This window comes from Megasphaera sp. UBA4382, from assembly GCF_002391155.1.
Lineage (GTDB): Bacteria > Bacillota > Negativicutes > Veillonellales > Megasphaeraceae > Megasphaera > Megasphaera hexanoica.
Genome location: NZ_DGRS01000058.1, coordinates 1 through 47466, shown reverse-complemented (window position 1 = coordinate 47466; position 47466 = coordinate 1). Strand labels below are relative to the sequence as shown.

General features: G+C 49.6%; 34 protein-coding genes, 1 tRNA gene, 1 pseudogene and 1 other annotated feature. Of the genes and pseudogenes, 19 read left to right on the top strand and 17 right to left on the bottom strand.

Features of this window, described 5'->3' with window-relative positions; genetic code table 11:
• Both B4H10_RS07035 and B4H10_RS07030 read left to right on the top strand, forming a co-directional pair.
• Positions 1-850: pseudogene (locus tag B4H10_RS07035) on the top strand (hypothetical protein); the annotation flags it as partial.
• A complete protein-coding gene (locus tag B4H10_RS07030; protein WP_292018527.1) occupies positions 847-2196 on the top strand; it encodes a sensor histidine kinase in 1350 nt (449 codons plus the stop codon). The pseudogene B4H10_RS07035 and the gene B4H10_RS07030, both read left to right, overlap by 4 nt.
• A 261-nt stretch (positions 2197-2457) precedes the next feature.
• Here the strand turns inward: B4H10_RS07030 and B4H10_RS07025 are convergent, their stop codons facing one another.
• Together B4H10_RS07025 and B4H10_RS07020 are read right to left on the bottom strand one after the other, a co-directional pair.
• Positions 2458-9117, bottom strand: a complete 6660-nt coding sequence (locus B4H10_RS07025; RefSeq protein WP_292018526.1) for a bacteriophage T4 gp5 trimerisation domain-containing protein — start codon at positions 9115-9117, stop codon at positions 2458-2460.
• A gap of 93 nt (positions 9118-9210) precedes the next feature.
• The gene (locus B4H10_RS07020; RefSeq protein WP_075581587.1) at positions 9211-9942 is read right to left on the bottom strand and encodes a LytR/AlgR family response regulator transcription factor; all 732 of its coding nucleotides are present in this window, start codon (positions 9940-9942) and stop codon (positions 9211-9213) included.
• A gap of 947 nt (positions 9943-10889) precedes the next feature.
• Between B4H10_RS07020 and B4H10_RS07015 the strand changes: the two genes are divergently transcribed.
• Together B4H10_RS07015 and B4H10_RS07010 are read left to right on the top strand one after the other, a co-directional pair.
• The gene (locus B4H10_RS07015) at positions 10890-12191 is read left to right on the top strand and encodes an ammonium transporter (RefSeq protein ID WP_113856370.1); all 1302 of its coding nucleotides are present in this window, start codon (positions 10890-10892) and stop codon (positions 12189-12191) included.
• A 169-nt stretch (positions 12192-12360) separates the two neighbouring features.
• Complete coding sequence (locus tag B4H10_RS07010; RefSeq protein ID WP_059076561.1) at positions 12361-12735, top strand: P-II family nitrogen regulator; 375 nt, start codon at positions 12361-12363, stop codon at positions 12733-12735.
• An 88-nt stretch (positions 12736-12823) separates the two neighbouring features.
• On the opposite strand, the gene B4H10_RS07005 is transcribed toward B4H10_RS07010, so the two are convergent.
• Positions 12824-14068, bottom strand: coding sequence for a pyridoxal phosphate-dependent aminotransferase (locus tag B4H10_RS07005; protein ID WP_113856371.1), 1245 nt, complete (start codon positions 14066-14068; stop codon positions 12824-12826).
• An 85-nt stretch (positions 14069-14153) separates the two neighbouring features.
• Positions 14154-14867, bottom strand: a complete 714-nt coding sequence (locus B4H10_RS07000; RefSeq protein WP_292018525.1) for an MgtC/SapB family protein — start codon at positions 14865-14867, stop codon at positions 14154-14156.
• A 154-nt stretch (positions 14868-15021) separates the two neighbouring features.
• Between B4H10_RS07000 and B4H10_RS06995 the strand changes: the two genes are divergently transcribed.
• The 5 genes from B4H10_RS06995 to gltB all read left to right on the top strand — a co-directional run bounded on the left by B4H10_RS06995 (position 15022) and on the right by gltB (position 24145).
• Positions 15022-16113 (top strand): acyltransferase family protein, encoded by a 1092-nt coding sequence (locus tag B4H10_RS06995; RefSeq protein ID WP_292018524.1) that lies wholly within the window; start codon positions 15022-15024, stop codon positions 16111-16113.
• Positions 16114-16235: 122 nt separating this feature from the next.
• A complete protein-coding gene (locus tag B4H10_RS06990; RefSeq protein ID WP_075582452.1) occupies positions 16236-16838 on the top strand; it encodes a DedA family protein in 603 nt (200 codons plus the stop codon).
• Positions 16839-16918: 80 nt separating this feature from the next.
• Positions 16919-18544 (top strand): ArnT family glycosyltransferase, encoded by a 1626-nt coding sequence (locus B4H10_RS06985; RefSeq protein ID WP_292018523.1) that lies wholly within the window; start codon positions 16919-16921, stop codon positions 18542-18544.
• Positions 18541-19233, top strand: a complete 693-nt coding sequence (locus B4H10_RS06980) for a uracil-DNA glycosylase (protein WP_170087127.1) — start codon at positions 18541-18543, stop codon at positions 19231-19233. The genes B4H10_RS06985 and B4H10_RS06980 overlap by 4 nt, the downstream gene beginning before the upstream one ends.
• 361 nt (positions 19234-19594) lie before the next feature.
• The gene (gene gltB / locus B4H10_RS06975) at positions 19595-24145 is read left to right on the top strand and encodes a glutamate synthase large subunit (RefSeq protein WP_292018522.1); all 4551 of its coding nucleotides are present in this window, start codon (positions 19595-19597) and stop codon (positions 24143-24145) included.
• A gap of 75 nt (positions 24146-24220) precedes the next feature.
• Here gltB and B4H10_RS06970 read toward each other — a convergent pair whose 3' ends face one another.
• From B4H10_RS06970 to B4H10_RS06950, 5 genes are read right to left on the bottom strand one after another with little or no spacing between them, the layout of a single operon-like run.
• Positions 24221-24454, bottom strand: coding sequence for a thioredoxin family protein (locus tag B4H10_RS06970; protein ID WP_292018521.1), 234 nt, complete (start codon positions 24452-24454; stop codon positions 24221-24223).
• Complete coding sequence (locus tag B4H10_RS06965; RefSeq protein WP_292018520.1) at positions 24451-24870, bottom strand: arsenate reductase ArsC; 420 nt, start codon at positions 24868-24870, stop codon at positions 24451-24453. The genes B4H10_RS06970 and B4H10_RS06965 overlap by 4 nt, the downstream gene beginning before the upstream one ends.
• Positions 24857-25909 carry an ACR3 family arsenite efflux transporter gene (arsB, locus tag B4H10_RS06960; RefSeq protein ID WP_292018519.1) on the bottom strand — a complete coding sequence of 351 codons (1053 nt, stop codon included), beginning with the start codon at positions 25907-25909 and terminating at the stop codon, positions 24857-24859. Before arsB ends, B4H10_RS06965 begins: the two co-directional genes overlap by 14 nt.
• A gap of 27 nt (positions 25910-25936) precedes the next feature.
• The gene (locus tag B4H10_RS06955) at positions 25937-26269 is read right to left on the bottom strand and encodes an ArsR/SmtB family transcription factor (RefSeq protein ID WP_059076554.1); all 333 of its coding nucleotides are present in this window, start codon (positions 26267-26269) and stop codon (positions 25937-25939) included.
• A 9-nt stretch (positions 26270-26278) separates the two neighbouring features.
• Positions 26279-27277 (bottom strand): permease, encoded by a 999-nt coding sequence (locus tag B4H10_RS06950; protein WP_075581593.1) that lies wholly within the window; start codon positions 27275-27277, stop codon positions 26279-26281.
• Positions 27278-27457: 180 nt separating this feature from the next.
• Here B4H10_RS06950 and B4H10_RS06945 point away from each other — a divergent pair, with 180 nt between their 5' ends.
• Entirely contained in the window at positions 27458-28345 is an 888-nt protein-coding gene (locus tag B4H10_RS06945) for a radical SAM protein (protein WP_059076552.1), read from the top strand.
• 83 nt (positions 28346-28428) lie between these two features.
• On the opposite strand, the gene B4H10_RS06940 is transcribed toward B4H10_RS06945, so the two are convergent.
• Complete coding sequence (locus B4H10_RS06940) at positions 28429-29421, bottom strand: bile acid:sodium symporter family protein (RefSeq protein WP_059076551.1); 993 nt, start codon at positions 29419-29421, stop codon at positions 28429-28431.
• Between the two features lie 113 nt (positions 29422-29534).
• Positions 29535-29784 (bottom strand) — a binding site (T-box leader).
• A gap of 277 nt (positions 29785-30061) precedes the next feature.
• Between B4H10_RS06940 and B4H10_RS06935 the strand changes: the two genes are divergently transcribed.
• Positions 30062-30667 carry a hypothetical protein gene (locus B4H10_RS06935; protein ID WP_070807746.1) on the top strand — a complete coding sequence of 202 codons (606 nt, stop codon included), beginning with the start codon at positions 30062-30064 and terminating at the stop codon, positions 30665-30667.
• Here B4H10_RS06935 and B4H10_RS06930 read toward each other — a convergent pair whose 3' ends face one another.
• On the bottom strand, positions 30668-32095 hold the full coding sequence (locus B4H10_RS06930; RefSeq protein ID WP_292018518.1) for an aspartate ammonia-lyase: 1428 nt from the start codon (positions 32093-32095) through the stop codon (positions 30668-30670).
• Positions 32096-32456: 361 nt separating this feature from the next.
• On the opposite strand from B4H10_RS06930, the gene B4H10_RS06925 reads away from it, so the two are divergent.
• On the top strand, positions 32457-33761 hold the full coding sequence (locus B4H10_RS06925) for a serine dehydratase subunit alpha family protein (protein WP_059076548.1): 1305 nt from the start codon (positions 32457-32459) through the stop codon (positions 33759-33761).
• A 121-nt stretch (positions 33762-33882) separates the two neighbouring features.
• On the opposite strand, the gene B4H10_RS06920 is transcribed toward B4H10_RS06925, so the two are convergent.
• A complete protein-coding gene (locus B4H10_RS06920; protein ID WP_292018517.1) occupies positions 33883-34344 on the bottom strand; it encodes a GNAT family N-acetyltransferase in 462 nt (153 codons plus the stop codon).
• A 166-nt stretch (positions 34345-34510) separates the two neighbouring features.
• Between B4H10_RS06920 and B4H10_RS06915 the strand changes: the two genes are divergently transcribed.
• The gene (locus tag B4H10_RS06915; RefSeq protein WP_059076546.1) at positions 34511-35344 is read left to right on the top strand and encodes a pyridoxamine kinase; all 834 of its coding nucleotides are present in this window, start codon (positions 34511-34513) and stop codon (positions 35342-35344) included.
• On the opposite strand, the gene B4H10_RS06910 is transcribed toward B4H10_RS06915, so the two are convergent.
• From B4H10_RS06910 to B4H10_RS06900, 3 genes are all read right to left on the bottom strand, one after another.
• Complete coding sequence (locus B4H10_RS06910; RefSeq protein WP_059076545.1) at positions 35321-36028, bottom strand: TerC family protein; 708 nt, start codon at positions 36026-36028, stop codon at positions 35321-35323. The two genes, B4H10_RS06915 and B4H10_RS06910, sit on opposite strands and share 24 nt — an antisense overlap.
• 276 nt (positions 36029-36304) lie before the next feature.
• Positions 36305-37645, bottom strand: a complete 1341-nt coding sequence (locus tag B4H10_RS06905) for an aspartate aminotransferase family protein (RefSeq protein WP_059076544.1) — start codon at positions 37643-37645, stop codon at positions 36305-36307.
• Positions 37646-37681: 36 nt separating this feature from the next.
• Positions 37682-38809 carry a hypothetical protein gene (locus B4H10_RS06900; RefSeq protein ID WP_113856385.1) on the bottom strand — a complete coding sequence of 376 codons (1128 nt, stop codon included), beginning with the start codon at positions 38807-38809 and terminating at the stop codon, positions 37682-37684.
• Positions 38810-39225: 416 nt separating this feature from the next.
• Between B4H10_RS06900 and B4H10_RS06895 the strand changes: the two genes are divergently transcribed.
• From B4H10_RS06895 to B4H10_RS06875, 5 genes are all read left to right on the top strand, one after another.
• Positions 39226-40530, top strand: a complete 1305-nt coding sequence (locus B4H10_RS06895) for a hypothetical protein (protein ID WP_292018516.1) — start codon at positions 39226-39228, stop codon at positions 40528-40530.
• Between the two features lie 155 nt (positions 40531-40685).
• On the top strand, positions 40686-42053 hold the full coding sequence (locus tag B4H10_RS06890; protein WP_292018515.1) for a PhoH family protein: 1368 nt from the start codon (positions 40686-40688) through the stop codon (positions 42051-42053).
• Between the two features lie 49 nt (positions 42054-42102).
• Positions 42103-42306 carry a hypothetical protein gene (locus tag B4H10_RS06885; RefSeq protein WP_292018514.1) on the top strand — a complete coding sequence of 68 codons (204 nt, stop codon included), beginning with the start codon at positions 42103-42105 and terminating at the stop codon, positions 42304-42306.
• 136 nt (positions 42307-42442) lie between these two features.
• Positions 42443-43747: a hypothetical protein gene (locus B4H10_RS06880; protein WP_170087119.1), complete on the top strand. Its 1305-nt coding sequence runs from the start codon at positions 42443-42445 to the stop codon at positions 43745-43747.
• Positions 43748-43840: 93 nt separating this feature from the next.
• Entirely contained in the window at positions 43841-45352 is a 1512-nt protein-coding gene (locus tag B4H10_RS06875) for a dihydrolipoyl dehydrogenase family protein (RefSeq protein ID WP_292018513.1), read from the top strand.
• A 177-nt stretch (positions 45353-45529) separates the two neighbouring features.
• Here B4H10_RS06875 and B4H10_RS06870 read toward each other — a convergent pair whose 3' ends face one another.
• A complete protein-coding gene (locus tag B4H10_RS06870) occupies positions 45530-45715 on the bottom strand; it encodes a ferredoxin (protein WP_075581604.1) in 186 nt (61 codons plus the stop codon).
• Between the two features lie 223 nt (positions 45716-45938).
• Between B4H10_RS06870 and B4H10_RS06865 the strand changes: the two genes are divergently transcribed.
• Positions 45939-46014: transfer RNA gene (locus tag B4H10_RS06865), tRNA-Thr, on the top strand.
• 226 nt (positions 46015-46240) lie between these two features.
• Here the strand turns inward: B4H10_RS06865 and B4H10_RS06860 are convergent.
• Positions 46241-47466: S-layer homology domain-containing protein (locus B4H10_RS06860; protein ID WP_292018512.1), on the bottom strand; the 1226-nt coding region annotated here is incomplete at its 5' end.

The following is a 47466-nucleotide window of genomic DNA, read 5'->3' as shown; positions in this document are numbered from 1 at the left end:
TATGGTCGATATGCTGTCGTTCTGGAAATACACCGCCTGGATTCCAGTCTCACTGATCCTATATTCTGCCATTCTGGCCCATACCAAAGAACCAATAGCCCGCGAATACCTCATTCCGCGCGTACTGCAGGCCTTGTTTGGGATTTGTATTGCCATTACGATGTATCTGGGCACGCGGAAAATGCATTATGCCATCGAACTCAAGCGTGAAAATGCGGCCCTGCTGACACAGATGGAAATGTTCGCCGACTATACGCGGATGCTTCAGTCCGCTCAGCGGCGCATGTCCATATACCGCCATGACACACGGCATCAGCTGCGCCTTCTGTCCAAATTAATCCAAGAAAAAGACGATACAGCTTCACTGGCCTTACTGAAAACGCTCACGCAGGAACTGGCTCAGACCCGTCCCTATCACTGGGGAGAAAACACCTGTATCCGGAAGACACTGCTTCCGCTCATCGAGAAAGCCCGGGAAGACGGTATCCCCGTCATGGCAGACCTCTCGCTGGCGCCGCATCTTCCTTTTGAACAGGAACTGGCTCAGGCGGCCGCCCGTCTGGTAAACGCCGCGATTGCCGTCAGCCGCTCTCAGGATAAAAGCAAGCAGTCTATCACAATCATTGCCCGTCAGACAGAAACGACAATCATGCTTCTCATCGGCAACCGTCAGACCGGCCCGGTATTGATGGATGCTGAAGGGCATCCACAAAACGGCCCATATGCCGAAGTGATACCGGCCCTGCATCAGTTTATAATAAATCATCAGGGAGTCGGCCGGTATACCTGCAAGAAGGGATGGGTTATCGCCAACGTGCGTATTCCCTGTAAGGGAGGTGCGGCCGTATGATATGGATACTCATTACTACCTGTCTGCTCACCCTGTCCATTGTACCGCCGGCCTATCTGCAGTATGCTTCTTTTGCCCCCTTGCTATCCATAACGCAAAAAAAATGGGTGTGTGCCGGATACGCTGTCTGTTTCATGGCAGAAACACTGGTCCTGATCTATCTCTTTCTCGGCGGGCAGTGGTCCCACTCTATTTTCATGTTCAAAAAGCTGTATTCCCTTTTATGGATTCCCTATTTTATCTGGGCCGTCATCATCATCCGTCCCTATTTTTTCCGGCATATCTACGTATTTGCCCTGCGCACCATATTCATGCTGATGCTCCATACCTTCATCTATTACGTATTCTATGTATTCATTCATCTGGGCATCTTACCTGTCAGCGAAAGCTCCCTGCTCTACCCACTCGAACTGTTTGTTTACACCATCAGTTATATACTCTGTCTGCCTTTCCTGATCCGGTATTTCAATGAAATATTCCGCAATGACCATGCGCTGAGCACACGGGTTTACTGGAAATATATCTGTGTCCTTCCCTGCCTGCTCCTGGCAGAATCTCTGTTTTTTGTCACCCAGTCTATCCCCAATGTAATCTATTTCGAAATGCTGGTGCCACGAATCATCATTTCCTGCGCTACCCTGCTCGTCGCCCTGAGCGTACGGGCCGGCATCAATCAGGCTGATGCCATTTATTTGACGCACGAACGCAATGACGCCCTGGCCGCTCAGATCCAGTCCAATCAGAATTACGCCCAGTCGCTGAATGAATCACAGACATTGATGGAACAGTTTTACGAAAAAAGACGGGAATATTTACAGAAATTGACAACCCTCATATCGGATCACGACTATGATAAAGCCCTGGCCCTGATTGAACACATAGGTCTGAAGCTCAATCAGACCAAACGGCAGCAGTATTGTAAAAACGCGGTCGTCAATGCCGCCCTTACGACTTATCTCAGTGCGGCCATACACAAAGGTATCGCCGTCACGGCCCAGGCCGATATCCCGGACTGCAGTCCGGCCTTCAGCACGGACCTGTCCATGGTCTTTTCCAATCTCATTGAAAACGCTGTCCATGCCAGTGAAAAACAGGCAGAAGGCAGGCGCGTCCTGACGCTTCTCGTCGTTCGTCAGGAAGATATGCTGAACATTCTCATAAAGAACCGCTTCGATGGCACGGTCATATTTAACGAAGACGGGCTGCCAACGACCGATGCCCCGGGCCACGGCATCGGCATGAAATCCTTGGCCCGCTTCCGGGACGAATACCATGCCAATGTCATCTGTACCTGCGAAAAGGGCTGGTTCAGCACCTACATCCGGCTGGCACTGCCAGACACATAACATCTTCTAAGAAACAACAAACAGGCTGTCGCAATGTAAGCTACAAAAGCTATTTTGCGATAGTCTGTTTTAGTTTGCCAAAGGGGCGTCCCTTTGGCAGATACATCATGCTGCAGATGGAGAAATCTCATGTATGACCCATCGCTTATTGACAATATCTCACCAAATAACAAGACTGCCGCATCCTGAATTTCATTCAGGATGCGGCAGTTTGTCATGCCTTTTGCTTCCGCCTCTGACGATGCAGGGATTCAGCGTTTGTTATGCCTTGTTCTGGGCAGCCATAGCTTTCAGTTCTGGTTTAAATTCTTCTACCAGTTTCGCTTCTGCTTTGGCGCCTTTCTGCAGGGCTTTGTAAATGATTTCTGCCATTTCATAGCGGGTCATCGTGCGTTCGCCATGATACTTGCCATCTTCATACCCCTGGATGATGCCGTTGCCAGCCAGGCGGGATACGGCTTCATATGCCCAGTGGTTTTCCGGTACATCGGGGAATTCCTTGGACAGGTTCGGATTGAGGACGGACAGGAGGGCATCCATCTGATGCTGCAGGGTATTGACCTGGGATTCGAGATTCTTGACGTATTTTGCGCTTTCCGCCATCTGTTTATTCCGTGCTTTGTTGCCGCCGCGGCCGATGCGGACCGCTACGCCGCCGCCGATCATATTGTCATCCGAGCCGACTGTACCGGACAGGTTGACCATGACGTCTTCATTGGGTCGATAGAAGAGGCCCAGAGCCGTAGCCGTTTCGTTCTTGTAATTACCAACGGCTGCTGCGACATTGAACTTGGAATCGGCGTCAAATTCGAGAGGATGGAGGTTGGCCATAGCTGCTGCGTTAGCACCAACTTCGTTGATGCGGCTGTCCATCTTGCTGACGCGGCGGTTGGTTTCATAGAGCTGTGATCCATTGACCGCATCCAGGCTGTTGGCCGAAAGTTCTCCCGCTGCCACGTTGGTGATCTTCTGATTATTGGCGTTGATGCCATTATCATCAATATAGGTCTTGTCGCCAACTTTGTACGAAGAAGCTGTCATGCTGCCCGATACGCTGGCATTGCCGCCTACGCTGAGGTCTTTGGCAACGGTGACCGTATCCTGGAAGTTTGCGGCTCCGGTTACATCGAGGGTGCCATCAATAGTCGCGTTGTTGGTCACATGCAGGTCTTTCGTAGTAGTCGTGCCACCGACCGTGAGGTCTTTCATGACTTCAGCATAATCCATAGTCGCTTTGCCCGTTTCGAGGGTATTGCCGGAAATGGTCGTCTTCGTAATCGAACCGTCGCCGATTGCCGTGTTGTGGTCCGTATTTTCGAAAGTCGTGCCATCCGTCGTCGTAGTCACGGTGCTCTTGCCTACCGTATCTTTGATGCTGGTAGTTGCCGTGTTTTCAATTTCTGCCGCACTGTTGGACAGTTTTTCTTCCGCCTTGTTCACCAAGTTCTTGGCATCGTTGGTAATCGTTCCCTGTTTTGCCGTATTGGTGATATCCGCGCTTCCCTGACTTACGCTGGTGCTGGAAGTTCCATCGCTTGTGCTGACAGTCGTATTGACAAATCCATTGTCGGCATCTTTCAGGATATCAATGATGCTGCCGCTGACCAGTTTTTCCGTCGAAGTCGTTGCCGTCTTAACAGAAGCATTGTACTGGCTATCGCTGGCTTTGATCAGCTGTTCCGATTTGTCCACGGTGTTGTTGGTGTTGTTGGACTTGGTCCCGTCGGTGATGGAGGAGGCAAGGCTCTTTGCATCCTGGTTCACAACGGTGGTATTGGTGCCGTCCGTTACGGAGGAAGCTATCTGATCTGCTTTCTGCAAGTCGTTGGATGTATTGGTTCCGTCGGTAATGTTGGTATTGGTCTGACCGGCAATGGTGTCGATAGTAGTCTTGTTGCTACCATCAATCAGCTGGGATTTTTCTTCGGCTGCACCGCGGAGATAGGAAGCGGTCTTGCCATCGGCCTGGCTCATTTCTTCCGTAGTCTGATAAGACAGCTGGGTAGAAGTATTGGAACCGGCATCGTTCGTCACTTTCTGTACGATGGAGCTGGTAGCATCGGTTTCTACATCGATAGCTTTGTTGGTAATCTTGTTCTTCGCTTCGTTGGTGATATTTTCTGCTGTCAAGCTGCTGTCACCAGTTACGGTCGTGGTCTGGTTTCCGCCTACCGTGGTGCTCAGGTTGGCTTTATAGTCTTCCGTCACATCGCCGGTCACAGTAGTAGACTGTTTTCCAGTGATAGTATTGGTCTGGTCACCAGTGATATTATTGATTTGATTGCCATTGACTGTGTGCTTTTCTTCACCGGTAATGGTGGTTTCCAGTCCGCCATTGTAGTTTTCCGTAGCTTTTCCAGTTACGGTTTCAGTCAAAGTACCGCCCACCGTATTAGTCTGGTTGCCTGCTACATAATGGGTTTCGTTACCGCCCACCTTGGTATCCAGGTCGGACTTGTAGTCTTCTGTGACTTTGCCGGTGACGGTGGTCTTCATTTCGCCGCCGACAGTCGTGGTCAGGTCTTTGCCAACCGTGTTGGTCATGTTTTCCGTAGCGTTGTTGATGATATCCTTGGCATCATTGGCGATCGTACCGTTCTTAGCCGTGTTGGTGATATCTTTTGCCGTCTGGGTGACGCCAGTGCTGTTGGTGCCATCCGTTACGGCGCTGCTGATGAACGGGTTGGCTGCATCGTCGAGGTTCTTGATGACGTCGATGATGCTGCTGCCGCTTACCAGGGCATCTTCCATCTTAGTAGCTGTCTTAGACGTAGCACTGTACTGGGTATCGCTGGCTTTGATCAGCTGTTCCGATTTATCCACGGTGTTGTTGGTATTGTTGGACTTGGTCCCGTCGGTGATGGAGGAGGCAAGGCTCTTTGCATCCTGGTTCACAACAGTGGTATTGGTGCCGTCCGTTACGGAGGAAGCGATCTGATCTGCTTTCTGCAAGTCGTTGGATGTATTGGTTCCGTCCGTAATGTTGGTATTGGTCTGGCCGGCAACCGTGTCGATGGTGGTCTTCTTGTCACCATCAATCAGCTGGGATTTTTCTTCGGCTGCACCGCGGAGATAGGAAGCGGTCTTGCCATCGGCCTGGCTCATTTCTTCCTTGGTCTGATAGGACAGCTGGGTGGAAGTATTGGAACCGGCATCGTTCGTCACTTTCTGTACGATGGAGCTGGTAGCATCGGTTTCTACATCGATAGCCTTGTTGGTAATCTTGTTCTTCGCTTCGTTAGTGATGTTTTCTGCCGTCAGGCTGCTGTCACCAGTTACCGTCGTGGTCTGGTTTCCGCCTACCGTAGTGCTCAGGTTAGCTTTGTAGTCTTCCGTCACATCACCAGTTACCGTTTCCGTCAAGGTTCCTTTCACGGTATTGCTCTGGTTGCCATTGACCGTAGTGCTCTGGCTGCCATAAGTTTCTGTCACAGCTCCTTTGACGCTTTCCGTCTTGCTGCCACTGATGGTATTGGTCTGGTCTCCTGCTACCACATTAGACTGATTTCCGCCTACATTGGTGCTCTGGTCACCGTCAACCGTAGTTGCCTGGCTGCCGTATTTTTCCGTGACACTACCTTTGACCGTTTCCGTCTTGCTTCCACTTACCGTATTCTGCTGATTGCCAGCTACGATATTGGTCTGGTTTCCGCCTACAGAAGTTCTCTGGTCTGTCTTAACGTTGGTAACCTGGGCTTTGAAGTTTTCTGTTTCCGTTCCTTTTACACTGACCGTACGGTCTCCGGACACGGTATTGGTCTGATTACCTGCCACATAATGGGTTTCATTTCCGCCCACCTTGGTATCCAGGTCGGATTTGTAATCTTCCGTAACCTTTCCAGTAACAGTGGTCTTCATTTCGCCACCCACGGTGGTCGTCAGGTCTTTGCCAACGGTGTTAGTCATGTTTTCCGTAGCATGGTTGACCAAATCTTTTGCCTCATTGGTGATGGTTCCATTAGAAGCTGTATTGGTAATATCCGTCGTAGTCTGGGTGGAAGAAGTCGTGTTGGTTCCATCGGTGACTTCACTGGAGATGTTATCTACCTTCTGATCTACCTTGGAGAATACCGTATCAGACGAATTAATCTGATTCAGGATTTCATCGACACGCTGTTGGAACGTCGAGGTCTTACCTTCCTTATCTTGGAGGACACTACTGGATTCCGTTGCACTCTGAGTTGCTGTATTGGTGTTACTATCTTTATCCTTCAGTGTGCTCTGTGACTGAGTAGATGTCTGTGTAGACAGGTTGCTGTTCTTTTCAGAATCGATAACCTTGGACGTTACATCGTTGCCTTCTACAGTCAAAGTACTCTTGTTCCAGTTACCATCTGCATCGGTAGATTTCGCCCAGGTGGAAGTCCCATTTTCATCATAATCGATGGCGCTTTCTTTTTCACTGCCATCTTTGGTGCTGGTGGCTTTCTTGTAGCCCGTGATTTCACCGGCTGCCACTTTCGTGCTGGCCGTTACGTTGTTGTCCCCTACAATGCCGTTCTTGGTCAGGTCGATTTCATCCACATTCAGCTTGCCGTTGACCGTCAGGTCGCCGCCGATGGTGGCATCACCGCTGGTGGTAATGGTTTCAGCGCTCAGGTTCTTCACACCAGTGAGGTTGCCATTTTGCATGGTTGCCGTGCCATCAGAGATGCTCTTACCCTGGATAGCACCGCCGGCGGTCAGGTCACCGGTAATGGTGGCACTGCCTGCTGTGAGAGCGCCCTGGATGGAAGCGCTGGCCCCTGTAATGGCACCGCCTGCGTGAATGTCACCCAATGCGGAGATGTTGCCCGTGGAAGTTACGGTGCCGCCGGTAATGGTACCGCTGGTGTTGATGTTGCCATTGGTGATGGTAGCAATCCCATCGGTCAGGGTCTTGCCGGTTACCGTTCCGTTGCTCATGGAAGCACCCTTACCGTCGGTTACGGTTTCGCCGGTGATGGTTGCCCTAGAAGTGACATTTCCATTTTCATCTACGGTGAAAGCCCCGTTGGCCCCTTTGATCTTGCCGTCAGCGCTCATCGCTGCCTTGGCTTCGCTGTAGGTATCGCCACCGGTGTAGACACCGTCTTTATCCACCACCGTGCTGTTGGTGCCAACCTTGATTCCATTTTCGTTCAGGGTGATCTGGTTGTCCTTGCCCTTGTTCAGGATCATTTCGTTGGCATCGGTCTTGGAGGTGGTCACGTTGCCCTGGGCGTCAATGGTAGTGGTGTTCTTTTGCAGAACATTGTCATTGCTCAGGCTCAGTCCGCTGTTGACGGCTTCCACCAGTTTGGTATCTGCTGCCACACGGGCCGAAGTTTCTGCCGTAATCTTATCATCCAGTACCGTATCGGCTGCTTTACGTTCTGCGGCTTCGTTGTCGATATTAGTCTGCAGGGTCGCATCGGCTGCTTCACGGGCCGCTGCTTCATTGGCATCAGCCTGATTCAGGGCAGTGAATCCATCTGCCATATTCTTATTGATGGTATTGAACCCATCCACCATATTCTGGTTGACCTGCTGGATAACTTTGTCCTGGGCTGCATCGGCACCAATCCGGGCAGCCGTTTCTTTTGCTAATGCCGCATCGAGATTGGCTACGTTTTCGCCGATGGTGTTGGCGGCTTTCACGACAGCGCCATCCTGTACGGCAGCATCGGCCTTGCTCACATAATTGTCGGAAGTCTGTTTTTCCAGATATTCCTTCACATTAGTGATGCGTTCGTTCAGAGCCGTATCGCCAGCTTCACGGGCCGTTGCTTCGGCAGTGATAGCATCAGCATTAGATTTAACCTGGGTATCGAGAGCGGAAAGGTTAGCCCCTACACTATTGGTTTGGACCACATAGTTTCCGGTCTTCGTTGTATCATCGTAAACAGCTTCCGCTTCTACTTTCCCTGCTACCGATACATCACCACTAGAGGTGATATCACCAGTGGAAATACTTCCAGATGTCAATTGCCCACGGATCTTCAGATCTTTGACGGTCTGATTTTCTTTGGTCCCTACAATCAGATTGCCATCCTTGGAAACATGCAGGGCCGTGCTGGTCTTATCCGTTGTAAACTGATCCGCATTGGCTTTGACCTGTGTATCCAGTGCAACAATATTTTCACCTACCGTATTGCCGGCCGTTACATAATTACCGCTCGTAAGGGTATTATCCACGACGCCCTGCATGCCTACGACTTTATTTTTAGCAGTAATATTGGTCTGGGAAACGATTTCCTTAGCACCTACCGTCGCCTGAGACGAAATATTTCCTGTTGCCGCAATGGTTCCTTGAGAAATAATGCTATTCGTGCCAATCAGGTCTTTCCCTTTTATGGTACCAGTAGCCGTAACCGTCTGACCAGCAATGGTTCCTACGGCTGTAATATTTCCCCGGCTATTAACACTTCCTGCATTCACAGCACCACCGACACTCAGCGTTCCCGAAATGCTAGCTGATTTTGCAGAAACCGGACCAGCAACCTTCAATCCCGTTACATCCGTCGTCGTTGTGGTTTTTGTAGCGCTGTCATATGTTTCTTTCTGTAATGTATTGTCCGAAGAAAGAGTCAGTTTATCCGTTCCCAAGTTATCGATGACGCTCTGATGCTGGGCTAATTCAGTTTCGACGCTCTGCATAGCGGTTTTCAAATCTCCGATATCTCTTGCATTATTGGTAGCTTTCATCACAGTACCCCTGATATTATCAGCATCTTTTTGAGTTCCTGTGATAACACTAGTACCATTAATCGTCGCAGAATTTATAGCCGCATAGCTAAATCCTCCGACCGGGAGGAGCATGAGGGCTGTGATGGCGGCCAGGGCCAGGCGTTTGGCTTTATCTCCTGTGCTGGCGGCTTTGGTGCGGCCTTTGGCTAATTCCGAGGCTACGACGTAGCAATTTCTTGATTTACTCCAGATGACTTTAAATATTTTATTCATGTTTTCGCTCCCTTTCTGTATAAAAATTCATCTATAACCCTAAATTTGCGTACAAAAATAAGACCTCACAAAAAATCTGTTTTTTCAGAATTTTTATGCTTCTTTTTTAAAAATAAACTTGAAATATTCTTCCTGGAATTGGCGGTATTTCCGTTTTGCCAGCGGAATCTGATATCCCTGGATTTCGATATAATCGCTTTTGATGACGTGAATGGCCGCCTGATTTACGATATACCCTTTGCCCGGTGAAATAAACTGGCCGGGAGAAATGGAATCCAATGTCGCAAGCAGCTGTGCCAGGGCCTGGCGCGTCTCCAGAACCGCCCCATCGTGGGTATATACCTTCTGGATATGGCCTTTACTTTCTACAAACAGGATATCGTTGATTTCTTCCACTTGTATGCCGCCCCCGACAAGACGGAAAATGATTTTTTTGCTATGCCGCTGCCGGATGCTTTCCATGACCCGGTTCATAGCCTGATCAAACTGTTTTTGTGTAAACGGTTTGACGAGGTAATGCGCGGCCTGGACACCGAAGGCATCGACTGCAAACTCATCGCTCGTCGAAAGAAAGATGATTTCCGCCCGGCTTTTCTGGTTTCGCATTTCTGTTGCGACATCGGTTCCCAGCATACCAGGCATACAGATATCGAGCAGTACAATATCAAAATTCATTTCTTCTTCAAAGGCATCCAGAAACAGCATGGCATTATCATACCGGGAAATTTTGATTTCATACGTGCTGTCTGCAAAATAAGTACGCACGGCTTTTTCCATGATATCCAGCTGTTCCGGTATATCGTCACAAAGGGCAATCCTCAGCATAGTATACCTCCTTTCGATATATGATATGAGCATCCGTCATTTCTCATTGCACTTGCATTATATCATGTACTTTTCCTTCGAAAGGCCTTCGTGTCATTAAAAGTGCATTTTTTGTCACAAGTGGGATTTTCTCATATTCACTCAAGTAAATTTACCGTTTCTTTTCATTTCTTCCGTCCTGATATGGGCAGAAGATAAATCTCAACGTTCTTCCCTTTTGATAATGTTAGTATATAACAAAACATGTTCTGCCGATAGTATACTTTTGTATATATTTAAGGGATGCAGGACGGGAGAATCACAAAAAACGGAACCAACTGGCGCATTTTTGTCAGGCCGGTTCATGCCAGGAAATTTCCGGTTCTCTTCCAGACTCCCCCATATATAGTATATGATGCAGAACTTTTTCTAATCTTTCTGCCAGAAATAGAGCAGCCATCTGCTATCTGACAGCCAGACCGTTGGAGACATACTATGTCAGAAACTTGTCCTGACCGTAATACAAAGTGATTACTAGTTGACAGTTCAACATTTGCAGCAGAAAAGAAAAACTTCGACATCCGGCGGTAAACAGGGAACAAAACCGGCCTGCGGCCCCAGGTTCCCAGGAAGCCAGTTCGTTTCACGATAAAACTATCAAAAAGTTGGTTGCTTTCATAAAAATTTATTGACAATCCCTGTATTTACAACTATAATGAATGTCATCAATAGAACACAGGGCGATGAAGCCCGGCTGTGCACACACCGTAGCGTGCTATAGCCGGGCTTTTCTGTTTTTCTATTGGTAATTATTTATTCGTACTGCAATAGAATAAGAGCAGGCAGGTCATTTCGAGGGGAAGTAACAGGCTTGTCTGTATGAGGGGACAAAGAGGTCCTGCCAGCATCAACCTCCACGTGCTGTGCAGGACCTCTTTCTTTTACAGTCAACCAGAGGGGTGACAGGTATGAAAAAATTTTGGTGTTTGTTTTCCTGGTTCCTGCTCATAGCGCCTACTGCACTGGCTGCTGACGGGAGCGGAACCATCGATACTGGGGATACGGCCTGGGTGCTGATTTCCGCAGCCCTGGTATTCATCATGACACCGGGCCTTGGCTTTTTCTATGGCGGTATGGTCCGCAGTAAAAATGTACTGACGACGATTATGCAGAGCTTCTTCATCGTCGCCATGATTTCTGTTGAATGGATTATTCTGGGATATGCCATGACATTTGGTACCGACATTCACGGCTTTATCGGAAGCCTGGACAAAATCGGGCTGGCCGGTGTGGGCATGCAGTGCCTTTCCGGCGGTACGATTCCCGAACTGGCCTTTGTCGCATTCCAGTGCATGTTCGCCGTCATTACACCGGCTCTGATTACCGGGGCCTTTGCCGAACGGGTCAAATTCCGTGCTTTCTGCATTTTTATCCTTTTATGGGCTATCTTCATTTACAACCCCATGGCTCATTGGGTCTGGGGCGGCGGTTTCCTGGCCCAGCTCGGCGCACTTGATTTTGCCGGTGGCCTCGTCATCCACATTCTTTCTGGTGTATCGGGGCTCACACTCTGCCTGCTCGTCGGCAAGCGCCGCGGGCTTGGCAAATATCCTATTATTCCGCACAATATGCCCATGGTCGTCCTGGGCGCAACACTCTTATGGTTTGGCTGGTTTGGCTTTAATGCCGGCAGTGCTCTCGGTGCCAACGCACTGGCAGCCAACGCCTTTATCTGTTCCCAGGCCGCAGCGGCTGCTGCCACCGTTTCCTGGGTCCTCATCGAATGGTTCATCAATGGCAAACCGACCGTCCTGGGAGCCGCATCGGGCTGCATCGCCGGTCTCGTAGCCATTACGCCGGCTGCCGGCTTCGTCGCCCCCCTTCCGGCTCTCTATATCGGTGCCATCAGCGGCATCATCTGCTATCTGGCCGTTGCCGTCTGCAAGAACCGTCTGGGCTATGACGACGCTCTCGACGCCTTTGGCATCCACGGTATCGGCGGTACGTGGGGTTCCATCGCAACTGGCCTCTGGGCTACAGTTGAAGTCAACCCCGACGGTGCCAACGGCCTTTTCTACGGCGATGCCCATCTTTTGATGGCACAGATCATTTCGACAGTCGTTGCGTACGCGCTGGCTATTATCGGATCCATTATACTCTATAAAATCATCAGCCTCTTCACGAATTTCCGCGTCGACGCCGATGAAGAAGTGGTCGGACTCGATATCAACGAACACGGCGAACGCGGCTATACGCAGCAGACATTATAATATGGACAGCAACGGCCAGTGTCACACCCTTACCCAAGCACTGGTCTTTGCCGCATCAGCTGCGGGATTGGCATGACGATCCCAAGACGTGTTACATGTATCTCCTTAACAAACAATCCCGCAGCTGATGCTATAATAGATATATATCCCAATGCAGGAGTGATTATATATGAGAAAAATTACAAAAATAGACATCGTGACCCGTCCGAGCAAACTGGATGAACTCAAAGCCGCCCTGAACGCTATCGGCGTCATGGGCATTACCGTCAGCCAGGTCTATGGCTGTGGTACACAGAAAGGCCATATCGAAGTGTATCGGGGCAAGGAATACCAGGTAAACCTCCTCCCTCATATTAAAGTAGAAACGGTTGTCTGCGAAGTCCCTGTCGATGATGTCATCGAAACGGCCATGCGCATCTGCCAGACGGGAGAACCGGGCGATGGCAAAATCTTCGTGTTCAACGTCGAAGATGCCGTCCGTATCCGTACGGGAGACCGCGGAGCCGAAGCCATTATGGATGAAAAAGAACCTCCTACAACGTAATTCCTGATACGACGAATAGGCCGCTCCACGAAGCGAAATGCTTCATGGGGCGGCCTCTTTTTCCGTATGGAATCCTATGGGAGTTTTCTTATCCGTCTACCGATTCCAGTGCTTTTTTGATTTTGGATGCCACACCGGTCATTTTATAGGCCGGGATGGAGCAGACACCGAGGCGGATGCCCCGTGCCAGAGGAGCAGCAAAAATGAGGTCTTCCTGAAGTTTTGCACAGGCCTGAGCCGATTTCAGCGTCGGGACAGAAATGAAAAATCCCGCCTTATAGGGAACAAAATCGAGATTGCAGGCCCGGGCTTCTTCCATGAAAATATCTGCACGGCGGCGGATATTCTGGAAATAGTTATTTTCTTCTGTTTCCAGTTCTTTCAGCAGTGCCGGGTCTCTGCGTACAATAGATAACAGGGTCATGGCCGCCCGGTTGATATTGGACCAGGCCGTACGGGCCGAATATTTCCCCACTTCCTGAAATTCATCGATGACATCCTTGCTGGAAGACAGGCCTACGAGAGCGCCTGCCCGCTGGCCGTAGAGGGTAAATCCTTTAGACATGCTGTAGGCAAACATGACGAAGATGTGTTCCGGCAGATGGCTGAACTGCTTCATGAACGTACGGACTTTGTTCTTATCCCCCGTATAGGCGATATATGCGATATCGACGAGGATACTGATGCGTTTTCCATTCTTTTCGTGGAACCGGCACACATCGAGCACTTCTTCCCAGTCCCGGTCCGACAGGGCAAATCCTGTCGGGTTATTGGCCGGCGTGTTGAGCATGATGAGCAGAGAGTCCTGCTGGCGCAGAATGGCTGCTACAGCCGAAGAAAAAGAATCAATATTGAAGGAATGGCTGTCATCGAGCATAGCAAAAGTCGTAAGATGGCGGCCCACTTCATCACAGAGATTGTCGTAGACCGACCAGCGCCAGTCCGTCGTCAGAACCTGGTCACCTACTTCCGAATAGTTAGTAATGGCGATATGAACGGCCCCGGTACCACCGGCCGTCGCTATGGCAGCCGTATAGCCATCGGGCCGCTGGTCTTCAAAGGTCGCATCGATGACATCACTGCGGTAATCGGCCAGTCCGACCGGCGGCGCATAGGTAATAAAATCACTCATAGGCAGTGATTTATATACTTTTTCGACGACAGGAAGACAGGCTACTTTTTCATCGTCTCCAGCATAACAACCTACGGTAGCATTGACTACGTTTTTAATTCCGTATTTTTTTATTGCCTCTTTGGCTGCCGCGCTGGACGAAAATACGACATCATTTATTTTTTTCCCTTCCCGGCTGGCAGCCGCCATACATGTTGACATAACAGGACCCCCTCCAAAGCAAAAAAGCAATGATTCCTTTTTATTATACCACGCAATGCCCGGTTTACATATATTTTAATGCAATTCAATCTTTTTCTTTCTGTTCTTTTGGTTCTGTTACGGTGGCCTGTTTTATTCCTTTTATTCCCAGAAGGTCTGAAAGGAGTTCGCTCTGACTCAGTTCTTCTCCTACGTGTACCGTCAATTCCAGTTCGACATTTTCCTCTTCTTCTCCAGAAAGAGTGCGAAAGGAAAGAAGTGTCAGCTGATGGTGCTGCAGATACTCCGACAGGCGGCGGGACTGCCCCACCGTATTGCGCATCGTCAGGTGCAATACGTAGGAATGACGTCCCCGTTTCCGCATCATCTTATCCAGACGGACAAAGACGGTGAGGACGATAAATATGAGCACTGTCGCAGCCGCCGCTGTCACCAGATAGCCGGCACCGACGACCAGCCCGACGGCAGCCACACCCCAGATGCTGGCCGCCGTTGTCAGGCCCTTGACACTGTGTCCCTTCTGATTAGCCAGAATCGTGCCGGCTCCGAGAAACCCTACACCAGAAATGACCTGGGCTGCAATCCGTTCGGGATCCGAACGGGTATAGCCATAGACAGAATAGAAATCGAGGGCGATATTAATAGAAATAATCATGCACAGGCAGGCGCCGAGGCATACGAGGATATGAGTACGCAAACCGGCAGATTGGCTCCGGGCCTCCCGTTCATACCCGATCAGGCCACCCAGGATAATAGCCACGATGAGCCGTATGATGCTGTCACTGGTACTAATCATCATGGGCATCACTCCTATTCATCAAAAAAACAAAATCTTCACTTTTTCTTTATATTGGTTATAGTATAATATACGTCGGAAGGAAAATCTACGCCCAGCGTTTATACTGTATGTCTATATTCCTTATACACCATGTTTACAGAAAGGAGCCTTCCTGATGGGTAAACATATATTTTATCTCGATAATCTGCGCACGTTTGTCATTTTTCTGGGTATTCTCTGCCTGGCAGCCGGTTCATTCCTGCCGGCTCCGTTTATGCCACCTCATTACGTCTTTGCCGGCCAGCCGGGTACTATCACCCCTTTTTATTATCTCTTTTATGAATTTGTCATGACACTGGTCATTCCGGTCCTCTTTTTTATCAGCGGCTATTTTAGCGCGTCGAATCTGCGGATCCGCCTGTTCCAGCCATATTTCAAAGGACGCTGGCTGCGTCTGGGCTGGCCTTTGCTGTTTGCTATAATCATCATGATGCCGGAAATAGCCTGGATCAGCGCCCGCAGCACGGGATACAGCGCGGGATTTTTCACTTTCCTTACGCAACGCTTCCTGGGCCGGGGATTCACGTTGGGAATATACGGATTTCTGGCAGTGCTCCTGCTGTTCATCCTGCTGCTCATGGCAGCCAAAAAGCTCAATCATCAGGCCCTTCGCCATACGGAAATTTCGTCTCCATCCCCGCTCTTCCTCATTCTCTTCGTTGGCGTTCATCTCATTTTAGCCCTGGCCGTCTACTTCGGGCTGCTCGGCCTGTCACCGCAAAGTCTTTCCGCCGTCCAGGCATTTTTTGCCGGTCTGGGTTTTCAGCCGAGCTGGCTTATCACGGCGGCCTTATACTTTCTCCTCGGCATCTACGCAGCCAAACACCGCTGGTTCATCCAGGGAGGTTACGTCCCAGGAAATGTCTGGATTGCTGCGGCCATTGGCTTTTCTATTATATACAATGTATTTCCCTATTATCACGCCATCACCCTCGCCTTCCTGTCTCTTTCGGGGACACTCGGTCTGATTGCTGTCTTTGCCCGCTGGGGAGATCAGAGTTCGCAGACGCTGCTCACCTTGTCCCATATGGCCTACCCCGTCTGGTATCTGAGCGAACCGGTATTGGAAAACATCATGTACTTTCTCCTGCCTCTTACGATTGCCGCCCCGCTCAAACTGATACTGGCTCTGGGCCTGACCTTGTTCTACGGATATTTCGTCTACAAATATGCCTTATGCCATCTGGGCTGCTTTAAAACGCGCTGACGGGGATTTAAATAATTCCTTAATTTTTGCCGCCCTACTGGCACAAAGGCTCCTATCTATGCTATGATAGGATAAGTCAGTTATATACTTTCTTTTTTCACCTAAGGAGTTGGATGAATTCTATGGATACATTGCTGCAATTAATGGAAGTCTATGGATATGCAGCCATGTTCGTGGCCATGGTAGCCGAAAATGCCAATATTCCCGTTCCCAGCGAAGTCGTCCTCGGTTTTGCGGGATTTCTCATTTCACAACATATTTTCGATTTCTGGACGACCTTTATCATCGCCTGCGCAGCCGGCGTGACCGGCTCAATTCTGAGTTACTGGCTCGGTTCGTATGGCGGCCGTCCTCTGCTCTTGAAATACGGCAAATATATCTTCTTCAATGAAAAAAAGTTCAATATGGCCGAAAAGATGTTCAATAAGTACGGTGGTATTGCCGTCATCATCTGCCGCTGCCTGCCCGGCGTACGGACATTCATTTCCTTTCCGGCCGGCGTCGCCCGTTATCCCTTCGGCCGGTTCGTACTGTTTACGATTATCGGCACCATTCCCTGGACACTGCTGCTCGTCTGGGCCGGCTCCGTACTGGGCAGTCATTGGCGTGACCTGATCCAGTATAATCATCAGCTGCTCATCGGAATGGGCATCGTCTGCGCCGTCATTGCCGTCGTCGGTCTCTGGAAATACCGCCGCAGCCGCAACCGCCGCCAGACGGAATAATCTGTGCCATCTGCTGCCGCATACCTCATCGTGCGGCAGTTTTTTTCTGTCACATACGGCCCACTGGAAAGGAGTCTTACATGAAAGCCCGCAGTCTCTTACTCGCTATCGCCATTGTCAGCCTTTTATTTTTCCTTACAGGCAATGCGTCTCTGCCCATCACCGATCCGGTAGAATCAAATTACGCACTGACAGCAAAGGAAATGGTCTTGTCCGGCGATTGGATTTCTCCCCGGATTTTCGATACATTCTGGTATGATAAACCGATTTTCATCTATTGGATGCTCAGCCTGTCTTATACGCTGCTGGGATTCAGCGATTTTGCTTCCCGCCTGCCGGGAGCCGTGTTCGGCATGGGATCGGTCGTCCTGTTTTCCTGGTATCTGCTGCACCGTGGCACCCGGCGGGAACTGGCTGTCCTGGGAGCCGCCGTCATGGCCACCAGTCTGGAGGTCTGGGCCGTATCCCATTCTATCATTACTGATCAGATTCTCTTCTTCTTTACAGAAGCCACCCTGTTTTTTGCCTATATCGGCCTGACAGAAAATCGGAGCCCCTACATGACGGCCGCCTATGCCATGGCCGCCCTGGCCGTTCTTACCAAAGGCCCGGTCGGCATCGTCCTGCCCGGTACGTTTTTGCTGGTCTTTGCCGCCCTGCGCCGTGATGCATCACTGCTACGCCGGATTTTCCAGCCTCAGGGAATTGCCTTGTTTCTCCTACTCTGTCTGCCCTGGTACGGAATCATGTATCAGCTCCACGGAAACGATTTTATCGACGGATTCCTGGGACTGCACAATGTAGCCAGAGCCACCGCATCGGAACATCCGGAAGTCAACGTCTGGTATTATTATCTGGTGCTCGTCCCCGTCAGTCTGCTTCCCTGGACCGGGCCCGCACTTTACGGAGCATGGCATCGCCGTCATGATGGCGCCGAATATCAGTTCATGATGATCTGGGCACTGGGAACGATATTGTTCTATACTCTCGTTGCAACGAAATATCCTACCTACGCCTATATTGCCAATATTCCGCTTCTCCTGTTTGCCGTATTAGGTATCGGAGATTTATATGAAAAAAACAGGGCCCGGTTCTGGACGATTCTTACCGGGCCTGCCATCATCTGGTGGCTGCTCTTCGCCGCTGCTCCCTTATTATTCAAAAAGGCGGCCTTCGTTCCCGGAAGCTGGACCGGACTGTATCTATTCATCGCTCTTTCCATCATCCTTCTCCTGGCTGCCCAGAAGACCCATGCCTTCCCGGCACTGCCTGTCATGACAGCCATCGGTACGGCTGTCATCTATATTCTGGTCCTCTATCAGGGCCTGGTACCGTTCTATGATTATCGGTCGGCATCGGCATTTCGCCGTCAGGAAGAAGCCTTACAGGGGCAGCTCTACTTCTTTGAAGAGTACCGCACATCCTTTGCCTATTACACGGGCCGTACCGCTTTGTATACAGAGCCGGCCGGATACGATGAAAATGCCCGGCTGTACCGTTCTTCTGTCTGGGCTGGCAAACATCCCTTCCCGGAAGAAGACAGCCCGCGTCTCATGGCGCGCCTTTCGGCAGGGGAAAGGGTAACCATCCTCGTGCCACGGGGCCGTTATAGCGATTATGTCCAGTCAGAATTTTATCCTCTTACCAGAGAAGCCGGAAAGATAGGCGCTTGTTACCTGTTTTACACAAAGGAGGCTTTGCCATGACCATAGAAGATTTCATTCACTCTCTCCAGACATATACCAGCCCGGCTGTATGCAACCCCTGGCGGGACTATGACCGTACGTGCGATCTGGGACCACAGGCACCGGAAATCCGCCGTCACCAGCTGCAGGAGTATCTGGCCCAGCGTATTGGGCAGGCCCGTTACCTCTTTGTCGCCGAAGCCGCGGGATATCAGGGATGCCGGTTTACGGGCATTGCCATCACATGCGAACGGATGCTCCTCGGCGCCCACAAACAAGTGACCAGTGCCATGGTCCTAGGCCATGCAGGACAGCGCACGAGCCGTCCCGACTCTCCGTATATGACCAGCCGCCCCCAGAGAGATCACGGCATGAATGAACCGACAGATACGTACGTATGGGGTGCCATCCTGGACAACGGTCTCAATCCGCGGGACGTCCTGCTCTGGAATATTTTTCCCTTTCATCCCCACAAGGATTCGCCCTTTTCCAACCGCACACCGACGGATGAAGAATTATCGGCAGGCCTCGCGTACACCCGCCAGCTCCTCGCGCTCTGTCAACAGCCCCTGCGTATCGGTGCCATCGGCCGCAAGGCAGCAGAGACACTGCAAAGCGCCGGCATTGATGCCATTGCTACTCGTCATCCGGCCAACGGCGGAGCCGGCCTGTTCCGGAAACAATTTGCCGATCTGATTAAAACTGTATAAAACGAATTCTATTGCCTATCCTGATAAGACCGTATTGCCATGAACCCAAGGCTCATGGTGTGCGGTCTTTTTTTGCATATTCTATACAGGTACAGAAATCACCGGCATCATCGACGCTCTCATTTTATGATTATTTATCATAGTTAAAATGATTTTATTTTATCGCAAATTCAATAAAAGGTAAACTATTTTAGCTGTATGTCTTTATTTTTATCAATGTATACAATATTATTTTTGAATTTTTTATTGACATAACCACATTTCACCTTTATAATAAATTCCAATCTGTACAACGTTTATTGTATGCGTTATAAAAATACATCTGCGTTGTACCGGGGGGATATGAAGAGGGGGAATCGATATGTATAAAAAATTACGTGATCTGCCGGCACCGCAGGGGCTGTACGATCCGGCATTCGAACACGATGCATGTGGCATTGGCTTCGTCGTCAATATGAAGGGGAAAAAATCTTATGATATCATCGACCAGGCTCTAACCATCCTGGAAAATCTGAAGCACCGCGGCGCTGAAGGCGCCGATGCCCAGAGCGGTGACGGTGCAGGAATCCTCGTACAGATACCGCATCAGTTCTTCTGCCGGGAATGTGAAGTCCTGGGCTTTACCCTGCCACCAGAAGGAGAATATGGTGTCGGCATGATTTTTGCCCATCGCTACGAAACATTCCGCAAGAAGCAGATGGAAGAATTTGAAAAGATTGTCAAAGAAGAAGGCCTGTCCATCCTCGGCTGGCGTGATGTACCGGTCGATGAAAGCCTCATCGGGAGCATCGCCAAGACAATCCGTCCTCATTTTCTGCAGGTCTTTATCCGCAAAGATCCCTCTATGACCAACCCGATGGATTTTGAACGCAAGTTATATGTCATCCGCAAGATGGCGGAAAAGAAGATCATCCCGGCCAGTCAGGAAAAGGGCTCCGATTTCTACATTGCCAGTCTGTCTTCGCGGACCATTGTCTATAAAGGCATGCTGACTTCTATCCAGCTGCGCCATTTTTATCTGGACCTGTCCGACCTGGATTTTACGACCTCCATGGCACTCGTCCACTCCCGGTTCAGCACCAATACATTCCCCAGCTGGGCCCGGGCCCATCCGAACCGTTATATCGTCCACAACGGAGAAATCAACACCATCCAGGGGAATGTAAACTGGCTCAATGCCCGGGAAAGCAAATCCAAATCCAGTGATTTTCCAGATCTGGAAAAGGTCTTTCCCGTCGTCGATGACAGCGGCAGTGATTCGGCTATGTTCGACAACTGCCTGGAATATCTGTATATGACAGGACACTCCCTTCCCCATGCCATGATGATGATGATTCCCGAACCGTGGGAAAAAGATCCGCTCATGAGCAAGGAAAAACGGGATTTCTACCGCTATCATAACTTCATGATTGAACCGTGGGACGGCCCTGCCGCTATCGGATTCTGTGACGGCATCGTCATCGGCGGCATGCTCGACCGCAACGGCCTGCGTCCTGCCCGCTATTATGTCACCCGCGACGACCGGGTCATCGCCAGTTCGGAAGTAGGGGCACTCTCCATTCCGCCGGAAGATGTTCTTTATAAAGGCCGTCTTCAGCCAGGGAAAATGCTCCTCGTCGATACGCAGCAGCAGCGCATCATCGACGATGAAGAAATCAAGCAGCAGATTGCCACGGAATTTCCCTATGGGGAATGGTATAAAAAACACGTCATCGACCTGGATGATCTCATGTCCCGCCAGAATCTCATCGGCAGCGACAAAACGATACCATACGATTTGAAAGAACAGGAAATGGTCTTCGGCTATACGCAGGAAGACATGGATAAAATCATCCTGCCCATGGCCCGCGATGGCAAACAGCCCATTGACTCGATGGGCATGGACGTATCCCTGCCCGTCCTGTCAGACCGGCCCCAGCTGCTGTACGATTACTTTCAGGAAAACTTCGCCCAGGTCACCAATCCTCCTATCGACGGCGTACGGGAAAATATCGTCATGAGTTCTCTCGTCATGGCAGGCAACGTCGCCAACATCATGGATCCCGATGACGAAAATACAGCTGCTCTCTACCTGAAACGGCCCATCCTGACCAATGAAGAAATGGCCGTCATCAAATCACTCATGACGGATAAACTCCACACATCGGTCATTTCTATGCTGTATCCCGTAGGCGGCGGCCCCGACGCTATGGAAACGGCTATCGAATCACTCTGCATCGACGCGCTGAAAGCTATCCGCAACGGTGCCAACATCCTGATTCTGTCCGACCGGGGCATCAATTCCCGCATGGCTGCCATCCCGGCCCTGCTGGCAACAGCGGCACTCCATCATTTCCTCATCCGCAAGACCGTCCGTTCCGATGTCGGTCTCATCCTGGAATCAGGGGAACCACGGGAAATCCATCACTTCTGCACCCTCGTCGGCTATGGCATCACCGCCGTCAATCCGTATGTAGCACTGGAATCCATCAAAGAACTGGCTGCAAAGAAGAAACTGGGGAAAATCTCCTGTGAAGAAGCTCGGGAAAACTATATCCAGGCCTCGGTCAACGGCATGCTGGCCGTCATGTCCAAAATGGGCATTTCCACCATACACAGCTACCACGGCGCCCAGATTTTTGAAGCCGTCGGTATCAGCCGCGATCTGATCCAGAAGTATTTTGTCAATACGCCCAGCCCCATTGGCGGCATCGGCCTGAAAGAAATAGCCAAAGAAAACGCCCTGCGTCATGAAGCTGCTTTTTCTGGCGGTGATACCCTGCAAAAGGGAGATATCTATCAGTACCGCAAAGGCGGACAGGCTCATATCATCGATCCCCAGGCAGTCCAGCTTCTGCAAAAAGCCTGCCGTACAAATGATTATGACCTCTACCGCGAATATGCCGAACGGGTCAATACGTCGTCTACGTACCGCCTGCGCGATTTGCTGGAATTTGTCTATCCTGCCGGTTGCAGCATCCCCATCGAAGAAGTCGAATCGGAAGATAATATCGTCAAACGGTTCCGTACCGGTGCCATGAGTTACGGCGCCCTCAGCAAGGAAGCCCACGAATGTGTGGCCCGGGCCATGAACCGTCTCGGCGGCATGAGCAATACTGGCGAAGGCGGCGAAGACGCAGCCCGGTTTGATACCGATACCAATGATAAGATCAAACAGGTCGCTTCGGCCCGTTTCGGTGTAACCAGCAACTACCTGGTCCATGCGGCAGAACTACAGATTAAGTGCGCCCAGGGTGCCAAGCCCGGCGAAGGCGGCCATCTGCCCGGCAGCAAGGTCTATCCCGACATCGCCAAAACCCGCCATGCCACGACTGGCGTCGCCCTCATTTCACCGCCACCGCATCACGACGTTTATTCCATCGAAGATCTGGCAGAACTCATTTTCGACCTGAAGAATGCCAACCGCAACGCCCGTATCGGCGTCAAACTGACCAGTGGCGCCGGCATCGGTACCATTGCCGCCGGCGTCGTCAAAGCCAAAGCCGATGAATTGACCATCAGCGGCTTCGATGGCGGTACCGGGGCATCTCCGCGGACCAGTCTGCGCCATGCCGGACTTCCCTGGGAAATCGGCCTTTCGGAAGTACAGCAGACACTGCTCCTCAATCAGCTCCGCGACCGGGTACGCGTCGAGGTAGATGGCAAACTGCTCACGGGCCGCGACGTAGCCATTGCCGCTCTGTTTGGCGCTGAACTCTTTGGATTCGGCACGGCGCCCCTTATGGCTATCGGCTGCCATATGCTCCGCGTATGTCACCTCAACACCTGCCCGTACGGTGTGTGCACACAGAATGAAAAGCTGCGGAAGAATTTCAAAGGCAAGCCGGAATATATCATCAATTTCATGCACTTCATCGCCCGGGACCTGCGGGAAATCATGGCCCGTCTGGGATTCCACAAAATCGACGACATGGTGGGCCGTTATGATCTGTTGAAGCAGAAAGACACGGCACCGAACTGGAAGGCTTCCACAGTCAATCTGAAGCAGCTCCTCTATCGTCCATACACGGATATCCGCATCGGTCATCACTTCACGACACCCCAGGACCATGAAATTTCTAAGACACTGGACATGTCGAAACTGGTGCGCATGTGCCGTCCGGCCCTGGAACAGAAAAAACACATCCGTGCCCGCCTGCGCATCAAAAACACGGACCGCGTGACAGGTACTCTCCTGGGCAGTGAAATTACCCGGCGCTACGGAGAAGAAGGTCTGGCCGAAGATACAATCAAGCTCTGCTTCGTCGGATCGGCCGGTCAGAGTTTCGGATCCTTCATCCCCAAGGGACTGACGCTGGAACTGGAAGGCGATGCCAATGATTATCTCGGCAAAGGCCTCTCCGGTGGCAAGATTATCGTCCATCCGCCAATAGAATCGGTATTCCCGGCAGAAGACAACATCATCATCGGCAACGTGGCTTTTTACGGTGCTACCAGCGGGGAAGCCTACATCAACGGCATTGCTGGTGAACGGTTCTGCGTCCGCAACAGCGGCATTACGGCCGTCGTCGAAGGTGTAGGCAATCACGGCTGTGAATACATGACCGGTGGCCGCGTCCTCGTGCTGGGACGTACGGGCCGGAATTTCGCAGCCGGCATGTCTGGCGGTATTGCCTATGTCTATGACCTGGAACCGACGAACTGCAACCAGGACCTAGTACATCTGGAAGATCTCACCGATGAAGGCGAAATCGCCATCGTCAAAGCTATGCTCGCCCGCCACGTCCAGTACACTGGCAGCGAACTGGGCCGTCGTCTCCTGGAAAACTGGGAAGACACACAGGGCCGGATTACCCGCATCATTCCGACAGCTTATGAAGAAATGCTGGCTCTCATCGAAAAGGCAAAGGCCGAAGGCCACACCGATAAAGAAGCCCATATGATTGCATTCCAGACAAAACACGGAAAATAATAGTCACACCGGCAAAAAAAACGGCAGCAGCCGCGCAGTTTTCACTGCACAGCTGCTGCCGTTTTTTTCTGGGCCCTATTTCAGGAATGATTCTATCTGACCGGCTTTGAGTACTCTGCCTACCGATACCACTTTTTCGTCTACGACAAGGGCCGGTGTGCTCATGACGCCATACCGGGCAATCTGGGCAAAATCCGTTACGTACTCAATCCTGGCATCAATACCGAGGTGCTGGACGGCTTCTTTCGTCGCTGCCAGCAGGGCTTCGCATTTGCTGCATCCGCTTCCTAATACTTTGATTTTCATCATACATCATCCTCCTGTTTTATCTTTTCTTTCAACCCGGCAATATAACGCCGGATTTGTTCCATGACATCAATATAAACTGCATCATTTTTCCCTGTCGGATCTTCCAGCCCCCAGTCTTCATGATGCCTGCCCTGGACAGCCGGGCATTGTACACCACATCCCATGGTAATGACCCAGTCTGCACGGGGAAGTTCTGAAATCATCTTGGGCCTCTGTCCGTTTTTTATAACATCTATACCATATTTTTCCGTCATCAGCCGCACGACATCGGGGTTGATGGCGTCTTTACTATGCGTACCGGCAGAATAACTGGTAAAAACATCTCCTGCCATCACTCTCCCGAAAGCCTCGGCAATCTGACTGCGGCAGGCATTATGGGTACAAATAAAGACGACAACGGGTTTACGTTTTTTCATACTTGAACCACCCCTTTGTATGATTAGCTATCCAGACTAATGCCAACATAACGGGAACTTCTGTCAATACCCCTACGGTTGTTGCCAGTGCTGCCGGACTGGTCGTACCAAATAAAGCAATAGCTACGGCAACGGCTAATTCAAAAAAATTAGAAGCTCCGATCATGCCTGCCGGTGCCGCAATTTCAAAGGGAAGATGTACGACTCTGGAAGCTCCGTAAGCTATGAAGAAAATAAAAAATGTCTGAATCGTCAGCGGGATGGCAATGAGGACAATATGAAACGGATTGCTGAGAATCATATCAGCCTGGGAGCTAAAGATAATAATCAGAGTTAATAATAATCCAATGGTCGTAACTCCATCAAATTGATGGATAAAAACTTGTTCCAGATATTCCCGGCTTTTACTCCTGATGACCTGTATCCGCGTGATAATGCCTGCCAGCAAAGGCAGGACAACAAATAAACCGACACTGATAAGCAGTGTACTATACGGAACGATAACCTGAGAAACTCCCAGAAGAAATTTTACGATAGGAACAAACGCTATCAGAATGATGAGATCATTTGTAGCTACCTGAACTACCGTATATGCCGGATTCCCATGGGTCAGCGTGCTCCAGACGAAAACCATAGCCGTACACGGTGCCGCACCCAAAAGGACGGCGCCGGCCAGATACTGTTTTGCTAATTCCGGCGTCATACAGCTGGAAAAAAAGCCAAAGAGAAAAACATAAGCAATGCCATACATCGTAAATGGTTTAATCAGCCAGTTCGTAATCCAGGTAACAAATAAACCTTTGGGGTTCCTGCCGACTTCCCGGACACTCTGGAAATCTACTTTGATCATCATTGGATAAATCATAATCCATATCAACACGGCAATGGGGATCGATATGCCTGCAATTTCCATGCTCCCTAATACGGCAGGTATTTGCGGGATACTATGTCCAATTAGTATTCCCACTGCCATACAGAGCAGAACCCAGACTGTAAGATATTTTTGAAAAAAATTAATCCCCGATTCTTTACGATTCATACGATTCACCTCACGCCTTATGTGATATTACCGGTCTGCGCCGTTTCCGTCCTTATCGGAACAGGGCTCCGCCTTCCGGTAACAGGCAGGGCCGCAATTCAGGGAATCAATAAAGGAACGGAATGCCGTAAGGACATCACAATTAAGGGAATAGTATGTATTCTTCCATTCTTTACGGCTTTTTACCAACCCGCATTCTGTCAGTATTTTCATATGATGAGATAACGTGGGCTGGGTAATCTGAAAATGTTCCAATAACTTACAGGCGCACATTTCTCCCTTTGTCAGCAGCCCGACAATCTGCAGACGGTTAGAATCTCCCAGCGCCTTACATATGAGGGACACATCCATAGCATTCATCTTACCACCTCACAATAATACATATCGCAGAGCATTGAAACCATATCCGACCAGGATGATTCCCACAACACAAATAGCTACAAAGACGCCCAGCAATTTCGGCTTTACTGCCTTGCGCAGGAGAATCAGGGACGGCAGGCTGAGTGTCGTCACGGCCATCATGAAACTGAGGACGGCACCAAGGAGAGCACCTTTTCCCAGCAGTGCTTCGGCAATGGGAATGGTTCCAAAAATATCTGCATACATAGGAACGCCTACCAGCGTCGCAAGGATGACGCCCCACTGATTCTGACTGCCAAGCACCGTTTCGACCATAGTTTCCGGAATCCAGTTATGAATCAGCGCTCCTATACCTACGCCGATCAGGATATAGGGAAATACTTTTTTAAATGTTCCGGTCATCTGGTCTCTGGCGAATTCCAGCCTGTCCCATACGGTCAGTTCAGCCGGTTCTATATCCGGGCCTGCAACAGCCTGACGGATAAAATCTTCGACCTCATTTTCCAGATGTATCCGTTCTATGATCGAGCCCCCTATGACGGCAATGATAAGTCCAAACACGACATAAGCCGCTGCAATCTTGTAACCAAAAATACTAATCAGCAGGACGAGACTCCCCAGATCTACCATAGGCGACGAAATGAGGAACGAAAAGGTAACTCCCAGCGGAAGACCGGCACTGGTAAATCCCATAAACAGCGGAATGGATGAGCATGAACAAAAGGGAGTGACCGTTCCCAGCAAAGCTCCCATGATATTCGCCCCGATTCCATGGAACCGTCCCATAATTTTCCGGCTCCGCTCGGGAGGGAAAAAGCTCTGGATATACGAAATAGCAAAAATCAGGACACAGAGCAGCAAGGTAATCTTGATGACATCATATAAAAAGAACTGCAGACTGCCGCCAAGCCGGCTTTCTATATCTACACCGGCCCGAATTAATCCATCAGAAATCAGTCCGTTCAACCATTGCATCCCTAAGATCTGATTTTGAATAAACAGCCACATCTGGTACGCCTCCTTGTCACATTTATTTTCATCTATGTGATAAGAATACCATTCACATTGATATTTGTCAATATGAATGGTTAATCTATCCAGAATCACCTGCCGGTTGCACAAATCTTTTTACTATAAGATATAAAGTATAGTATAATAGTACCATTCTCCCATGAAAGGATGATAGATATGTATATTGATGACGCTGAAGGCATGGTATTTCGTCCCCCCAGCGAAGCCTATAGTTTCATATTGCGTGCCACCATCGGCTGTTCCCACAATACGTGCACATTCTGCCCGATGTATAAGGAATCGCGGTTCCGGATCCGTCCCCTGGAAGAAATCGACGGTATCATTGAACGCGGTGCCGCCGCTTACCCCTATGTGCGCCGTGTCTTTATCGCTGACGGCGACGCCCTGGTCCTGAAAACCAAAGACCTGCTGCACATCATAAAAAAATGCTATGACCTGTTCCCCCGCCTGACCCGCGTCGGCGCCTATGCGACTCCGGCTGACATCGACCGCAAGACACCGGAAGAACTGACTGCACTTCACGAAGCAGGTCTTGGAATTCTCTATACGGGAATCGAAAGCGGCGACGATGCGGTCCTCACCCGGGTCCATAAGGGTACGACGGCGGAACTCACCGTGCGGGCCGGCCAGAAAGCGCTGGCTGCGGGGTTTAAATTATCTGCCATGATTCTTCTCGGCCTGGGTGGTCAGGAACGGACCCATGAACACGCCCTGCACACGGCGGAAGTCGTGTCTGCCATCAATCCCACCATGCTCAGCGCCCTGTCCCTGATCATTCCCGAATTCGTTCCCCTGTACAAGGAAGTACAAGACGGCACCTTTACACCTCTGACGGCCCGGGGATTTATCCGGGAACTGGACGAGCTCCTGCGCCATACGGAAATGACAGAGCCCTGCATTTTCCGAAGCAATCACGTTTCCAATCTCTATCCCGTAGGCGGCACACTGCCCAAAGACAAAGAAGCCATGCTCCGGGCATTAGAGCAGATGATGCCCCATATGGACGATACGACACCCATTCTGGGCGACGTAACTCATTTCTAAAACTAAAAAAACAGAGGATGCTGCACTACAGGCTTTTAAAGCCATTCTGCGCATCCTCTGTTTTACTTTATTGTATTCTCTTTTTAATGCTGCGCCGGAACGGTGATGGTTTCGCGCTGTTTTTCTGCATCCCGGGCTTCTATCTTATCCATGTTGCGGGCAAAAATCCCGGCCAGGATGGACCCGGTGACCTGATGGATAGCAGCACCGACAGCGGCCGGAATGGCTACAGCCGGAGCGAAGAAGACGGAAACAAGGGAAATAGCCAGGGCATCGTTCTGCATGCCAACTTCCAGCGTGACGGAATGCTGCTGTTTCTTACCCAGTCCTAATTTACCTGTAACGAAGTAGCCAATGAGGAAACCGCCCAGATTATGGATGAGTACCATGAGGATAATGAAGAATCCCATTTCCAGGATTTTGACACCATTGATAGCAATAACGCCACCGACGATGACCAATACGCCAAAAGCAGAAACGAGTACCAGTACTTTCGACAAAGAAGCGACGTGCTTTTCACCCATGATGCGATGAACGATGAGTCCCAGAACCAAAGGAACCAGAATAACTTTCATAACCGTCATGGCCATGGCAAAGAAAGAAACTTCAACCCACTGGCCAGCCAGTCCCCAGACGATGAAGGGCATCATGATGGGTGCCAGCAGAGTCGAACAGGTCGTAATGGATACGGACAGTGGTACATCGGCTTTCGCCAGGAAGCCCATGACGTTGGATGCTGTGCCGCTCGGACAGGACCCCAGCAGAATCATGCCGACAGCCATTTCCGGTGGCATCTGAAAAGCCAGTACCAGTCCATAGGCCAGGAGCGGCATAATCGTGTAGTGAGCCGTGCAGCCGATGAGGACTTCTTTTGGCCGCTGCAGGATGAGTCTGAAGTCTTTGGCATGCAGCGTCATCCCCATACCAAACATGATGACCCCCAGAAGCAATACCGTATGCGGTACGGCCCATAAAAATGCGCCCGGCATAAAGTATGCCCAGATAACGACAAGAAATACGATGTACGTCAGGTTCTTTCCAACAAAACCACTTAATTTCCCGATTAAATCCATCATATGAATCCCCCCGATGATGCGTGTACGAATAATAAATATAAATAAAATATACCCCAGTAACAAATCCTGATGACTATTCCGCTTTTTGTGTAAAAAAACGCTTTGTCTCTTTTAAAAGAGACAAAGCGTTCAGCTCTGCGGTACCACTCTTATTGTCGTAACGACCCCTCTGTGCATCTCCGGAACCCCCGTTCCTTGCAATGCCTGACCCGCTAACGGTGGTCTTCCGGCTGCGTCTACTTGCAAAGCGTTCGGGCAGCTGCTCATGGGTGACTTCACGGTATCTGCCCATCCCGTCTCTCAGCCTGCAACGGTTCTCTGTCATGGGGGATTACCCTTACTACTCCCAGTCAACACGGTGTCTGTGGATTTGTTGATGCTTATTATACGCACGGTGTATGAGAAAGTCAAGAAGTTTTTTTCTTCGCATCTTAAAAAAAACACGCATTAAAACGTTAAACTTAAAATTATTAACATTGACTTTTCAGGCATTCTCGTTAATAATTAATGCAATTCATCTATAGGATTTTAGAATTGAAGTGCATTCTTTCTTGTTATTTCAAATTTCATTTTGTCTTACTTTTGTTGAAAATTGTAGTATAATGTAGAAAAATCCCGTAAATCAAGGAGGTTCTGCCTTATGAAAAAGATATGTCTCTTCCTCATTCTGCTCGTTACCATAGCCGGTGCATCCTTTGCTGCAGACACGGCCGGATCATCCCCTGCCACTACTCCGCCCGTCACGGCCAGCCAGCCGGCAGATGATACCGCACGGTTCGACAACGAACGGACAATCCTTCTGGTCCGTACGACCCAGGGCGGTTACCCTGCCCATTTCATGGAACAGCGTCTGCGCCAGCCCTTCCGCCTTCCCTACTGGGACCGCCAGTATGCAGCGGAAACGATTTCCCCGGAAGACATAACAGAAGATACGATGCAAAGACTGGCCGCATCCTACAAAGCCGATGTCGTCCTCGTCCCGGTCGTACGGACCTGGATCTGGCGGCAGTATCACGCATACCGCGGCTGGTATGATGACGACGAATTTTTCACAGAATGCTGGTATGACCTGCGGGTATATGCCTACAATGTCAAAGATCAGACACTGAAGAGTTATAGTTCCCGCGGCTCAGAACGGGATGAAGCCTCTATCCTCAATGACCCCAATGAAATTCTGGGACGGGCCATGGACCAGATTCTGGAAAAATTGCCATATAAACGCATCCCGACGGATATTGAACGATAATCAGCCGCTGATTTTTCGCTGTGAAGCTTCCATCCAGGCCGCACCGGCAATACCCGGCGTCGTCATTTCCCAGGGAGACAGGATATGTTCCATTTGTTCTTCCGTCAGGATATGATGTTCCCGGATAATATCCCGCACGGGCCGTTTGGTCGCATAAGCTTCCCGTGCCAGGAACGAAGCCTTTTCATAGCCGATATGCGGCAGCAGTGCCGTGATGATGCCGACACTGTGATCAACCCAGTACTGGCACTGGCTGCGGTTGGCTTCCAGACCGTTCAGCAGTTTATCAATGAACGCATAAATTGCATTCGTCAGGCACTGCATGGCACTAAAAAGATTATACGCCATGACCGGTTCCATGACATTGAGTTCGAACTGGCCGTTTTCCGAAGCAAAGGTGACGGCCAGGTCGTTGCCAATGACCTGATAGCAGGCCTGGTCGAGTACTTCTGCCATGACGGGATTGACTTTACCCGGCATGATAGATGAACCGGGCTGACGGGCCGGCAGTTTCAGTTCATTGAGGCCACAGCGCGGGCCCGATGCCATGAGACGGAAATCGTTTGCCATTTTAATCAGCACCAGAGCCGTGCATTTCATGGCTGACGATACTTCAGCAAAGCCGTCCGTATTATTAGTCATGTCAATGAGATTGCTGGCCGTCGTAAACAGTTCCCCCGTAAGTCCGGACAATTCTTTGGCAACGCCCCGGATGTACTGAGGTTCGGCATTGAGGCCGGTACCAACGGCAGTACCGCCCATATTGATAGTATGTACACCTTCAAGAGACCGCTTGATCCGTTTGCGACCCCGGTGTACAGCCGATGCATAGGCCCCCATTTCCTGTCCCAGTGTCACCGGTACGGCATCCTGCAGGTGGGTCCGCCCCATCTTGATGACATCTTTAAAGTCTTCTTCTTTATCGAGAAGAGCCTCTTCCAAAGCCCGCAATGCTTCGTTCAGTTTTTTTCCTTTGAGGATGAGGCAGACCTTCATACTCGTAGGAAATACATCGTTCGTGGACTGGGCCATATTTGCATGATTATTCGGTGATACGATATCATACCGTCCTTTGGGCTGCCCCAGGATTTCCAGTGCGCGGTTGCAGAGTACTTCGTTCATATTCATATTGACCGATGTACCGGCACCACCCTGGATTGGATCGACCGGGAACTGGTCAAGCCATTTCCCGTCCAGGATTTCATCGGCTGCCTGTACCAGAGCCGTGCCTATTTTCTTCGGCAGACGGCCTGTCTTCATATTTGCCAGCGCGGCTGCTTTTTTGACCAGCGCCATGGCATGAATGAAATCCGGGTCGAGATGATTGCCTGTAATATGGAAATTTTCCAAAGCACGCATGGTCTGTACGCCATAATATACGTCATCTGGCACATTCATTTCTCCCAAAAAATCATGTTCTGTTCTCATGATACCCCTCCTGGTCACGCACTGTTGTATACAGTATGCAATGGTTGTGATAAAGAAATTAATGAAAATTTACAAATCCATATTTCATGGGAACTGGTACAGTAAAAGGCGCTGCCGGATCTATGTCCAACAGCGCCTTTGCCGCACGTCCTATGAAATTTAGTTATATCTTAACGCTATTTGAAATGGTTGTCAAGATATACCGATACATCGTACGAACTCCCTGCAAGCCATTGCATGGTGATATTTATTGAATATAATTCTAAATACTTTAAACATTTACATTGTCTCCCGATTGCCTTATAATTTTATTAGGATACGTCTATCTTAAAATTTTGTTTTTATAAAGGAGACGATTTGCATGGAATTAGAAGAAATGTGGGAAAAGATGGTCGATTGTCTGCACAAAGAAGTAAAACCCGCCACGGGGTGTACGGAGCCGATATCGCTTGCCTACGCATCGGCTGTAGCTGCGGAAAAGCTGGGGCAGCCTGTAGAAAAAATTGAAGCAAGGGTATCGGCTAACATGATGAAAAACGGGATGGCCGTCATCGTGCCGGGAACGGAAACACCGGGGCTGTACATCGCGGCAGCCGTCGGTGCACTGGGCGGTGACCCCAAAGGCGGTCTGCAAGTACTGAAACGCTTGTCTCCTGACGTCGTACGGAAGGGCAAAAAGATGGTCGCTGACAAGCTCGTATCAGTCGATATCGCCGACGTTCCCAATGTCCTCTATTCCGAAGCCAAAGTCTATGGCGGCGGCCATACGGCACGGGTCTGCATTGCCGACGATCACACCAATGTCGTGCGCATCGAAAAAGACGATGCCGTCCTCTTTGAAGCACCGCCGATGAGCCGGGACGAAATCTCTCCGGAAGAACAGTTCCTGAACAACCTGACATTAAAGGATGTCTATCAATTTGCAACCGAATGTCCCATTGACGATATCCGCTTCATGGAAGAAGCCGCTAAATTAAATGAAGAATTATCCAAAGTTGGTCTTTCAGAAAAATACGGCCACTGCATCGGTTATACGATGAAATCAGAAATCCATACGGGATTCCTTAGTAACGCCCTGCAGGACATGATTATCATGAAGACAGCCGGAGCTTCTGATGCCCGCATGGGAGGGGCCCCGCTTCCGGCCATGACCAATTCCGGTTCTGGCAACCAGGGAATCACGGCTACCATTCCCGTCGTCGTAACGGCACAGAAAGTAAAGGCATCCAAGGAACAGCTCATCCGCGCCCTTACCATGTCTCATATGACGGCCATTTACATTCACAGCTTCCTTCCCAAACTCTCCGCGCTCTGCGCCTGCGGCACGGCCGCCATGGGAGCTGCTACGGGGATGGTCTGGCTCCTGGGAGGCAAATTCCAGGACGTGCAGGATACCATTTCCAACATGACCGGTGACCATATCGGTATGGTATGTGATGGCGCCGGCAACAGCTGCACCCTGAAAGTCGCCACAGCCTGCGACGCCGCCTGCCGGGCAGTCATGCTCAGCCTGCACAATATCCGCGTAACCGGCAGTGAAGGCCTGGTCAGTAACAATCCCGATGAATCCATCCGCAATATTGGCGAACTGGCTAAAAAGGGAATGGAACAGACCGATAAGGAAATCCTGCAGATCATGCTCCACAAAAATAAACTCGATGCGTAAAAACAAGGAAACTATCTGAAAATCTTATAGATAGTTGTCCAAGCATCTCATGAAAAACAACTCACATACATGTAAAGCCGCAACAAATGGGCAGCTGCTCATTTTGTTGCGGCTTTCGTCTTTACAAATCTTTTTTCAGATAAATCACATTGGGCATGGGATTATGATAATACGCCGGGATTTCGGTAAATCCGAATCGTTCATACGTATGAATGGCGCTTTTCATCGTATCGGTAAACGAATCCAACACCATTTCCTTATATCCATCTGCACAGGCCTGATTGACAATCTTCTCTACGAGCATACGCCCGGCATGAAGATGACGGTATGCCGGTTTGACATATAACCGCTTCATTTCACAGCGCCGGTCATCGTGGCGGTGATAGGCAATACAGCCAATAACCGCTCCGTCATCGGCCACGGCTGCATAGATGCGGCCATAAGGCGGTACATAACGTTGTTCCAGATGAGCCAGTTCATCTGACAGATTCTGAAAACTTAGATTCATGTGCAGAGAATCGGTATATTCCACAATCAGTTCCTTTAGTTCAGGCAGCCGCTGAGTTCCATCAATAATTTTCATGTCAATCCCTCCCATCCCCTTTTTCTTTTAGTATACTATAGACACCCCTTTTTTCCTATCGGTCTTCCGGCTATATATAATACGCATAAAGAACTAAATACAACTTGTATTCATACAATATATCATATACAATGGGTATAATATATTATTCCAAGAGGTGATGATCATGTTTACCAAGCGTGTACTGGCCATTCATGATTTATGCTCTTTTGGCCGCTGCTCGCTGACTGCTGTCGTACCGGTTATTTCTGCTATGGGGTTTCAAGTCTGTCCCCTGCCGACAACCTTGTCCAGTAATAATATCACATATCAGACATGTTATAGTTCGGATGTATTGTCTGATACATGTTTATTCATGGAAAAATGGGAAGAAATCGGCTGTTCCTATCAGGCTATTTACAGTGGATTTTTATCAGATTTCCAACAGATGCAAATTGTCTGGGAAGCTATCCGCCGCTTTTCTGACGAAAATACCCTTGTCGTAATCGATCCGGTCATGTCATTTGCCGGCCGCCCTCTTCCCGTCTATAGTCAGGATATGATAGAAAAAATGCGCACTCTCATACGAAAGGCCACGGTCATTACGCCGACACTGATAGAGGCCTGTATGCTGACCGGGACACCAGTTGTCCCATCTTTTCCTTCCTTAAAAGATGTCCTCCGGCTCTGCCACCAGCTTTCGTCATTAGGCCCACGGTATGTCGTGATTACCCGAATTCCCGCATCAGATATAAAGATAAAAAATGTCAGTTTTGACGGTACTACCCATACCTATGACGAATGCCAGATTTACCGCGTACGGAAACAAGTGGATGGTCTGAGCGATTTATTTGCCAGCGTCCTTACAGGCGCACTGCTCCGGAACCACTCTATTCACATGGCCATGCGCCTGTCCCTCGATTTTCTGTCCTATGCCCTCGACTATACCCGCCAGGCCGGTTCAGACGCCCGGGAAGGAATCCAGATTGAGCCGTGTTTACGACAACTTCTCAAGATTTAAAGAAGTGCTTTTTTTATGTCTCGAAAAGATATAACCCGTACTGCAGACAAAAACCGCCAATACCGCCGGAATGGCGAATTCTGTCCAGCTGCCGGCAATCCTCATGATCAGGCTTCCCACCACAGCGTCATGCATGATCATGGAACCGGCCGTCCAGCCCAGAAGGCCTGCACCGCCATAAAGTACGACTGGGAAGCGGTCCATAATCCTGCCAATAACCGTGCTGCCCCCGACGATAATCGGGATACTGATGAGAAACCCGCAGGCGACGAGGATAAAGCTTCCATGAGATGCCCCGGCAATAGCCAGTACATTATCGACACCCATAGCCGCGTCGGCAATGATAATAGTCCGGATGGCACCCATCAGCGTGTCCGAAGCGTTAATTTTCTCATCATGCTCTGCCGGCAGCAGTAACTTGATAGCAATAGGCAGCAAAATCAGCCCGCCCAGGACCTGCAGATAAGGAATCGACAGGAGCCATACGGCAATCAGTGTCATAACGAGGCGGATGATGACAGCCCCACCAGTGCCGATGAGTATGGCTTTTTTTCGCAAATCCGACGGCAGTTTATTGGCCGCCATGGCGATGACGACGGCATTATCACCGCCGAGCAGAATATCCAGCATAATAATGGATGCGAGGGCTGTTATAAAATCCCAGGAAACCAAGGTCCATTCCATGATGCATTCTCCTTTACATGAACATACGATAAAAAAATGAGACTTTCCCATGCCGTCTGACGGACAGTATGGAAAAGTCTCACCTATTGTAAAATGGTTACAACGCAGGCACCAGCCCAATGGGCATGCATGTTGACGCCAGCTAAAAGGTTACTCCCTTTTACTACTATATGTGATTATGCAATTAGTATACCAAATACACCGGCCTTGTGTCAATAGAATTTAGAATGCCGGGAACCATCATCGCAATAACTAAAATCTAAATTTAATTTTATATTACCAGCCTTTTTTACCGGCCAGAACGGCATCGGGAATGTCTCCTTTTTCAAAATCCGTCATTGCCTGATCCAAAATAGCAAATCCTTTTCTCAAATGGTCGTCCGATATATTCAGTGGCGGCTGCACCCGCAGGACGTTGGCACCTACATTGATGATCAGCAAATGATTTTCGTATGCCCGGTATAAAATTTTATAGGTGCCCTCCGGATCGGCTCTGTATTCACCGGTATCTGTTTTTTTTACGATACCAATACCCATAGACATACCGATTCCCCGTACGAAGCCTACTACATCAGGATGCTTCCGCTGCAACTGTCCGGCTTCTTCCCAAAGGAGCTTAATGGTCCGGGCAAGTTGTTCTTGAAAAGCTCTTCTCTGCAAGATAGTAAAGAGTGCATTTCCTGCCGCACAGGATACCTGGTTGCCTCCCAATGTAAACAGATGTGCCGGAGCCGGAAGAGAATCCATAATATCAGCCCGTGCCATAAAAGCTCCCAGAGGGAAACCACCGCCGATGGATTTTCCCATGATAATACCATCAGGGATGACACCATAATGTTCGATAGCAAAAAACTTCCCTGTCCGGTAAAATCCCTGCTGTACTTCTTCAGAAATAAATAAGATATGGTATTTTTGACATAAATCATATAGTTTCCGAATGAATATCGGATGAGCCGGCAATATACCACCATCTCCTTGTATCGGCTCGATGACAACAGCTGCCACTTCTTCCGGTGATAGATACATAGAAAAGGCATTTTCTATAGCTTGCAGACAGTCCCGCTCTACCTGTTCATCCGGAAGATTGATGCCAAAATAAGGAAAATGATAAATTTCCGGAAGGAATGGCCCCATCTTTTCCCGCATTCTCGGTGTACAGGCAGTCATACTGCACGAACCGTAAGTATTTCCATGATACGAGTTCAAAAAGGTAATAATTTTTTTTCGTCCCGTATAGGCCCTGGCAAATTTTACAGCGCAATCGTTGGCATCGGACCCACAGTTTCCAAAGGCAATCTTAGCCTTCACCCCTCCCGGGTAGACGGAAACCAGATTTTCCGCGTAGGTAATCGTCGCTTCATTGTATGTATATGCCGGAGTATACTGCGTGCATTTCTGAAATTGCTCTTGTACGGCAGACATGATTTCCGGATGGCAGCTTCCCAGATTCAGCGATGATGCACTCGTAAGGAAGTCAATAAAACGGTTGCCATCTTTATCGGTCACAATATCCCCTTGTGCAGATTCTACTACAAGAGGAAAATACGAAAGATGCTGGCAAGTTGCAACAACTTCTGCATCCCGGTTTACCCATTCCTGACACGCCATTTGTTTCATACTCTTTCAGCTCCTTCTCCTCCAAAATCCGGTACGTTAATTCTCGTTATATATTTCCGCTTCAATTTCAGCATCAGGATCATGACTGTTAATTTTATACAATCCTATGGTGAGCATGGGCAAGGCAAAGAAGAGGAAGAACCCCCAGCATATAATGCCATAGCCCTGAGCAATAAGCGGAATCAGCCCAAAGGTAGACACAACGACTCCCAGAGCAGTAAGACCCACCGCAATAGCAGGGCGTACCCAGCGGGGTACATAGCCTTTCGCCCGTTTATATGCAATTTCCACACGGTCATCTACAGCTTTAATAAAACCTGTGCCGGTCGCGATGAGTGTACCCAGGAGCACACTTTCAAAGAGGATATAGAGCCATAGCATGTTCAATTCTTCAAAGACGACAGCGACAGGTATTTCTGCCTGGATAGCTGCCGTAAAATTACAGCCCATCACCAGGAGAAGCAATACCGCCGGAATAATGCCAAAGATTCCGGAAATAATCCCACACAGGACCGCTTCTTTGCGGGTTTTTAAATCCCGCACCGTGTATAATACCACGGCGACAACGACAAGATTATAGAAGGAATACCGCAGGCCGTTGAACCACCAGTCGCCCCCGATTTCTGCCCGGGCGAATTCATTGGCAATAGCTCCTCCGAATTTATAGAAAACGACAGCCATAAAGAGGATGTATACGGCATACAGGATATATCCCCACACGGTAAGCGCCTTTTCAATCGTTGCCGTTCCTTTCAAGACCAAAATCACCATACCGGCCGAAAGAATGCCGATGCCAAACCATTTGGAAAGCCCGGTAAGACTGTTGAGCATACTGCCGGCACTGGCACAGACGACGCCCATAATGATGACCATCATGGCCCAGTAACATACTTCATACAGGATAGCCCCCCGGCCGAGAAGTCGTTTCATGAGAGACCCATAATCATAGGTCTTGAAGATACGAACGAATTCAAAAGTAATCACACACATCAGCGTCCAGACAACCATCGTGATCATCTGTGCCAAAAAACCGCCCAATAGTCCCTGCGTCCCAAAAAATTGCGCAATCTCAGCACCTGTACCATATCCGCCGCCAATGACTACTTGTTGAAAAACAAAACCAGGAATAACATATTTCGTCCAACTCGTCTTCGCCTTTTCCATATCGTCACATCCTTTTTCTAATACATTTTGTCATAAAAAGTGCAAAAGATATCCTGCCGACAGCGCTATCGTGTACAATCATCGCCTCGTTTTAAATCATATTGATATGTACTATGAGAAATGATGAAAAGCCATACTCCGGAATATACGGCATAACTATCTTTTTATCAAATTACATATTCTGTATTTACGCTTTCTGCAACTTAGTTTACAATACATATATAAGGACAGTTTCGTATACCAGTAAACACGTTTTATATTTTATTGTTTTCTTATTTTTATTCTTTATATTATTCTCTCTTTTATGCTCATATCATAATTCTTTTCAAGTGTCTTTAATAGGCTATTATTATGACCAAAACTTAAATTTCTTTGTATCTTCCATAATTTTTCTCTATTTATAAGGAGGAATGACATTGAAACTTGGTTTTATTGTGCCACAAACCCATGTCCGTCTTTTAACCAAACTTGTCGGACAATTTTCCCAGATAGAAATTACACCGATTATCTACGATGCCATTTTTGACATTCCTTTCTGCATTGAAGGGCGACAGCAGGAATTCGATCAGCTTTTATTTTTGGGAGAAACAGCCAAACTCTATACGCAGGCCAAGGTCACTCCCAGTATTCCTTGGGAATTTGTCGAACATTCCCACGCAGGATGTCTGAATTATTTGTTTCAGCTTACCCTGCAGGGGCATAATATATATCATCTGGTAACCGATATACAGGATCACCAGCTCGTCTTCGACATTTATGAAGAGCTGGGCATTCCCCTCGACCAGACTCACATCGTCTTTGCTCCTGTATATGATTTTAATGAAGCCTATATTGAAGAGACGCTCCAATTTTTCAAAAACCAATATCGGTTTAATAAAGATATTGCCTGTCTGACCAAATTCGCCAAAGTATACGAACCGTTAAAAAAACTGGGCTATCCCGTAGCCTGCGTCGTCCCTACTTTATTAGATATTTACAACAGTCTTCAGAAAGTATATACGACGTATTTGTTTACGGTCAGCCGGGAAAGTCAGTTTGTCATCATCTACGTCGGCATTGATGATTTCAAAAACGACAGACTGCCTTATACAGAACGTAATGAATATCAGGGTATGCTGGAAAATGTCAACGTTATCAAACACATTTACGATTTATCCGTAGAAATTGAATCTCCTGTTTTCCACGTTACGGAACAGTTATTTATGTTTTTTACCTCCCGGGACATCATCGAACGGCAAACAAGGGGATTGGAAGATTTTTCCATGTTCGAAACTATCCGGGAAAATACGGCCAGCACTATCAGTGTCAGTATTGGCTTTGGCAAAACGGCCATAGAAGCACAATATCATGCCCGTACCGGATTGAACCGGGCACGTCACGGCGGCGGTAACCGTATTTATCTCGTCTATGATCTGCATCACATATACACCCCTATTGATCGGCAGCCGGAACCACACCCTAATATTTCCAACGAATTTCTGGAAATCAGCCAACGGACCGGCATTGGCGCACTGACAATCAGTCATCTTCATTCGTTCATCCTTCAAGCCGGGAAAAATGAATTCACAACAGCAGAAATTGCAGATTTCCTGAAAATCACGCCCCGGTCGGCAGCCCGCATGATTAATAAACTATTGGAAAAAGGGTATTGTTTTGAAGTAGGAAAAAAATATCAGCGCAAAACGGGCCGTCCTAGTCGCATTTTACAATTCAAGCTATAGCATGCAATTTATTAGCCGTATACAGTCCGTTATTTACCGTAACAGGGCAAAGTAGCCAGAGCCTTACCGATTTTTTACACAACCTTTATCTTACCTGTATGTTCACCACCTATGATGGAAAGGTAAACAAATCACAGGCAAAGGTGGGGATTTTCATGGCAAAGACGTATGTACTGGACACGAATGTCCTGATTCAGGCACCGTATGCATTGCAATGTTTTGAAGAAAATCATCTCGTACTGCCCTTAGTCGTCCTGGAAGAACTGGACGGACTGAAAAAAGCAGAGGGCGAGCGGGGTTACAATGCCCGGCAGGCAATCCGCATTCTGGAACGGCTGCGGCTGTCCGGCAATCTGCTCACGGGAGTATCTCTTCCCAACGGCGGTACGCTCCGCGTCGAAACCAACTGTATCCATGAAGAACTGCCCGACTCGCTTCCCGACGACCGGTCCGACAACCGCATCCTGAAAGTATGCTGCCACCTGCGCAGTCTGGAACCTATACTGGTAACCAAGGATCTGCTGCTTCGTCTGAAAGCCCAGGTTCTCGGTATCGAAGCCCAGGATTTCAGTACGGAACAAATCAACGTCCGCCAGCAGCCTTATCTGGGCCGCAGCGACTGGTACGTGGCAGAAGATGCATTTGCCTCGTTCCGTGCTGACGGCATCGATCCAGCTGCCCTCTACCAGCTCGGCCCCGACGGTCATCCCCGTCATCCGTCCTTGTACGAAAACGAATTTCTTCTCCTGCGGGCCGATGCCTCACGGAATAAGACCCACCTGGGCTGCGTCCGCCATGGCCGGGCTGTGCCGCTTTTATATGCCGATGCTGCGCCCTACGGCGTCCGTCCGCGCAATGCCGGCCAGTATTTCCTGCAGGAAGCACTCATGCGCCCCGCCGATGAAGCACCTCTGGTCATCGTCAAAGGCCAGGCCGGTACTGCCAAAACATTTTATTCCCTTGCCGTAGGTCTGGAAAAGATCGTCAATCATCCAACCAGGGAATACCGCCGCATCCTCATCTGCCGTCCCAACGCCCAGTTTGATACGGACATCGGATTCCTGCCCGGCGATGAACAGGAAAAAATAGCACCCCTGCTGCGCCCTATCCGCGACAATCTGGAACAGCTTGTCGATGGCAACGAAGACCTGCGCTATGAAAATGAGCAGGAACTGGCCGAGCGGATCGACGAAATCTTTGACCGGCAGATCATTCAGGCAGAAGCCCTCAATTTTATCCGCGGCCGGTCTCTTGAAAAAACCTATCTGATCATCGATGAAGCCCAGAACATGACACCCAACCAGGTCAAAGGCATTATTACCCGCGCCGGAAAAGGCACCAAAATCATTCTTCTCGGCGATCCCAACCAGATCGACCGGCCATTTCTCGATGAACGAACCAACGGTCTCATGTATGCGGCAGAAAAAATGAAGGAAAGCCCCCTTTGCTGGCAGGTCACCATGCTGCCAGGGGAATGTGAACGGTCGGAACTGGCCCTCGATGCCATATTACGGCTTTCCTAATACAAAAAGGAGAAGGGCTGAACGAATCAGTCCTGTCAATAAATGATACATGAAGAAATTTACCTATGAAAATATCACTCACGCAAAAGAATTGAACATATATCTGGAACAGGGAAACCGCGTACTGGGAGCCCTGGGTTACACCGATCATTCCAGCAATCATACAGCCAAAGTCGCTATGACGGCAGGCAAACTACTAAAAGTCCTGGGCCTGCGTTTCAAGATGAAAGCCAACGGCAGCAAAATCAGCTGATAGTCCGTTGCGTCAGGCAGTCCGCGATGAACTGTGTCTGTATTGTGACGAAACCGCCATCTTTTCTGTGTATACTAAGGTCAATTGATATATATTATTAGTTTTACTTGTCATCAGAAAAGAAGGTCCTATGCAAATGAAATGGAAATCCTGGCGCCGGCTGGGCGCCGCTATCATGCTGTGTCTCTCACTGGGCAGCACGTCTTTTGCTGCCAATCATATTACAGAGGCTGAAGCCATCGGGGAAGTTACAGGAGATGGCGAGCACGTCTCTCATGTCATCGTCCAGTACGATGCGCCGGTTCTTTCATCTTCCCTTTCCCCTTCCGACTATACCGTCGATGGCCGGACGATTGAAAAAGTCTATACAAACACGGCGGCAGAAAAAACAACTGCCCATACGGAATCAGGGAACTATGTCGTACTCCAGCTCCAGGCCCTGCCCCTCGTCGATTCCTCTGTCGATCCTCATCCGGAAGACGGCCCCGTCAAAGACCGTCAGAAAAAAGGCCATGGCGGCGGACCCCAGTTGGGAAGCCACGGTAATCCCAGTCCACTTCCCGTCATGAAGGCGAACGTCAGCCAGACGGGATTTGTAAAAACGGTATCAGGCGCTCTCTATGGGCCGGAAGAAGGGATAGAAACTTCCAAATCCAGGGATCTGATTGTCGAAGATTTTATCCAGGGGACCTTTACGGACAGCCAGCAGCAGAATGCTGTATTAAAGTATAATCTCTATGTTCCGAAGAACTACGATCCACAAAAGAAATACCCCCTCGTCCTTTTCATGCATGATGCCGGCGTCGTCTCACCGGACGTCAAAGCAACGCTCGTCCAGGGGCTGGGAGCCGTCACCTTCGCATCGCCCGGATGGCAGGCCAGTCATCCCTGCTTCGTTCTGGCGCCCCAGTACGACACGGTTATCGTCGATGACAATTACGACTACGGACCAGAACTGGATCGTACGATCCACCTCATCCAGTCTCTCTGCCAGACTTACTCCATCGATACGCGGCGCATATACAACACAGGCCAGTCCATGGGCGGCATGACATCGATTGCCATGGATGTTAAATATCCTCACTTCTTTGCCGCATCGTATCTCATCGCCTGCAAATGGAATGCCGCCGTTACGGCTCCTCTTGCCAGCCAGCCGCTCTGGACGGTCATCTGTGAAGGCGATGCCGGTGCCTACCCGAGCATGACGGAAATATTGGGGAATCTGGAAAAATCCGGTACCAAAGTCGATCGCCAGACACTGGATGCCAATGTACCAACCGTACAGCTGCAGGCCGAAGCCGCCTCTCTGATTGAACCAGACTGCAGCCACTATCTTACGATTTACAAAGGCGGCAGCCATCGGTACACATGGCTGTATGCATACACGATGAAGCCGGCACTGGAATGGATATTCTCCCAGAGCCTGCCGGAAACACACTAATTACCAAAAACGTCTTCCTGCCTCATTGACAGGAAGACGTTTTTTTCCGTACACTTATTATATACAAGATTTCCATATACAAGGAGGATTTCCATGAAACAATACGATGTCATTATCATCGGCACGGGAGCAGCCAACATCATTGCTGATGCCGCTATACGGCAGCATAAACAAGTTGCTATCATCGAGCGGGGCCGGTTCGGCGGTACCTGCCTGAACCGGGGCTGCATCCCGACAAAAGTCATGGTGACAGCAGCCAATCTGCTCTGTGAAATACGGGAAGGAGCCCGTATCGGTGTCACAGCGGAAAACGCCACGCTGGACTGGGATACGCTGGCCCGGAGACTGTGGCAGAAAATAGACGAAAGTCCAGCCATTCAGGCGTATTATGACCAATTCCCCAACGTCGATACCTATAACGGCACGGCCTCGTTTACCGGCAAAAAGACGATTGCCGTGACAAAAGCCGACGGTACAGCAGAAGAACTGGAAGGCCGGCAGATTTTTATCGGTACTGGTGGCCGGACGAATATCCCCGTACTCCCCGGTCTGGAAGAATGCGGTTACATTACGTCAGAAACATTCTTTGGTCCCAAATTCCCGGGAAAACCGTATAAGAGCCTGATTGTCATCGGCGGCGGCCCCATAGGCTGTGAATTTTCTCATGTCTTTGAAGCGGCCGGCACCCAGGTCACCATCGTCCAGCACAACGTCCGCCTTCTGCCAAAAGAAGAGCCAGAAATCTCGGCGTTCATGCTGCGCCAGTTCCAGAACCGTCATATCGATGTCCGCCTGAATCAGGACACGATATCCGTGCGGCGCGAAGGCGATGAAAAAGTCCTGACTATCCGCAACCGTACAGACGGGACGACGGCAGAAGTACGGGCCGAAGAAATCCTCGTGGCCCCCGGCATCCGCCCTATGACAGAACTGCTGCAGCTGGAACATACGGATGTCCGTCTCGACAGCCGCGGCTATATCGAGACCAATGAGTTTCTCGAAACCAGCGCAGATGGCATCTGGGCCCTGGGCGATGTCAATGGCAGGGCGCCATTCCGCCATAAAGCCAATTACGAAGCCGAAATCATAGCCCACAATCTCTTTTCCCATATGCCCCGCGAAAACTGGCGTTGGGCACAATACGATGCCGTACCGGCCGTAACCTATACCTATCCGGAAACGGCCCATACAGGACTTACGGAAGAAGGAGCCCGAAAGCAGGGATATGATGTGGAAACGGCAGTCAACCACTACTCTGCCTCAGCCAAAGGCTATGCACTGGGATACGAACCGGGAGCTTCTGATGACGGATTTATCAAACTCATCATCGACAAAACGAGCAAACAGATTCTCGGCGCCCACATCGTAGGCCACGAAGCGTCCATCCTCATCCAGCCCTTTGTCAACCTTCTCATGTGCGGTACTCACACAGTACAACCTCTCCGCCCGGATATTGCCTCAGCCGACGCACAGTATCTGCGCGATCTCCCCCTTACGCGCACGCTGGATCCGCGCAGTGTCTATACCCTGAGTGAAACCATGACGCCCCACCCGTCCCTTTCAGAAGTTACCATGTGGACACGATACTACTACGAAAAAAAATAAGATTTTGTTTAAACCAAATAATCTATGACTTGTAGCGAAAGATAAAACAGAGGCTGCAACGAAACGAACTTTTAAAGCCATTTCATTGCAGCCTCTGCTTTGTATTACGGTAGTCTCACTTTATATCTGCACGATATCAGCACCCTGCCGATGCCGTACGCCCTGTGTATTTCTTTCTCAGGCTTCTTCGATGGCGCCTGCCGGGCAGTTGTTCATTGCGTCAATAGCGGATTCTTCAACTTCCGGTGCTACATCGTCAGGAATCGCTTCAGCCATACCGGAATCAGCCATGTGGAATACTTCCGGACAGGAACCTGCGCACATACCACAAGAGATACAAGAATCATTTACTTTGAATTTCATAAGTCATCGCTCCTTTCGCGATACATATATCATATGGAGGATTATCGTATTCCGGTTCATCACCGTTTCCTCTTTACACGTATAGTATAACCTGCGCTGCTTCGATTGTACGTTGTAAATATAACGAAGAAACAAATATATCGATTTTTTTCAATTTTTTACCTCTTGACAAAACGCCACGAAATGGATATACTAGTAAAGTACCGTTCAGGTGCAGTCATATGCCACTTTAGCTCAGCTGGTAGAGCATCTCATTCGTAATGAGAGGGTCGTTGGTTCGAATCCGATAAGTGGCTCCAAAGAAAGGGGCTGTAACAAAATGAGCAAAAAAGCTCATTTTGTTACAGCCCCTTATTTTTTATAGAATCCGCCATCCAGGCACTTGCCCGACGTCTTTTAGAACCAGCAAGAGGCACAGGCAAAGTCTCTCGCTCTACCTATGCCTCTGGTTATTTATCCTGATTGACGGAATCATCAGACGTAATCACATCATCCCGACAGGCCGATATGATCGTTATCTTGTCACTATTTCTTTACGCGGACACGCTGTACGGTCGGCGTACCGTCTTTATCCTGATGTACCGTATCGATGCGGATATACGAAAGTTCATTGCTGAATTCGCGGGCCAGGCGGTTCATTTCCGGATCGGTATGTCCCATGCCTTTTTCCATCAGACGATAGACGATAGCTGCAAATTCATAGCGGGTCATCACCTGATTGCCTTTAAAGAGTCCATCCGGGTAGCCTTCGATAATGCCATTGCCAGCCAGTTTCGTGACATATTCGTAAGCCCAGTGGTTATCGGCTACATCGGGGAAGAGCATGCTCTTATTGGGATCGATAGCCAGATGATGCATCGCTTTGAGCTCTGCAATTTCAGCTGCCTGTTCAGCCATAGCTTTACGCATATCGCGAATTTCTTTAGCCATGGCTACACGGGAATTCGAAACATGGCTGCCGCGTCCCAGTTTGAGACTAACGCCGGCATTAACCATATTTTCGCCACCGCCGAAGCTGCCACCGACGCTGAACATGGTGTCTTCATTAGGACGATAGTAGAGTCCGACAGCCGCTGCATTGGCATCGCGATAGTTACCATAACCTACAGCGAAATCCCACTTGCTGTCCGGATCAAAGTCGAGCGGATGAAGTGCTGCCAAGGCGGCTGCACCGGCGCCGACGCGGTTCAGACGGCTGTTAAAGTTCCGCATTTTTTGATTCGTATCGAAGAGCTGCGCACCATTGACGGCATCCGTACTGGTGGCGGAAAGTTCTCCAGGAGCTACGTTCGTAACCTTCTGGTTATTGGCATTGATACCGTTGGAGTCGATGTAGGTCTTGTCACCGACCTTGTAGGAAGAAGCCGTCATGCTGCCACCGACGGTCGCATTGCCGCTTACGGACAGGTCTTTCCTTACTTCGGCAAAATCCATTTGTGTCTTATGGTCCTCCGCCGTATTCGTCAGCGTCGTCAGGCCGTCAGTCGTAGTTACGGTCGTCGTGCCCACCTTGTCCGTAATGGAGGTATCGGCTTCGTTGGCAATACTCCTAGCCGTCAGACTGCTGTCACCGGTCACCGTCGTGGACATGTCGCCACCGACGGTCGTGCTCAGGTCGGATTGGTAGTCTTCCGTCACATCGCCAGTTACCGTTTCCGTCATAGTGCCTTCAACGGTATTGCTCTGGTTACCTGTTACGGCGGTACTCATATCGCCACCGACCGTAGTGCTCAGGTCGGATTGGTAGTCTT

Coding starts and splice junctions, on each gene's coding strand:
- B4H10_RS07030 (WP_292018527.1), top strand. CDS start 847: ATGATATGGATACTCATTACTACCTGTCTGCTCACCCTGTCCATTGTA.
- B4H10_RS07025 (WP_292018526.1), bottom strand. CDS start 9,117: ATGAATAAAATATTTAAAGTCATCTGGAGTAAATCAAGAAATTGCTAC.
- B4H10_RS07020 (WP_075581587.1), bottom strand. CDS start 9,942: ATGCTGAGGATTGCCCTTTGTGACGATATACCGGAACAGCTGGATATC.
- B4H10_RS07015 (WP_113856370.1), top strand. CDS start 10,890: ATGAAAAAATTTTGGTGTTTGTTTTCCTGGTTCCTGCTCATAGCGCCT.
- B4H10_RS07010 (WP_059076561.1), top strand. CDS start 12,361: ATGAGAAAAATTACAAAAATAGACATCGTGACCCGTCCGAGCAAACTG.
- B4H10_RS07005 (WP_113856371.1), bottom strand. CDS start 14,068: ATGTCAACATGTATGGCGGCTGCCAGCCGGGAAGGGAAAAAAATAAAT.
- B4H10_RS07000 (WP_292018525.1), bottom strand. CDS start 14,867: ATGATGATTAGTACCAGTGACAGCATCATACGGCTCATCGTGGCTATT.
- B4H10_RS06995 (WP_292018524.1), top strand. CDS start 15,022: ATGGGTAAACATATATTTTATCTCGATAATCTGCGCACGTTTGTCATT.
- B4H10_RS06990 (WP_075582452.1), top strand. CDS start 16,236: ATGGATACATTGCTGCAATTAATGGAAGTCTATGGATATGCAGCCATG.
- B4H10_RS06985 (WP_292018523.1), top strand. CDS start 16,919: ATGAAAGCCCGCAGTCTCTTACTCGCTATCGCCATTGTCAGCCTTTTA.
- B4H10_RS06980 (WP_170087127.1), top strand. CDS start 18,541: ATGACCATAGAAGATTTCATTCACTCTCTCCAGACATATACCAGCCCG.
- gltB (WP_292018522.1), top strand. CDS start 19,595: ATGTATAAAAAATTACGTGATCTGCCGGCACCGCAGGGGCTGTACGAT.
- B4H10_RS06970 (WP_292018521.1), bottom strand. CDS start 24,454: ATGATGAAAATCAAAGTATTAGGAAGCGGATGCAGCAAATGCGAAGCC.
- B4H10_RS06965 (WP_292018520.1), bottom strand. CDS start 24,870: ATGAAAAAACGTAAACCCGTTGTCGTCTTTATTTGTACCCATAATGCC.
- arsB (WP_292018519.1), bottom strand. CDS start 25,909: ATGAATCGTAAAGAATCGGGGATTAATTTTTTTCAAAAATATCTTACA.
- B4H10_RS06955 (WP_059076554.1), bottom strand. CDS start 26,269: ATGAATGCTATGGATGTGTCCCTCATATGTAAGGCGCTGGGAGATTCT.
- B4H10_RS06950 (WP_075581593.1), bottom strand. CDS start 27,277: ATGTGGCTGTTTATTCAAAATCAGATCTTAGGGATGCAATGGTTGAAC.
- B4H10_RS06945 (WP_059076552.1), top strand. CDS start 27,458: ATGTATATTGATGACGCTGAAGGCATGGTATTTCGTCCCCCCAGCGAA.
- B4H10_RS06940 (WP_059076551.1), bottom strand. CDS start 29,421: ATGATGGATTTAATCGGGAAATTAAGTGGTTTTGTTGGAAAGAACCTG.
- B4H10_RS06935 (WP_070807746.1), top strand. CDS start 30,062: ATGAAAAAGATATGTCTCTTCCTCATTCTGCTCGTTACCATAGCCGGT.
- B4H10_RS06930 (WP_292018518.1), bottom strand. CDS start 32,095: ATGAGAACAGAACATGATTTTTTGGGAGAAATGAATGTGCCAGATGAC.
- B4H10_RS06925 (WP_059076548.1), top strand. CDS start 32,457: ATGGAATTAGAAGAAATGTGGGAAAAGATGGTCGATTGTCTGCACAAA.
- B4H10_RS06920 (WP_292018517.1), bottom strand. CDS start 34,344: ATGAAAATTATTGATGGAACTCAGCGGCTGCCTGAACTAAAGGAACTG.
- B4H10_RS06915 (WP_059076546.1), top strand. CDS start 34,511: ATGTTTACCAAGCGTGTACTGGCCATTCATGATTTATGCTCTTTTGGC.
- B4H10_RS06910 (WP_059076545.1), bottom strand. CDS start 36,028: ATGGAATGGACCTTGGTTTCCTGGGATTTTATAACAGCCCTCGCATCC.
- B4H10_RS06905 (WP_059076544.1), bottom strand. CDS start 37,645: ATGAAACAAATGGCGTGTCAGGAATGGGTAAACCGGGATGCAGAAGTT.
- B4H10_RS06900 (WP_113856385.1), bottom strand. CDS start 38,809: ATGGAAAAGGCGAAGACGAGTTGGACGAAATATGTTATTCCTGGTTTT.
- B4H10_RS06890 (WP_292018515.1), top strand. CDS start 40,686: ATGGCAAAGACGTATGTACTGGACACGAATGTCCTGATTCAGGCACCG.
- B4H10_RS06885 (WP_292018514.1), top strand. CDS start 42,103: ATGAAGAAATTTACCTATGAAAATATCACTCACGCAAAAGAATTGAAC.
- B4H10_RS06880 (WP_170087119.1), top strand. CDS start 42,443: ATGAAATGGAAATCCTGGCGCCGGCTGGGCGCCGCTATCATGCTGTGT.
- B4H10_RS06875 (WP_292018513.1), top strand. CDS start 43,841: ATGAAACAATACGATGTCATTATCATCGGCACGGGAGCAGCCAACATC.
- B4H10_RS06870 (WP_075581604.1), bottom strand. CDS start 45,715: ATGAAATTCAAAGTAAATGATTCTTGTATCTCTTGTGGTATGTGCGCA.